This is a genomic window from Pseudomonas sp. NY15374, from assembly GCF_048068255.1.
Classification (GTDB): domain Bacteria; phylum Pseudomonadota; class Gammaproteobacteria; order Pseudomonadales; family Pseudomonadaceae; genus Aquipseudomonas; species Aquipseudomonas machongensis.
Genome location: NZ_JBLUPZ010000001.1, coordinates 105262 through 159502 on the forward strand (window position 1 = coordinate 105262; position 54241 = coordinate 159502).

The 54241-nt window shown below is 59.0% G+C and carries 57 protein-coding genes and 1 pseudogene (1 of these 58 cut by a window edge); 12 read left to right on the forward strand and 46 right to left on the reverse strand.

Annotated elements, in window-relative coordinates; all coding sequences use genetic code 11:
• On the forward strand, nt 1-109 hold the final stretch of the coding sequence (locus ACNFHO_RS00675) for a UvrD-helicase domain-containing protein (RefSeq protein ID WP_416764784.1). The gene continues 1070 nt to the left of window position 1, outside the view; 109 of the gene's 1179 nt are visible here — the last part of the coding sequence; the start codon falls outside the window, past its left edge; its stop codon occupies nt 107-109.
• 529 nt (nt 110-638) lie between these two features.
• Here ACNFHO_RS00675 and ACNFHO_RS00680 read toward each other — a convergent pair.
• Nucleotides 639-1517, reverse strand: coding sequence for a hypothetical protein (locus ACNFHO_RS00680; protein ID WP_416764786.1), 879 nt, complete (start codon nt 1515-1517; stop codon nt 639-641).
• A 14-nt stretch (nt 1518-1531) separates the two neighbouring features.
• The gene (locus tag ACNFHO_RS00685) at nt 1532-2827 is read right to left on the reverse strand and encodes an AAA family ATPase (protein WP_416764787.1); all 1296 of its coding nucleotides are present in this window, start codon (nt 2825-2827) and stop codon (nt 1532-1534) included.
• Between the two features lie 123 nt (nt 2828-2950).
• On the opposite strand from ACNFHO_RS00685, the gene ACNFHO_RS00690 reads away from it, so the two are divergent.
• Both ACNFHO_RS00690 and ACNFHO_RS00695 read left to right on the forward strand, forming a co-directional pair.
• Nucleotides 2951-3688 carry a DNA adenine methylase gene (locus ACNFHO_RS00690; protein WP_416764789.1) on the forward strand — a complete coding sequence of 246 codons (738 nt, stop codon included), beginning with the start codon at nt 2951-2953 and terminating at the stop codon, nt 3686-3688.
• A gap of 2 nt (nt 3689-3690) precedes the next feature.
• A complete protein-coding gene (locus ACNFHO_RS00695) occupies nt 3691-4461 on the forward strand; it encodes an 8-oxoguanine DNA glycosylase (protein WP_416764792.1) in 771 nt (256 codons plus the stop codon).
• On the opposite strand, the gene ACNFHO_RS00700 is transcribed toward ACNFHO_RS00695, so the two are convergent.
• The 5 genes from ACNFHO_RS00700 to mobH form a co-directional block, all read right to left on the reverse strand.
• Nucleotides 4447-5154 (reverse strand): hypothetical protein, encoded by a 708-nt coding sequence (locus tag ACNFHO_RS00700; RefSeq protein ID WP_416764793.1) that lies wholly within the window; start codon nt 5152-5154, stop codon nt 4447-4449. The two genes, ACNFHO_RS00695 and ACNFHO_RS00700, sit on opposite strands and share 15 nt — an antisense overlap.
• Entirely contained in the window at nt 5132-5737 is a 606-nt protein-coding gene (locus ACNFHO_RS00705) for a 7-cyano-7-deazaguanine synthase (protein WP_416764795.1), read from the reverse strand. Before ACNFHO_RS00705 ends, ACNFHO_RS00700 begins: the two co-directional genes overlap by 23 nt.
• Nucleotides 5734-6942 carry a PfkB family carbohydrate kinase gene (locus ACNFHO_RS00710; protein ID WP_416764797.1) on the reverse strand — a complete coding sequence of 403 codons (1209 nt, stop codon included), beginning with the start codon at nt 6940-6942 and terminating at the stop codon, nt 5734-5736. The genes ACNFHO_RS00705 and ACNFHO_RS00710 overlap by 4 nt, the downstream gene beginning before the upstream one ends.
• 16 nt (nt 6943-6958) lie before the next feature.
• Nucleotides 6959-7288, reverse strand: coding sequence for a hypothetical protein (locus tag ACNFHO_RS00715; protein ID WP_416764798.1), 330 nt, complete (start codon nt 7286-7288; stop codon nt 6959-6961).
• A 186-nt stretch (nt 7289-7474) separates the two neighbouring features.
• Nucleotides 7475-9190, reverse strand: coding sequence for a MobH family relaxase (gene mobH / locus ACNFHO_RS00720; RefSeq protein WP_416764799.1), 1716 nt, complete (start codon nt 9188-9190; stop codon nt 7475-7477).
• Between the two features lie 222 nt (nt 9191-9412).
• Between mobH and ACNFHO_RS00725 the strand changes: the two genes are divergently transcribed.
• On the forward strand, nt 9413-9607 hold the full coding sequence (locus ACNFHO_RS00725) for a hypothetical protein (protein WP_416764800.1): 195 nt from the start codon (nt 9413-9415) through the stop codon (nt 9605-9607).
• A gap of 127 nt (nt 9608-9734) precedes the next feature.
• Entirely contained in the window at nt 9735-10100 is a 366-nt protein-coding gene (locus tag ACNFHO_RS00730; protein WP_416764801.1) for a histone-like nucleoid-structuring protein, MvaT/MvaU family, read from the forward strand.
• Nucleotides 10101-10186: 86 nt separating this feature from the next.
• On the opposite strand, the gene ACNFHO_RS00735 is transcribed toward ACNFHO_RS00730, so the two are convergent.
• The 3 genes from ACNFHO_RS00735 to ACNFHO_RS00745 all read right to left on the reverse strand — a co-directional run bounded on the left by ACNFHO_RS00735 (nt 10187) and on the right by ACNFHO_RS00745 (nt 12194).
• Nucleotides 10187-11125 (reverse strand): ArdC family protein, encoded by a 939-nt coding sequence (locus ACNFHO_RS00735; protein WP_416764803.1) that lies wholly within the window; start codon nt 11123-11125, stop codon nt 10187-10189.
• An 83-nt stretch (nt 11126-11208) separates the two neighbouring features.
• Nucleotides 11209-11532 (reverse strand): hypothetical protein, encoded by a 324-nt coding sequence (locus ACNFHO_RS00740; protein WP_416764805.1) that lies wholly within the window; start codon nt 11530-11532, stop codon nt 11209-11211.
• A gap of 296 nt (nt 11533-11828) precedes the next feature.
• Complete coding sequence (locus tag ACNFHO_RS00745; protein ID WP_416764806.1) at nt 11829-12194, reverse strand: DUF3085 domain-containing protein; 366 nt, start codon at nt 12192-12194, stop codon at nt 11829-11831.
• A gap of 193 nt (nt 12195-12387) precedes the next feature.
• Between ACNFHO_RS00745 and ACNFHO_RS00750 the strand changes: the two genes are divergently transcribed.
• Both ACNFHO_RS00750 and ACNFHO_RS00755 read left to right on the forward strand, forming a co-directional pair.
• Nucleotides 12388-12636 (forward strand): hypothetical protein, encoded by a 249-nt coding sequence (locus ACNFHO_RS00750; RefSeq protein ID WP_416764808.1) that lies wholly within the window; start codon nt 12388-12390, stop codon nt 12634-12636.
• A gap of 14 nt (nt 12637-12650) precedes the next feature.
• Nucleotides 12651-13010 carry a hypothetical protein gene (locus ACNFHO_RS00755; protein ID WP_416764809.1) on the forward strand — a complete coding sequence of 120 codons (360 nt, stop codon included), beginning with the start codon at nt 12651-12653 and terminating at the stop codon, nt 13008-13010.
• 4 nt (nt 13011-13014) lie between these two features.
• Here ACNFHO_RS00755 and ACNFHO_RS00760 read toward each other — a convergent pair whose 3' ends face one another.
• From ACNFHO_RS00760 to ACNFHO_RS00775, 4 genes are read right to left on the reverse strand one after another with little or no spacing between them, the layout of a single operon-like run.
• Nucleotides 13015-14553: a conjugal transfer protein TraG N-terminal domain-containing protein gene (locus tag ACNFHO_RS00760; protein ID WP_416764810.1), complete on the reverse strand. Its 1539-nt coding sequence runs from the start codon at nt 14551-14553 to the stop codon at nt 13015-13017.
• 9 nt (nt 14554-14562) lie between these two features.
• Nucleotides 14563-14868, reverse strand: coding sequence for a hypothetical protein (locus ACNFHO_RS00765; RefSeq protein WP_416764811.1), 306 nt, complete (start codon nt 14866-14868; stop codon nt 14563-14565).
• Nucleotides 14865-16220 carry an integrating conjugative element protein gene (locus tag ACNFHO_RS00770; RefSeq protein ID WP_416764813.1) on the reverse strand — a complete coding sequence of 452 codons (1356 nt, stop codon included), beginning with the start codon at nt 16218-16220 and terminating at the stop codon, nt 14865-14867. Before ACNFHO_RS00770 ends, ACNFHO_RS00765 begins: the two co-directional genes overlap by 4 nt.
• Nucleotides 16220-17197 carry a TIGR03756 family integrating conjugative element protein gene (locus ACNFHO_RS00775; protein WP_064492723.1) on the reverse strand — a complete coding sequence of 326 codons (978 nt, stop codon included), beginning with the start codon at nt 17195-17197 and terminating at the stop codon, nt 16220-16222. The genes ACNFHO_RS00770 and ACNFHO_RS00775 overlap by 1 nt, the downstream gene beginning before the upstream one ends.
• On the opposite strand from ACNFHO_RS00775, the gene ACNFHO_RS00780 reads away from it, so the two are divergent.
• Entirely contained in the window at nt 17196-17324 is a 129-nt protein-coding gene (locus ACNFHO_RS00780; protein ID WP_416764815.1) for a hypothetical protein, read from the forward strand. The two genes, ACNFHO_RS00775 and ACNFHO_RS00780, sit on opposite strands and share 2 nt — an antisense overlap.
• A gap of 93 nt (nt 17325-17417) precedes the next feature.
• Here ACNFHO_RS00780 and ACNFHO_RS00785 read toward each other — a convergent pair whose 3' ends face one another.
• From ACNFHO_RS00785 to ACNFHO_RS00835, 11 genes are all read right to left on the reverse strand, one after another.
• Nucleotides 17418-20159 carry a conjugative transfer ATPase gene (locus ACNFHO_RS00785; RefSeq protein WP_064492722.1) on the reverse strand — a complete coding sequence of 914 codons (2742 nt, stop codon included), beginning with the start codon at nt 20157-20159 and terminating at the stop codon, nt 17418-17420.
• A complete protein-coding gene (locus ACNFHO_RS00790; protein ID WP_064492721.1) occupies nt 20159-20578 on the reverse strand; it encodes a TIGR03751 family conjugal transfer lipoprotein in 420 nt (139 codons plus the stop codon). The genes ACNFHO_RS00785 and ACNFHO_RS00790 overlap by 1 nt, the downstream gene beginning before the upstream one ends.
• A complete protein-coding gene (locus tag ACNFHO_RS00795; RefSeq protein ID WP_416764817.1) occupies nt 20541-22049 on the reverse strand; it encodes a TIGR03752 family integrating conjugative element protein in 1509 nt (502 codons plus the stop codon). The genes ACNFHO_RS00790 and ACNFHO_RS00795 overlap by 38 nt, the downstream gene beginning before the upstream one ends.
• A complete protein-coding gene (locus ACNFHO_RS00800; RefSeq protein ID WP_416764818.1) occupies nt 22039-22845 on the reverse strand; it encodes a TIGR03749 family integrating conjugative element protein in 807 nt (268 codons plus the stop codon). The genes ACNFHO_RS00795 and ACNFHO_RS00800 overlap by 11 nt, the downstream gene beginning before the upstream one ends.
• Nucleotides 22842-23483 carry a PFL_4703 family integrating conjugative element protein gene (locus ACNFHO_RS00805; protein ID WP_064492718.1) on the reverse strand — a complete coding sequence of 214 codons (642 nt, stop codon included), beginning with the start codon at nt 23481-23483 and terminating at the stop codon, nt 22842-22844. Before ACNFHO_RS00805 ends, ACNFHO_RS00800 begins: the two co-directional genes overlap by 4 nt.
• The gene (locus tag ACNFHO_RS00810) at nt 23480-23881 is read right to left on the reverse strand and encodes a TIGR03750 family conjugal transfer protein (RefSeq protein WP_064492717.1); all 402 of its coding nucleotides are present in this window, start codon (nt 23879-23881) and stop codon (nt 23480-23482) included. The genes ACNFHO_RS00805 and ACNFHO_RS00810 overlap by 4 nt, the downstream gene beginning before the upstream one ends.
• A gap of 7 nt (nt 23882-23888) precedes the next feature.
• Complete coding sequence (locus ACNFHO_RS00815; protein WP_064492716.1) at nt 23889-24266, reverse strand: TIGR03745 family integrating conjugative element membrane protein; 378 nt, start codon at nt 24264-24266, stop codon at nt 23889-23891.
• Between the two features lie 15 nt (nt 24267-24281).
• On the reverse strand, nt 24282-24521 hold the full coding sequence (locus ACNFHO_RS00820; RefSeq protein ID WP_064492715.1) for a TIGR03758 family integrating conjugative element protein: 240 nt from the start codon (nt 24519-24521) through the stop codon (nt 24282-24284).
• Complete coding sequence (locus tag ACNFHO_RS00825) at nt 24508-24843, reverse strand: RAQPRD family integrative conjugative element protein (protein ID WP_064492714.1); 336 nt, start codon at nt 24841-24843, stop codon at nt 24508-24510. Before ACNFHO_RS00825 ends, ACNFHO_RS00820 begins: the two co-directional genes overlap by 14 nt.
• Nucleotides 24844-25269: 426 nt before the next feature.
• Nucleotides 25270-26673: an amino acid permease gene (locus ACNFHO_RS00830; protein ID WP_019099014.1), complete on the reverse strand. Its 1404-nt coding sequence runs from the start codon at nt 26671-26673 to the stop codon at nt 25270-25272.
• Between the two features lie 169 nt (nt 26674-26842).
• A complete protein-coding gene (locus ACNFHO_RS00835) occupies nt 26843-27874 on the reverse strand; it encodes a 1-aminocyclopropane-1-carboxylate deaminase/D-cysteine desulfhydrase (RefSeq protein WP_416764821.1) in 1032 nt (343 codons plus the stop codon).
• Nucleotides 27875-28034: 160 nt separating this feature from the next.
• On the opposite strand from ACNFHO_RS00835, the gene ACNFHO_RS00840 reads away from it, so the two are divergent.
• Nucleotides 28035-28820 carry an AraC family transcriptional regulator gene (locus ACNFHO_RS00840; RefSeq protein WP_026020475.1) on the forward strand — a complete coding sequence of 262 codons (786 nt, stop codon included), beginning with the start codon at nt 28035-28037 and terminating at the stop codon, nt 28818-28820.
• A 229-nt stretch (nt 28821-29049) separates the two neighbouring features.
• Here ACNFHO_RS00840 and ACNFHO_RS00845 read toward each other — a convergent pair whose 3' ends face one another.
• The 8 genes from ACNFHO_RS00845 to ACNFHO_RS00880 form a co-directional block, all read right to left on the reverse strand.
• Nucleotides 29050-29778 carry a TIGR03747 family integrating conjugative element membrane protein gene (locus ACNFHO_RS00845; protein ID WP_019099011.1) on the reverse strand — a complete coding sequence of 243 codons (729 nt, stop codon included), beginning with the start codon at nt 29776-29778 and terminating at the stop codon, nt 29050-29052.
• Between the two features lie 38 nt (nt 29779-29816).
• Nucleotides 29817-31940: a type IV conjugative transfer system coupling protein TraD gene (gene traD, locus ACNFHO_RS00850; protein ID WP_026020474.1), complete on the reverse strand. Its 2124-nt coding sequence runs from the start codon at nt 31938-31940 to the stop codon at nt 29817-29819.
• Between the two features lie 9 nt (nt 31941-31949).
• Complete coding sequence (locus tag ACNFHO_RS00855) at nt 31950-32369, reverse strand: integrating conjugative element protein (protein ID WP_080587381.1); 420 nt, start codon at nt 32367-32369, stop codon at nt 31950-31952.
• Nucleotides 32366-32920, reverse strand: a complete 555-nt coding sequence (locus ACNFHO_RS00860) for a lytic transglycosylase (RefSeq protein ID WP_019099008.1) — start codon at nt 32918-32920, stop codon at nt 32366-32368. The genes ACNFHO_RS00855 and ACNFHO_RS00860 overlap by 4 nt, the downstream gene beginning before the upstream one ends.
• A complete protein-coding gene (locus tag ACNFHO_RS00865) occupies nt 32902-33621 on the reverse strand; it encodes a TIGR03759 family integrating conjugative element protein (protein ID WP_019099007.1) in 720 nt (239 codons plus the stop codon). Before ACNFHO_RS00865 ends, ACNFHO_RS00860 begins: the two co-directional genes overlap by 19 nt.
• Before the next feature lie 10 nt (nt 33622-33631).
• Nucleotides 33632-34303, reverse strand: a complete 672-nt coding sequence (locus ACNFHO_RS00870; protein ID WP_019099006.1) for a hypothetical protein — start codon at nt 34301-34303, stop codon at nt 33632-33634.
• Nucleotides 34300-34809: a PilL N-terminal domain-containing protein gene (locus ACNFHO_RS00875; protein WP_042943812.1), complete on the reverse strand. Its 510-nt coding sequence runs from the start codon at nt 34807-34809 to the stop codon at nt 34300-34302. The genes ACNFHO_RS00870 and ACNFHO_RS00875 overlap by 4 nt, the downstream gene beginning before the upstream one ends.
• A gap of 1098 nt (nt 34810-35907) precedes the next feature.
• Nucleotides 35908-37254, reverse strand: coding sequence for an aspartate aminotransferase family protein (locus ACNFHO_RS00880; protein ID WP_026020472.1), 1347 nt, complete (start codon nt 37252-37254; stop codon nt 35908-35910).
• A gap of 712 nt (nt 37255-37966) precedes the next feature.
• Here ACNFHO_RS00880 and ACNFHO_RS00885 point away from each other — a divergent pair.
• Nucleotides 37967-38884: a LysR family transcriptional regulator gene (locus ACNFHO_RS00885; RefSeq protein ID WP_019099003.1), complete on the forward strand. Its 918-nt coding sequence runs from the start codon at nt 37967-37969 to the stop codon at nt 38882-38884.
• Nucleotides 38885-38953: 69 nt separating this feature from the next.
• Here ACNFHO_RS00885 and ACNFHO_RS00890 read toward each other — a convergent pair whose 3' ends face one another.
• Together ACNFHO_RS00890 and ACNFHO_RS00895 are read right to left on the reverse strand one after the other, a co-directional pair.
• Complete coding sequence (locus ACNFHO_RS00890) at nt 38954-40426, reverse strand: aldehyde dehydrogenase family protein (RefSeq protein WP_026020471.1); 1473 nt, start codon at nt 40424-40426, stop codon at nt 38954-38956.
• 102 nt (nt 40427-40528) lie between these two features.
• Complete coding sequence (locus ACNFHO_RS00895; protein ID WP_416764824.1) at nt 40529-41938, reverse strand: APC family permease; 1410 nt, start codon at nt 41936-41938, stop codon at nt 40529-40531.
• Nucleotides 41939-42342: 404 nt separating this feature from the next.
• Between ACNFHO_RS00895 and ACNFHO_RS00900 the strand changes: the two genes are divergently transcribed.
• A complete protein-coding gene (locus ACNFHO_RS00900; protein ID WP_019099000.1) occupies nt 42343-43683 on the forward strand; it encodes a hypothetical protein in 1341 nt (446 codons plus the stop codon).
• 86 nt (nt 43684-43769) lie between these two features.
• Here the strand turns inward: ACNFHO_RS00900 and ACNFHO_RS00905 are convergent, their stop codons facing one another.
• The 3 genes and pseudogenes from ACNFHO_RS00905 to ACNFHO_RS00915 form a co-directional block, all read right to left on the reverse strand.
• The gene (locus tag ACNFHO_RS00905) at nt 43770-44303 is read right to left on the reverse strand and encodes an STY4534 family ICE replication protein (protein WP_019098999.1); all 534 of its coding nucleotides are present in this window, start codon (nt 44301-44303) and stop codon (nt 43770-43772) included.
• Nucleotides 44304-45044: 741 nt separating this feature from the next.
• Complete coding sequence (locus ACNFHO_RS00910) at nt 45045-47012, reverse strand: DNA topoisomerase III (protein ID WP_019098998.1); 1968 nt, start codon at nt 47010-47012, stop codon at nt 45045-45047.
• A 97-nt stretch (nt 47013-47109) separates the two neighbouring features.
• A pseudogene (locus ACNFHO_RS00915) lies at nt 47110-47454 on the reverse strand (helix-turn-helix domain-containing protein).
• Between the two features lie 141 nt (nt 47455-47595).
• Here ACNFHO_RS00915 and ACNFHO_RS00920 point away from each other — a divergent pair.
• Nucleotides 47596-47823, forward strand: a complete 228-nt coding sequence (locus tag ACNFHO_RS00920) for a hypothetical protein (protein ID WP_019098996.1) — start codon at nt 47596-47598, stop codon at nt 47821-47823.
• A gap of 90 nt (nt 47824-47913) precedes the next feature.
• Here ACNFHO_RS00920 and ACNFHO_RS00925 read toward each other — a convergent pair whose 3' ends face one another.
• The 8 genes from ACNFHO_RS00925 to ACNFHO_RS00960 form a co-directional block, all read right to left on the reverse strand.
• The gene (locus tag ACNFHO_RS00925) at nt 47914-48342 is read right to left on the reverse strand and encodes a single-stranded DNA-binding protein (RefSeq protein ID WP_019098995.1); all 429 of its coding nucleotides are present in this window, start codon (nt 48340-48342) and stop codon (nt 47914-47916) included.
• A gap of 5 nt (nt 48343-48347) precedes the next feature.
• On the reverse strand, nt 48348-48842 hold the full coding sequence (locus tag ACNFHO_RS00930; RefSeq protein WP_019098994.1) for a DUF3158 family protein: 495 nt from the start codon (nt 48840-48842) through the stop codon (nt 48348-48350).
• Nucleotides 48839-49594: a PFL_4669 family integrating conjugative element protein gene (locus tag ACNFHO_RS00935; protein ID WP_416764828.1), complete on the reverse strand. Its 756-nt coding sequence runs from the start codon at nt 49592-49594 to the stop codon at nt 48839-48841. The genes ACNFHO_RS00930 and ACNFHO_RS00935 overlap by 4 nt, the downstream gene beginning before the upstream one ends.
• A 151-nt stretch (nt 49595-49745) precedes the next feature.
• Nucleotides 49746-50963, reverse strand: a complete 1218-nt coding sequence (locus tag ACNFHO_RS00940) for an STY4528 family pathogenicity island replication protein (RefSeq protein WP_019098992.1) — start codon at nt 50961-50963, stop codon at nt 49746-49748.
• Entirely contained in the window at nt 50957-51508 is a 552-nt protein-coding gene (locus tag ACNFHO_RS00945; RefSeq protein WP_019098991.1) for a DUF2857 domain-containing protein, read from the reverse strand. Before ACNFHO_RS00945 ends, ACNFHO_RS00940 begins: the two co-directional genes overlap by 7 nt.
• A gap of 16 nt (nt 51509-51524) precedes the next feature.
• Entirely contained in the window at nt 51525-53072 is a 1548-nt protein-coding gene (locus tag ACNFHO_RS00950) for a ParB family protein (RefSeq protein WP_019098990.1), read from the reverse strand.
• A gap of 14 nt (nt 53073-53086) precedes the next feature.
• The gene (locus ACNFHO_RS00955) at nt 53087-53965 is read right to left on the reverse strand and encodes a ParA family protein (protein WP_019098989.1); all 879 of its coding nucleotides are present in this window, start codon (nt 53963-53965) and stop codon (nt 53087-53089) included.
• A gap of 2 nt (nt 53966-53967) precedes the next feature.
• On the reverse strand, nt 53968-54183 hold the full coding sequence (locus tag ACNFHO_RS00960) for an AlpA family transcriptional regulator (RefSeq protein WP_019098988.1): 216 nt from the start codon (nt 54181-54183) through the stop codon (nt 53968-53970).
• Nucleotides 54184-54241 lie beyond the last annotated feature (58 nt).

The following is a 54241-nucleotide window of genomic DNA, read 5'->3' on the forward strand; positions in this document are numbered from 1 at the left end:
CCGCGCGAGGTACAGTCTCGCATTTGTGGTTGACGATGAGCATCTGGCAAATATTCAGTTGCCGCTATGGGACGGGGCGGGGCAAGCCGTTGACCAGCCTGTGTTTTAGCTATGGACGAAGAAGGGCCTCCCTTTGATGGCGGCCCTGCCGTGTCTTCATCGCTTCAGGGGGGAAGATCGCGATCTCCAACGAACGGCGCCCCCTCCCTGGCTTAAGTGCAGAAAGGTGTCCATAGACTTGCTATTCTCCATGTGACTTAGCAAAGCATTTTCGAGACCAGTTACTGCACTATATGGATAACTAGCTCCCCCCCGCTACCAGACGTATCCTTATGATGGCGATTCCAGTGGAAGCTTTTCGATTTGGTGCTTAAGCGTTCTTGGATAAGGTGCTAAGGGGTAGCAGCTATGTGAGGGGGATGGCAGCGAACTGCTGTTGATCCACAGAAATGTCCTCATGACAAATTATCCTATTTCCAACACCACTATGGATCTGAGTTGCTCCGGTGTGACAATATTTTCATGAGGCGTTCATTGTCAGGTCGTTGATGCGAATGGGTGAATACAGATAGTGGAAAGTTTCAATATGGCAGCAAGCGGGACGCTGACGTCCCTCTTGATGTAAGCGTGTGTTCAGATTACTCAATGATGAACGATTCTGGGCACTCCGAGGCAAGCTTACGCCCCATAGGGCTAGCTTTGAAGGTCGCCAGTTCGCAAGCCATTCTCAGCATAGACTCAACTCGCTCAGCCCGCATTCCTTTGTTTCCCACGTGAGCCAAATGAAGGGCCAGCATTTCAGTAATGTCGTGGCCTCGGCTGAGGGCCCAGGGTTTTGTGTTGGCCGAGTTTATCTTCTCGGCCTCTTCCAGCAGTTCATCTAAATGACGCCTGTTATTCGACCAATAGGGCAACTGCGCTTCGAAAGCCTTCTGGTCGAAAACGAGATTCTGAGCGTCGAAAAAGGGTTCTATCTCAAGACCATTTAGGACGCTTGATGAAAGCCTCATCTGCTTGACAGTGACGATATCTGCTGCACGTAGAGAGCCAAGGTAGCGAGACGCAAGCTCCAATTTTTGCTTGATGTCTGGGGCACATGCTCGATCAATCCCGTGGTTGATCAGGACTTTCTCCAGAGCACCATTGTTAATCAAGAACGCTTCAAGGTCGTTATACTCAACCACTGAATGGTTATGGCAGTATGCATTGTAGATAAAGCGTGGGTCGCTGATTAATTCGATGCCGGCGACAGTGTCGAAATCAACGTCCGCAAAGAAGTACAGTCCAACATCGCTGTAGTTGGGGTGCTTGGAATCTTTATAGACTTTTTCGACAAGCTCTTTGCCGGCCATGCCATCAAACCGAATTTTTGCCCCTTCTTTGCACCACTGCTGAAGGAAGAATTTATCGGTCTTCCCCTCCACGACAATAGTCTGCTCTCCCTTGGATCTGTACATCATCCTGGCGGTGTTCAACAAGTTGGTTGGATTGCTCTGTGCAGTACGAAGTCGACTCATCAGGTTTCCCGTCCTTAGGAATGTTGGGTGTACAGATCAGCCAGCTCTACGGTGTCATCCCAACGATGGCCAATCACCATGGGTGAGTGGGTCGCGACGACTGTCGAGAACCCATTGATTTCACGGATGCTCTCCAGGATATCAAGGAATTTTTCCTGCCACTCGGGGTGAAATGAAATCTCGGGTTCGTCAATCAAAACCAGTGAGCCGGGCTTTGTCTCGAATACCAACTTGCCCAGAATGACAAGTAGGTGCTGTTCGCCCGACGATAGGGCTGCCAGTGACAGCGGCTCTTTCTCCCCATCCTTGGCTCGGATAACGATACCGCCATCCGCTGATGGCCATGCTGTCGTGAAGGCAAACAGTGAGTTGATCGACTTGGTGAATACCTCAAGCTTGCTCGCGACCGCAGCAAGTTCCGAGAATTTATGATGGATATCATCCAGGTAAGTCTTTAGAACGACCCTGGTGGCATGGTCGCTAATCTCCGTCTGGTTACTCAGGTGCGTTGTAGAGCTGTCCTTGGGGAGCAATCCCAGTCGTTTATACCGTGACTCATGGTTCTGTACTGCCGCGATCGACTGCTTGATGGATTCTTCTGAAGGGGCTTCTCCAGATTTGAGCGAGTCAATAATGCGGGCGGGGAAACTGGTTTCTTTTTCGCGACCAATTTTGAACTGATTCCGTATGGTGTCCTTGATCAGTTCGGCTATGTCGCGCGCAATCAGTGTTACCATTGATGACTGGGCGGAAGGCGCTTCACCTTCTTTCAGTCTGTTCGTTGGAATCGAGTAAATGGACAGTTGTGCGCGAAGATCCTCGACCCAGTCTATCGCGCGGAACCTGTGGCGAAGGTTGCTTTTACCCCCGTACCTTGCCAAGACATCGAGTCGATCTAGAATCTCGCCAGATACATCGTGCTTCCAAGTCGTGTATCCAACTCGGGTCAAAAAGTCGAGTTCGCGTTCAATGAAGTAAATGCTTTCATCAATATTGTCCTCAAACGGGTCACCTAGCTTTGAAAATAGCTTGCCGCGTGAGAATGACACCAACTGCTTTTTTTTGTCATCCAGCGTCTTGTAGATAGTAAGAGGCGGGCCTTCAGAGAAGGTAAACTCCAGAATGGCGTAACTCTCGCGGATAAAGTAGTAGTAGTCACCAGATGCGAAGTTCTGCAGGATTCTCAGAATGGTTGACTTACCGTATCCGTTTGGCGCAGTAATGATGGTATTGCCGCTTGGCGGGTCGAGATCGATCTCATAGTCAAATCGACCAAAGAGTTTTTCGGCTCTGAATTTTACAATGCGCATCAATAATCCTTTTGAGCTGTACTTATAATCCTGCCGCCACACCTGCAGGTGTTGGCAAAAAGCCATGATGGGGTTGAGTATAACCTTTCCATTAGCGCTGGGAATACGGTCGCGTGCGGCGTCATGGCTGCAGGGAAGGTGCAGGCGGCGATTGACATCATCGTCAGTTTTGACGATGATCAGGCGATGAATTATCCAGGCGGAAAGGGCAAGTGCTACCAGCGCTTGATCAATCTGATGCCCGCGCATCAGGTCTACATCGAAACCCACCTTGGGGCGGGTGCCGTAATGCGGCACAAGAAACCGGCAACGCGCAGCATCGGTATCGACATCGATCCTGCTGTGCACGCCCTGTGGCAGCAAAACGAGTTGCATGGGCAGTGCGAACTCGTGCATAAGGACGCCCGCGAATTCCTGCAGGCGCAAACCTTCACTGGGAACGAGTTGATCTACGCTGACCCTCCTTACCTGCCGGAAACCCGCAAAAGCAAGAAGGTGTATCGCTTTGAGTACGACCAGCAGGGCCATGTCGAACTGCTGGGCACCCTCAAGGCCCTTCCGTGCATGGTGATGGTTTCGGGCTATCGGAGCGATCTGTACCTGGAGGCACTCGAGGGATGGCGGTTGGTGACCTTCGACGCCAAGACGCATGCAGGCTTGCGAGAAGAATGCGTCTGGATGAACTTTCCAGAACCTATGGCGCTCCATGATACCCGTTACCTGGGCCATACCTTTAGAGAGCGGCAAACCATCGCTCGTCGCCAGGCACGGCTGCGCGAGAAGATTGCTCTGATGCACCCGGTTGAACGCAACAATCTGGTTCAGTGGATGAACGACACTTACGGAGAGGGAGAGAGATAAGCATGCAGATGGGATGTGTTTTCTCAGATTCGATCGTGCACCGGCGGCAGTTTCCTGAGGCGGAATGCGAGGTGCTTCCCGGTGTGCAATGGGGAGCCATCGAAGCGTTCCCATCTCCGGCTTACTGGGCTTATCAAGCATGGGCGGACGAAATTCAGCCGCACCCGCTGAATTACAAGCTCGGCTCCACCCTTAGGGAAGAAGTGGGGGCCTGCCTACTCGGTGGTCACGGCATTCCGGCGAGCGTAGGCTTGGCAGCCTTCGCGCATCTCAAGGACAGGGGCGCATTTGAGAGTTACCTTCCTTCAGAGAGCGAGCTTCTGGAGTGGTTGTCCGAGCCGCTGATTGTCGGCGCAAAGTCGGTGCATTATCGCTTCGCCAGGCAGAAATCCCGCTACCTCCACGCGGCCCTCATGGCCTTGCACGCCGAAGACATTCCACTGGAGTCTGGGCAAGCGCTGCGTAACTGGCTGCTTGCGATTCCTGGCATCGGATTCAAGACCGCGTCATGGATCGCGCGGAACTGGCTGGATGCCGACGATGTGGCCATCCTGGATATCCACATCCTGAGGGCAGGCGCGCTAGCTGGTTTTTTCACCCCGGGCTTGACGGTCGAGCGGCATTACCTGCAGCTGGAACAGGAGTTCCTGGCGTTCAGTCGGGCGCTGTCCGTCAGGGCTTCCGCCCTCGATGCATTGATATGGTACCAGATGATGTCCGCATCGCATGTTGTCCATGATCTTTTGGGCAGAAGCAAGCTAAAGGCCGCCTAAGTCTTCCAGATCTGGGCTGCCAATCAATGCCATGCCAACACCGGCCAGCCTTCCTGTCAGGCATAGCTCGCTTACCCATGGCTCACCCGTGATGCCTAAGGGGCAGAAATGCATGCCTAGCGCCTCTGCTGCAATCGACAAGATACCCAGCAAGGCTCCGGCATCACGCCAGATCAGGCTTGAAGCATGGTGATACTTGGCGAAGGTTTTGCCCGGCTCGGCAATCAAGACGATCCGGGTGGCGCAGGGTGACGCGATCACTTCGACGCTTTGACCCAGCAACGGCGCGAGAACACCTGAAGATCCTGGCACCTCCACAAGCGCATGCGCACCTCCGTCGTAGCGATACCACTCGGGGAAATCTGGCATTTTCAATAGCAGGTGGATGGGGTGGAGTGCGCCCGCAGAGGGGGTAGGGCGCTGCTCCAGGCGAGGTCCGTATCCAGATGGTTCAGTAGCCTGAATCCCTGCGGTGTGCCAGAGGAGCGACCCGAGTGCGTCAGTGTTCACCGGCCCGAAGGATCGCCTGCTTCGCCGACGAGCCAGCAGGTCGAACACTGACGCCTCGGCAGCCACCGGAACACTGCCTTTGGCTGCTGCGAAAAACAGATGATTTCCCACCGGCCACACATAGGGCTCATAGAACTCAGGGATCGCCCGAGGTGAGGGATTAGAGGGCCGCGTCCAGGTCATGATCCAGTTCTTTCCAGACCTCAAAGTACTTGTTGCAGCCCCTGCAGTTTCCGCAGAGCACATTCGATTTGTGACAACTGTGCGCCCATGACAGGTAGTTCATCGGAACGCCGGCTGTTCGCACCAATTCGGAGGTGGTCAAGGTGATAGCGGGCGCTTCGACTCTCATGTTGCCTTCTTGCATGGCCATCAATTGGCTGATGGCGGCAACAAAGGCCGGCGTTCCATCCTGATGGGAGCCATCAGAGCTGACTGAGCCCAGGTACAAGACGTTGGCCCCGAGGCTGATCGCCTTCATTGCGGCCAGCGTGATCAGCATCTGATTCCTGTAGGGCCACCAGTCCGAAGCAGGCGCATGCGCATCAGCATTGGCGCCGGCCATATCCCCCGACCCAAGCGAACGGCAGTCAATTGAGACAACGTGGTGTTTGATGCCTAGATGCTTGCAGATCGTACGCGAAGCCCCGATCTCAGCTTCAGCGGCGAGTTGTCCGTAGTCAAGGGTGATGGCGAGTTCCGGGCGTTTCCACCAGGCCAGAGCCAGGGAGTCCATGCCTCCCGACAGCAACAGGGCACGCTTCATACCGCCACAGCCTCCCAAGAAGTCTGATAGATAGCGGTGACGAAATCATTGCTGATCACGCAATGCGTGCCCTCCATCATTTTTCTGTCCTCTTCGGACTCATTCTCCACATACATGATCACAGGCTTGCTGAGTGCCCGGGCGTACCCAATTTCAAAAATGGTGCCTGCATCCAAGCCATCCCCGATCACAAACATCAATTCACATTCGTGAATGGCATCCACATCTTTCTGGACAACCTCGGCTGCTGGCCCGTGACCTACGTCATGGTAGGGAGAGAAGACCCCCAGTCCCATGCTCAGGAAGGCATTTCGAGCTTCCTCGACCAGCCACAGTTGGGCAAGGGTGAAGAAGGGCCCTGCCAAGTAGATCTTTGGCCGTTTCCCGTTTCGGTAAGCGTTGGAAATGATCAGTGGCACCGGCTGGAAATCCTTAAGCCGCTTGGGCGTGCCAAAGCCCTGGTGTTGGCAGTAAAACGCGGTCGCGCGTGAAGCATTCAGCGCAGCATCGTGAGGGGGTAGGTGAAGCTCAAGCCAGTTGTAGGCGAAATGAGCAACGAAATTATCCCCTGAACCAATCTTGAACACCTTGGACGTGGCGTAGGCTGGAACGGTTGAAGACTGGCCACCGGTATACACAAGCGCGCCCAGTGGCCCTCTCTTGATGATGACGACCTCCGCTTTTTCCATCTCAGACAAGGCAGCAGCGAGCCTTTCGACATTCGGTTCACGGTTGCCGTACAACGCCTCCGCTTCGTTGTGATTGAGAATGAGGGCGAGGTGTTTGGCTTTGGATCCGTTAGCCGAGAAACGTTGTGGGCTCACCGGGCTTTGGGGGTCATAAACGGCGTACTCGGCATCTACTACTGCATCCCCTTCGATCATGCCAAAGCGCACTACCCAGTCCGCTCTGACCTGCAAGGGCGTTTGATCAACAACGGGTTTGAATACAGATGGAATGGACAGTCCGTGTGTGTAGGAGAAGCTGACTGATTGCCCGATGCTTTCAAGGTGTACATCGAAACCCTCAAGCGCAGCTCGTTGGCAAATCACACCTTCCGTGTGGGCATCTGCATAAGCGTGCAAGCTAACCTGCGCCCCCATTCGCGCGAGCGCGGTGGCAGCTCGTCCACCGGAACCATAGACCTCGATCCAGCGGGGCGACATGCAACGCTCTTGGTACACTCCACCTACGACAGTGATCATCTTGGGCTTCCTTGCGTTAGGACGTGTAAGGGAAAATCCGAACTCGAATTTCTCCGCCGCTCTTTTCCATTACCTCGGCGAGATAAATTACCCCTTCGCTGAGACAGCGCTGGAGCACCTGAATATCGGGTGAAGCAATCCCCCCGGCCAACCGGCCCCTCCACAGTACTTGCACGGTACTGAAGCTGTTCTGGGTGATGACCACCACTTCCAGGATATCGCCGATCTCAATCTCATCGACCACATCTTCCTTGGGTGACGAGAGCTGGGTGAACAACTCAAGGGTTTCGCACGCGGGATTGGCGGCAGAAGACCTGCCGTAGAAACGGGTACTGGAGCCAGACATGAAACATTCCTTGTGACGTCGGTAAGCGGCGCGATGGGCCTTTACCTTGAGCAATCAATGCGGTGATGACACTTGGCTATCAATCTATCATGACGCCTTTGGGAATAGTACTTCTGCCGATTGAGAGTGGGCGAAGCCGCTATTACTCGTGGCCTGCTGGAGGATCTCATGGCGTAGAGAATCGTTTCATCTTTCCAGAATGAGGCATGGGTTGTCCGTCGGAGGGTCGTTGGAAATGCCTTCTGATCCGTGCAGGAGGTAGCCATTCAGAATGCTCGTTTTGCGAGGACCTCTCACAGTGCAGGCCCAAATGTTTTGCCCATTAGCTCGTTTCTGATGAATGCCCAGTTTCTCAAATTGACGCTGAATGCGCCGCCAATGCTCGATCTGGTTGCCTCCCTCAGTCTGCTCTGGGTGTTCGGCGGCGTAGCGTTGGAAAATGCCCGGGGTGACCAGGAAGAAAGTGCCGTCTACGGTGTGGACCTTGGCCTTGCTGTCGTTGACCACCAAGCGATGACTGCGGACACCGTCGCGCAACCACTCGAGGAAGGCCACCCCCTCGGTATCCTTGGATGGCGCAGTGGTGGATTGCAGGCTTCCCGCGCTTGGTCCAGTGTCGACCTCCTGTTCTTGCAACATGTCCATCAAATCGTCGAGATAGTCAAAATCCTGGTTCGGGTGCTCGGGTACGGGCTGCTTTCCTTCCGGCGTTGGTTCCGGTAGATCCAACGCCGACTCGCAGGTTTCACCGGTCGGCAGGGAGTGCTCCATCATCGGTTCAACCGTGCCTTTGAAGCAGTCTGGCCGAGGTTCATCGGCCCAAATCAGGCTCGGTTGCATTCGGAGAAAGGTAAAGCGATGTTGCCAGTCATCCTCTGTTACGTTGGCACTCCATACCGCTTTGCCCTCAGGTGTCGCGTCCACTAATCCGTGTGATTGCAGTTCATCGAACATGGCTATGTTGGATGAGGGAATACCGTCCACCGATTGAGCCAATAGGTAGGCACGCAGCCTGTCGGTCGCGGTTTTGCTGACCAACCACAGGTGGTCAACAGTGAGCCAGCCGGCAGCGCCAGGCTGGTTGAGTTTGAACTCGCTTTTGACCAGGTGACTGAGGCCCGCAAGCAGGTGATGCTGCAGAGAGTGCTTGGGGGCTTTCAGTGCTTTTGTCGGGTTGGCGCCGATGTTTTGCGCCGTGGAAACCCGGTCTGCTTGCAGCACCAACTCTCCGAGGGTGCCGGCGTGTTCGTAGTGGTCAGCCAGCAAGAACAGCAAGTGTCGCCACAAGATTGGGTAGCTGCTGAGCCAGTCGAGTAGGGCGGGCGTCAAGATCTGTGTATACAGCAGCCCAGCGGCGGCACCGTGTAGTTGGTAATCCCGGTCGGGGAGGTAGCGGAAGCGGTAGGGCTGATTCAGCGGGCCGTGCCAGGGGTGCCAGCGTTCACCATTTTGGTACTCCACCTGGAGATCGACGGCAATCTTGCCGACGTCGTGGAGCAGGGCGCCGTAGGCAATCGCCGCGCTCCAGGCGTCCGCCTGCGCGGCCTGATCTTCCGGTGCGGCGCCGCTGGGTAGCAGGTACGATTGGCGCAGCTTCAAGCTGCAGGCCACCAGTTCTAGTCCATGGTCGAGCATGCCGCCCGGGTAGGCATGGTGGTGGCTTTCGCTGGCGGGGAGTTGCTGTACAAAGGCGGCGTAACGGCGGATCGGATCAAGGTACAGCTGATCGAACTGAGGCTCGGAGAGCGCCGTGTATTGCCAGATGCGCTGCAGTAGCTTTTTCCGGTGGTCGGCACCTAGCAGGGAATCAGAGGGGAGTGGGAGGAGGAAGCCCGCGGGCGCTGGAGTGAGCCTGGGCGCCTTGGCACTGCCTTTTTGATGTTTGAACCACCAGCGCTTCATCGCGATACCTGCTTTGCACTCGGAAGGTCCTTTTGCCTTTTCGGATAGGCCTCTTACCCTTGTGCCCCCTTGCCATTGTCGCCGTTACCCTTTACCCCCTTGGTCCGTTTCGCGAGCACGACAATCCGAAGCCTGGCGCATCGGTTTACATACTGGACCGGAATGGCCTGTCCTTTTCCTGGGAGGTAGACTGTCCGCCATTGATTCGAGGAATGTGGCCTGATGACGTTGAGCGATGCCGTTTTGATCGTGCTACTGGCTGACCGGATTCATGGTACCGATGCTGCCATTCGATCAGCCGCCACGCGTTGCGCGAAAAAGCTGCCGCGCAGTCAGCGCGACATGCTGTTCAAGATCGGCAATAGTGCCGCACCTCGTGAACTAGTCGGCCACCTTTGCCTGTTCTTGCCGGACTGATTAGTCACATAGGTATGTGCGCATTTTGAAGGATGAAAAGTTAGCTGAAGAGCAAATTAACGCTCGGCTAGTACTTGTGCCTCAGGTAATATCGTCACACATGCCCCAATCCTAGGAAAGATTTCACATGTCCAAACTTGCCGAATTCAAAGCACTAGAAGCTCAACTGGCTGCTCAACTTCAACAACTGGACGCGATGAAAAACGATTCCGGCCTGAAGCAGGAAATCGAGTTTGAACAAAAGCTCAAGGCCTTGCTGGATCAGTACGGCATGAACCTGCGCCAGGTCATCACCATTCTCGACCCGTCCAAGGGCGTAAGCGTGAGTACTTCGAGCACCTCCACCGGTGCTCAGCGTAAGCCGCGTGAGGTCAAGCGCTACAAGCACCCGCACAGCGGCGAGATCGTCGAAACCAAGGGCGGCAACCACAAGATCCTCAAGCAGTGGAAGCAAGAGCACGGCTCGGATGTCGTCGAGAGCTGGCTGCAGTAATCGCTTGCTCAATTGCAGCGGCCGATGGTCGGCGTTGCAGCTAAAACAAAGGCCCCGGTTGGGGCCTTTCTGTTTAAGGTAAAAAGTCACGCCGTGAGCCGTTCGGTGGTCTCGCTGGCGTGATCCGACTGCAGCGCCACTAGGTACTCGGACGCCTCACGTGCCTGACCGCTGGCGCGGAAGATGGCCCGCTTATCTTCCTTGAGGATGTTCAACCAAGACGCCAAATACTCCTCATGGCGCAGCTCGCCCTGGGTGCCGGTGAGGGCGCAGAGAAATGCCGCGCCCATCTCCGCGACCAACTCCTCGAAAGCGTAGGCTGCAGAGCCAAACGCGTGCCCGCCTGTGATGCCTTCTCGGTTGAGGCGGGCGTGGTGACCCGACCAGTGCGTCAGCTCATGCAGCGCGGTCGCGTAGTAGCTGCCGACGTCCACGAACTGGGCCTTGGTGGGCAATTGAATGAGATCCCGGATCGGTAGATAAAACGCGGAATCACCGTAGCGATGCTCGATGCGTGCGCCGCTGGCGGCCAACAGTCGCTCGGCAGGTGCATGATCGACGAACGCCACCGGATCTTGACTCTCATCATGTGACTGCTCTTCGTTGGGAAGTCCCTCAGTCTGCTCGATGTTGAACAGGCAATGCGTCCGTAGCAGTGCGAACTGCACCATCTTGACGTTACCTTGCTCATCACGGACGACCTGACCGTCTTCGTCGTGTGCTTCCTTGCTCATGGGCTTGTACAGCACCGCGAGGGTCGATTGTTCGCCTTTGCGCACATGACCACCGGCTTTGCGGGTTTGGTTGTAGGTGAGCCAGCGATCCTGGCGGTACCCGCGCAGGCGGGCTTCGGCCCATAGCAGTGGAATATTGATGCCGGCGTAGGGGCGCCGGGTGATCGCGTTGATGGGGAAAGGTGCGTCAGCACTTGAGCCTGATGTGGTCCAGGGTTTGATCCAGGGGATGACCCCTTGGCTCAGGGCACTGACAATCTTGTTGGTGACGTCCAGGTAGATATCGGACATGACGTTCTCCAGTCAAAAAGGGGAACGCTGCCCGGCCGGGAAGGGTTCCCGGTGGGGTAAGTGGACAATGGTAGGGTGGGCGTTCAAGCCGATGAGATGTCCACACCGATCTCATGTGGCAACCTGATGTGCAGAAAAACAAGGCCAGTCTCTGGCGTGATGTGAGTTACCTGAAACTGAGTTGCTGCCGCCGAGGGGCGTGATTTGCGCTGGGAAGCTTGATCGAGTAGCAACTCGAGCGACTGGCGCAAGTGGTGATCTACCGAAGCCAGAGCAATGCCCAGTACGGCCTGCAAACGCTGTCCTGATTGCTCAACTGAGTCAGTAGCCGTACCAACCTCGGCGATGAATTGCCATACCCCTGGGCTCAGGACAATGGCGGGTAAGGAGCGGTTCTTCCTGGACACTGGTGCCTCCTGAGAGCTGATTGAGCGATGGCTTCATGAACAACTCGATGAAGTCCTATCGCCACGATTCACACTGTGGAGTGGGCGTGTTCAGGCATTAAAACGCTTTTGTCTGTGGGATCAATACCCGATATAGGGCACCCAGCAAGGCAAGTTTCCACCCGTTTCCAGCAAAGGCTTTCCATTCGAAAGGTCCAGATGAACGGCTGCTGTCGGCGTAAAGATTGAATTGGGCGATATCCCAGAGAGGCACTAGCTCGTGCATCCCTGGGACATCGCGGGTGTTGCGAGAGCATTCAGGATTTCCCGGAGCGGGCAATCTCGGCAGCGATGTACAGGTGCGTGGATGTGGCTTCAACTACCAGCGACCCGTTGGTGCCGCGTAGGCTTTCCAGAACCGGATCATCAAGGTCGAAGTACTCGGCAAAATCGTCGCCACCGAATTCACTGCGTGCGCGATTCCACCAAGCGTCGAAGTCGTCGACGTTAGGATTGCAGCCCATGGCGTAGGCGATGTGTTTGCGGCTACCTCCGTCGGGTTTGCTTTCACCGAACTCGGACATGAGGTAGACACCGTGGTCTTTGACCAAGACGACTCGGCAGCCGATGACGGCCGCTTCGGTCAAGACGGCGTGAAGTTCAGTTCCTGTGAAGCGCAACATGGTAAGTTCCTCCAGGCAGTGCGGAGGAATGCCACCCATGCGGGAAGAATTCCCAGCACGGAAATGGAAAAGGAGCTTCAACGGAGCAGGGCTCCGTGAGGCAGATGTGAAAGAGCGCTCGTCACCGCGGGAGCGGTAACAGGGCGAGCCACCGAACGCTAATCGCCCTTGGGACAACCATCACGGGAGTGACGTGGCCTTGAAGGTTGTGGCCACCTGGGGTGCTGGTTTTCCAGCGCTTGCCAGTCCGGTTTATCAAGCGGGTCGGCATAACGTCAATGGTGATTTTCAGAAGAGTGTCACTGCATCCATCCATGCAGTACCACTGGCGATCAGCAGCGTAAACCAAGTGATCAACGGTCATGGAAATCCGCAGGAGAGGAGTAAGCTAAGGCTTGGATCCAAGTTTTTAAGCGGTTTGACTGCACGTGCGGTGAAGTAAATGGAGGTAGGAAAATGGCGACCCCAGCGTCTTCAAACCCCAGCCGTACTTCTTTCGGCAAGTATTTGATTCGTGCCGCAACTCGCGCGGGTCGATTGGTGAATCAGCTAGAAGCCAGCGTGCTGCATTCACCGATATTGGCGAGCGTTCCGTTTGGGTATCGCCGGCTCGGTATGCAGATTGTTAAGGTGATTCTTTTGCTTGCTGTCGCATCAGTTGCATCCTTCCTGGCGGTCGGAATGGTAGCCCTATGGGCGTTTGCCGCGCTGCCTATTGAAGCGAATGATGATGAGCCCGATGTATTCGAGGTTAGCCATCCTCAGCATCGTTTCAAGTATCCAGAAATGTACGACGAAGACGGATCACTTCGTTAACTGATTACTTGAGCTTTTGTACGCCTCCAACAACTTGTGATGTTCCCTTCCCAGCTTGGAGTTTGGCACTCTCTGCACCTTGAGTAAGAAGGCTCTGAGCGTTGCTGCCAACGTTGTACCCCGCCCAACTCATGGTTCCCAGAAAGAACATTGGGAGCACCAAAAACATCGCCCCCATCACGTACTCGATCACCTGCGCGGTGACCGTCCCATCCATGAACCCTGCCGTTGGTAATGTTAAAAGCGCCTGGTCCGTGACAGAGACCTGGTGGTACAGCGTGTCGAGCATGCTCGAGTCGATCCAGCGGGCGAGCTCCCACCAAAACGTCAGCATATGCAGGGTGAACAGCGCGAAGGTGATCGTCATCAGCGCTTTGAGCTGATAGGTGCTGATCAGCAGCACCAGCGGCAGGCTGATGATCGTGCCCATGATCAGGAAGGCCTGCACCATTGGCAGAGCAGCGCGTAGCGCATTCATTGCCGGGAAGTTGCTGAACGAGCCCAAGGCCAGGCCGGTGTTGGTGGCGAGGTTGTTGAGCCCCTGTGTCAATGAGCCGCCTCGGGCACTACTACCGTAGTCCTGGAACACCTGACCAGGCGCCATGCTCAATGACTGCTGCCGAGGGCTCACCAGTTCTCGCAGGGTAGCGTCTTCGATTTCGGCAGAGGTGCGCCCGGTCAGCCAGCCGCGCAACTGCGTGAGCAGATTGGGATCGACCTCGGCGACCAACCGATCGCGCAAGCCCACCGTCGCATCGCTCCACCACTGCTTGCAGGTCGGGTAGCCCGCGCCGTTATCCAACCGAGGCAGGGAGGTATCACGCGTCTCGTCATATGGCCAATCAACCCGGGGCGTGCGCGAGCGATCTGTGTCGTAATAGCCCGGTGTGTCGAGAAGATACGTCGACCCAATCCAGGACGCATCGTAGCTCTGCGACTCGTCCAACTCAGGGCGGTTGGTAAACAGTCGCGAGCGCGAAAAGCCGTAGCAGTCGCGAGTGAAGTCGGCAACTTCCTGCAGCAGCACCTGGTCGTTGATCCGCGAGCTGTCTATCTCCAAGCGCATCGCGCGGATGTCGGGTGCGCAGGGGATGGACGCAGTGGCTGCAGCGGTGATGCCTTTGCTCATGGCATGCACCAGGTACCACCACACCGGCACGTTGGCGGATTTCTCGCCGATGGTGTTGAAGGTCATGCCCCAGGCCGTGTCGGCGGGCTTGGCCATCGATACCCCACAGCGCTGGCTCGCCGCATCGTCGAAGGTCACGGAGGAGAGGTTCAACGGGAAAAACGGCATGCAGCCAAACAGGATGACAACGTAGCTCATCCACAACCGGTTCTCGACGCGGGGGATCGACAGCAAGCCCTTGTTGCCCTCGTCGGCGCCCTGTTGGCGGGCGGATAACCACTCCTGCAGGATGATCGCCCCAAACGGCGCGGCGAACAGTCCGGTGTCCGCCAGCGTGTTCCAGATGCCGTTGTTGATGATCCACGCCAGCAGCGACAGGTAATACTCGAGGTAGCTGTTGGTGCTCATGTTCATGGCTGCACCTCAGACGCGTGAGAGTTCGACCAGGATGATCGAGCTGAAGCCGATCAATCCCAGGCGCTTTAGTCTTTGCTGGTTCACAGGCGCAGGCCGTATGCGCAACGCGGCGGCCCAACCGGTGAAGATCAGGGTGTACAGCAGGGCGCGCCACCACGCGAAGTAGGCGGCAGTCGCCCGCGTTGGTGCGAGCCAATCCAGTTGGGCGGCGGGCAGTTGTAGTGCCATCCAGGCAATCAGCAACATGATCAGCATGGTGCCAAGGATCAGCAGCATGTGGGCGATCATGGACCTCACTGAAATCGGCATCATGGCTTGCTCCTTTCCTGTTCAGCCCGGCGCAGTCGGTCCGGCATCGGGTCGCGCTGATCGATGCTGCGCGAGGCGTCGGCACCGCCGGCGTGGCGATCAAGAACCAGGCTGGCGGTATTGGTGGCCAGCGACTGGCGTACCTGCAGCTCGGTTTCCAGCAGGCGGATCTCTCGTTCCAGGGTTTCGACGTTGCTGTTGAGGGCGGTAGTGGCGGGCTGCGCCGAAGCCACGTTCGGCTCATGGCTGCCGGCGAACAGCGTGCGCTGCAGCAGCATCGCCTTGTAGATCACGCTGGACAGCGCGGTCTCACTGGCGAGGCGCCGGGCCAGCAAGTTCTGGTCGGGATCATCGCGCAGCCCCTCGATGACGCCGCGCGAGACCTGCAACAAGGGGCTGGAGACCTTACTGAGATTCTCTGGGGTAGGCTGGTCGGCGCCCGAGACCATGCGCTGCAAGCCTTCCACGTGTTCTGTGTAGGTTTCCTGGATCAGCGGCGACAGGCCCGTACCGGCGGTTACACGCAGCGTCTCGCAGTCATCGCAGGTTTCCACCTCGGTTTCACCGAGCACCCGTGTCGCCCATTCCGAGGCCTCCTCGGGGCTCGACCAAGCTTGGCAGATGGCGCCATACTGGCAAGCCGAACCGAGGGCGGAGGTGTCCTCGACGGATCGGTTATGCAGCAGGTTGTAGCCTGCCTTGACCACATCCGAGGTCACCCGGATGGGTTGCTGACCGTTGCCGCCAGCTTTCTGCCCACCGACCCAGCTGACGCCGTTGTTGCCGTTGTTCGACTCGGTATCCTTCACCGCCATTACGGCATCGCCGCCGGACTGCTCGAGGTTGTGCTGCATCTCCTGGTTCTGGGCCAGCGCACCCCATCCGGCCTGGTCGACCTTGTCGGCCATTTTTGCCGCCATCGCCTGGCAGGTGAGCTTGGAACGATCGAAGTCGATGCGTCCCTGCAGCACGCCATTGCTCAGCAGCTCATACAGCCCAGGGTTGGCGCGCTGGATGATCATCGCCGGCAGCGACATCACCGCTTGTGTGGCGTTTTGGATGACGTTGCCCATGATCTGCTGGAAGCCCTGGGTGGCACCATTGAGCTGGTTCTGCAGGGTGTTCGAGAGGTTCATGTTTCCGCACATCATGTTGGCCCGCCAGGACATGCCGACGCCGAGGCCGTTTGGACGGTAAAGCGAGGAGGGCGCTCCTGCCGCGGAACCGCCGCCGATGGTGTACATCACGCGGTCATCCAGGACCGGCGCCTGGTCACCGAGGTGGTAGCCGTTCTCGGCAGCATGGCCTGCGGCACACATGAGGAAGCACACCAATCCGAGCGCGAGGTTTTTCATCATTGGCCTCCATCAAAGTCGATGCTGAACAGAAACGTCTGACCCATGCGCTGGCAGCAGCGGTAGGGCCGCCACAGCGACCAGGCATAGGCGCCGTCGGCGCTCTGGATCGTTGGGCTGGGGAAGATGGCGCAGGTGTTCTGGATTACCGGGACCAGCAACTGCCAGCGGTGGTTGTTGACGTTGTTCTCCATCACCGGCTGCGGCGGCCAGTAGCCGGGGGCCGGCATCGGCTGCAGCGGTAGATAAACGTGCGGCTGGCCGACGCGGGTAATGAAGTCGCTGGCGCGCTGGGCCATCACGGCAGCCGCCTTGAAATCATCAGGCTGCACCAGAAAGCCGTGTCGCGGATACACGCTGCCCCACATGTCTCCGAGTGCCTGGTTGCCGATCTCGCGCATCCCCGGGACCAGTGCCTGTGGGTAGACGGACTCGGGGATCGCCTGGCGCCACGCCAACGGGTCGAGCGTGCTGAGGTAGTAGGGCGCAAACGGCACGGCTCCGCTTGGGCACGCATAACCGAATGTATGCGCGAGAGCTGTGAGGGCTGCCCCGCCGGGATGGCCAATGCCGTCGACATTCTTGAACCTGGGCAGGTTGTCGCGCTGCGGCGAGGGCGTAATCAGGTTGCCACCCCCTTGTGACGCCGGCGTCGGCGTCGACAGCGCCGACATCTCGCTCCAGGGATTGGCGCCGGTGTCGGCATAGCTCGATACCACCAGCTCGGGAATGAAGTGGCGGATCTTCGGTGAGGTTCGCACCGTGCAGCCGAATGGTGTGCACAGCAGCCAGTAGCAGATCCCGACGACCCGATATTCCAGGCACTGCAGCGAAGAGACGGAGGCGATGAGGGTTGGCGTGGTCAATGCCAGACACTGCTCGGCGGCCATCAGCAGAGCAGCGGCGGTGAAGGCACGGCCACGGCGAGCCTTTCTGGATTTCGGCGCTTTGCTTCGAGTGAAGACGGTGACGTTCATGGGCAACGCTCGGCAGGTGGCAGCGGTGTGCATCCGTGCGCCAAGTCTCAGCATCCCGGATCCGACGCGGGAGGAGGGCGGACAAACCGAGTTCGATGTGATCGGTTTCGTCGGGCGCTCGATTTAGCGGCGCGAGATAAGCAAAATGACGGAGGAGTACAAATGTGCCCTTGTCGATTTTTGCTGAACAGAGGGGCTCGAATTACCATCACGGTGTCGTTCACGACATGCCGCGCAGACGATCGATCTCTGCGGCGACCTGTAGGGCGGCCTCCAGCTCGGACTGCTGATGCTCTTCCATCAATCGCCAGCGCTGGGCTTTTTCCTCGGGCTCGGTCATAGCCAAGGCGAGGTACAGGCTCGGCGGCACCGCGCGGAACAGCGTCTCCAAGTTCTTCGACAAGACCACGCCCTCGGTGTATTTGCCCGAGGCCTTGCTCGCGGAGAGCAGCAGTGCCTTCTGCGCCGGCGTGAGTTTTTTGAAGCGGGCAATTTCCTCGATTTCCGCAGGCGGCATGTTCAAGCAGATCCACCACTCAATCATGTTGAGCATGGTCTGCGCCGCATCGGGCAAGTCGGCCATGTTTTGCGTTGCCAGCCAGAACCAGGCACCGAGCTTGCGCCACATCTTCGTGCCCTTGACCACAAAGGGGGCCAGCAGCGGGTTCTTGGTGATGATGTGTCCTTCGTCGGTGACCATGATGATCGGTCGCCCCAGGTACTGATCGCGCTCGGCGATGTTGTTCACCGTGTTCATCAGGCTGATGTAGCTGATGGACATCTGCGCCTCGTAACCCTCCCGGGCGTACGTGGCGAGGTCGACAATCGTCACGTCACTCTCCGGCCAGGGTGTGCCGGGCCGGTCGAACAATGCACCTTCGAAACCCTGGCAGAACAGGTCGATCGACTCGGCCATCTCCTGCGCGCGCTCGCGGCGCTTGTCGGGCAGGTGGGTATCGCTGGCGACCTTACGTAGGGCGTCGCGGACATGGCGAGTCAGCACCTGCTGCTCAGTCGCCGCGCAGTGCCGGGCGGCGTCGAGGATGCACTCGCGGATCAGACTGCGGTCTGCGCGAGTCAGGCGCGCCTCTTCCTTGGCTTCGCCGCCGGTGATCATCAGCCGCGCGGTGATCTCCAGCTCGCCCAGCACGTCGCGTTGCTCGTCGCTGTCCGGAGCAGCCTCATCCAGGTCTTCGGTCAACAGACTGGCGACTTGGTCCGGATGTTCGATCAGGCGCCGGGCATGGGCGAACGGGGCCAGGCTCACATCGCTGCCCGGTTTGAGCTGAACCTTGTTGACGGACAGCCCGAGGGTTGCGAAATAGTCGCCCTGCAGGCCAAAGGAGTTGCCCGCTTCGACGATGAACAGTCGCGGCCGGTACACGGCCATGACCTGCATCAGGATTGAAACCAGGGTGGCCGACTTGCCGGCGCCGGTTGGGCCAAACAACAGCAGGTGGCCGTTCATCGAGCGGTCGAAGCGTGATAGCGGATCGAACGACAGTGGTGCACCTCCGCGGTTGAAGAAAGTGATGCCCGGATTGCCGGTACCAATGCTGCGCCCCCAGAGGGGCAACAGGTTGGCGACGTGCTGGGCAAACAGCAGCCGGGTGTACCAATTGTGCGTGTCCCGCGCCGGGTTGTAGACCATCGGCAACCAGCGCAGGTAGCTGTTGCACGCGGCCACTTCATCGCCCTCGCGCACCGGTTGCAGGCCGGCGCCGAGCAGGACGTTGGCGGCCTGGACCGAACGCTGGCGTAGCTGCTGTTCATCGGCACCGCGCAGGTACAGCGCCAAGGTGCCGCGGTACAGTTTGTGTTGGCGCCCAATCAGCGCGCGGGCCTCTTCCACGTCCTGGCGGGTTTGGGTCGAGGCGAGGTTCTCGCCGATGGCTTTGCGCGCCAGGCGGTTGAGCTGCTCCTCGAGCACATCCTGGGGAGTTATCACCAAAGTCAGGCACATCACCGCCTGCTCGGGCAATTGATCAAACAAGGCGTTCAAGGCTTCGCCCTTGCGCGTTTCGCCGGTCAGTTGGCCGATATGCGGTGGCCTGCGCAGCTTGTCGACCACCATCACGGCGTGTGGCTGCTGGTCGAAGTACCACAGACCTTGTTCGCTATCGGAGCGCGGTTCCTGAAAGAACAGCCGCTCGGCGAAATCGTGGTCGAACGGCAGCGGCAGTTCCTCGCCGTCATCCACGTCCCGATAGGGCACGCGCCGATAGAACGCGGCAGGGGATTCGCCGGTGAGGGCAGGGGCCGGGTTGAACCAAGGTAGCAACCAGGCGTAGAAGTCACGCCCGGTCAACCGTCGAGGGCTGACCCCGCAGGCCTGCAGCGAAGCCACCAGGCGGTCGCAGGTGCGGTTCAACAGTTGGACCGGGCCCTGCCCGTCCTCGTCGGCCTGCTCCCCGAGCCAGCGATAGACAACCAGGCGGAGCCGCCGATTGCTGCCACGCCACGGCAGGTGAGACACGACATGGTCGTCGAACAACCCGCCCGGTTTGCCGACGGCGTCGAGGTGACGTTGCATCGACGCGAGGAAAGCCTCGGTGAACGGCGTACCTCGCGCGCGCGGCGCGATATAGCGCTCCAGGCGTTCAAGGTACGGGGCAAAGTCACTGTCGTCCTGGCAAAAGAACTGCACCACCCAGGGCGCCTGATCGAGCTCGTCGAAGCTGTCCTGCAGCGCATCTTCGAGGGCGTCGCGTGCCGCCATTAGCCACTCGGGCTCACGGCCCTCGGTGCCGATCGGCTGCAACTCGAACACGGCGCCCACGGAACGGTTGTCATCAAGCAGAAAGCACTGTCCCTCTTCCAGATACTCGACCCATGGCAGGTGGTCGGCGAAGCTGGGGTTGTGCGCATACTGGGCGGCCTCATCGGCCAGCGTGGCGCGCCGACGTTGCGCTGCGCGCCAGGGCTGCCAGCGCGGCGGGTCGCGACTCGCGTCATCGGCCATCACAGATCGTCCAGGCGCTCGCCGGGCAGTGCATACTGGACCTTCTCGTACAACGGGAACACGGTCGAGTAGCCAGGCACCGGCGTCTGTTGGGTGCCGGCCAGATGCGGGTAGACGTACATGACCAGGTCCGGGTTGGGCAGACGCGGGAACTGGGCACGGATCTCGTTGGCCGCCGTGCGCGTGTACGCGCCCTGATCGTTGATCACGCGCTCGGGATCCAGCACCGGTCGACGCAGTTCGCCACGCGCCTCCAGCAGCTGTTGCTGAGTACCGACCGAGCCACCGTCGTTCCATATATCCAACATGGTGTGATCACCGTGGAGCAGCATTTCTTCCTTGCTGGTGGAGCAGCCGGTCAGGAGCAGGCCGAGCAGCAGGCTAATCCAGATCCAGTACCGAGACGGATGGGCTTTCATGGTTCACTCTCCGGCCTTTTGGTTCGTAATCGATGCTGATTTCGTGGTCCAGGTGCAGAGCCACCTTGGCTCCAGGGGGCACGTAGATGGCGGCGAAGGCTTCGCCGTAGAGCTTGTTGATCCACTCACGGATGTCGCCAATGCCACCGCTGATCACCGAGTTCAGCGCGCTGTTGCCGCTGTTCTGGGTCAAACCCAGGCTGCCGCTGGCCGAATTGATGAATGAGGTGTTGGTCTGCTCGCTACCCAATGCCGCAGCAAAGCCGGCGCCGGCTGCGGTGATCAGGCTCTGGCTGCCCAGGTACTGCTGGGCGTTGGAGCGGCGCTCGCCGGAAATGCACGGAATGCCGTAAGGGTCGGAGATGTAGCCCAGGCCGCCGCGGATCTTCTCGGTGTCCGAGGTCTGGGTGCTGCTGCGATTGCGGCTGACGACCTTCTGCGGCTGCGGCACCGTGCGGACGGTGCCGTCGCCGAAGACAAAGGTGATCGACTCGACCTGACCACGCACGCAGGACAGCGTCCAGTCCCCCGTGGCGGTGCCGCTCATGACCGCGCCAACCACGTCCGGCAGCTCGATGCCGTTGGCAGTGAGATTGTCCGGCCCCACCAGCACCTTGAACGGATAGGGATCGTTAACGGTGCCGTCCACTGGTACTCGGCCAATCAGCGCGGTCATCGCGATCGAGCCCATCAGCGTTGAATTCTCGGGGATCGTGTAGACGGGCCGGGCACCTTCGGTACGGTCCTGAACGTTCTCCAGGTCACGTTCGTCTTTGGCGACGGCGCGCAAGCGGTCCTGGCCACGGTCGATGGCGTTGTTGTCCAGGCCGTGGAGGTCCTTGAACTTCGAGGTCAACGACGACAGCGGACCGTCGGCTTTGCCGGTGTCCTCTTGCCCGACGCGTGCATTCGACGGTTCGATCCACTGCACCGCATCTGTCGGTGCTTGAGCTCCTGCAAATTGCTGCTCGTCGCCCGGTTCAAGACCGAAGCCCGCAGGAACATCCGACTTCGTGGCTGGCTTGCCGGTGAGCCGGTCCTTGAGCCTGGAGAGTAGCCCTTGGGTCTCGCGATGCTGCTGCTCGGCCTTCTGCCGAGCATCGTTGGCCTGCTGGCGCTGCTCGGTGACCTGTTGGGTGACGCTGCTCAGCGTGCTCTGGATGCGCGTGTCGATGTTGCCTTCGCGCGTGCGCATCCGGTTGTTCTCAGTCTGCAGTGCATCGTTGCCTTTCTTCAGCGTCTGCATCTCGCTGCGCATCGCCTTGACCTGGCCGATCAGCGTGGCCACGGTGTCGCGTGGGGTGTCGCCGGCTATGCCCAAGGCCTTGGCCTGTTCTGCAGTTAGCGTGGCCTTGTCCGGATCGTGAGGAGGCTCGCCGTCTGGCGTGGCCACCCAGTATTTGACGATGATCAGCACGATGCCCAGCAGGACTCCGGGTACCAACCATTTCAGCAAGCCGTTAGCTTTCATGATCGGCAGCCTCCGGTTTTGGCGGGGGCAATAGCAGCGCGTGCTTCAAGTCGCCGCCACGGGTGACGAGGTAGGCCACGGTGGTGTCCTCAGGCGTGCCGGCGAGACCGAGGTCCGCGTGCTGGAAAGTTGCGGCGTACAGCGTGGCCTGTAGGTGACGCGGGTCCAGCGCGACCTTGCCGGGACCGCGGTTCACGATCTTTACCGCCGTCACCCAGTAGTCGCCCAGCCGCCAGGCCGCGAGGGCCTTGATCGAAACCCGCTCCGTGGGCAGCAACGAACTGAAAGCAATAGCGTCGCTCAGCGGCACCCGTCGCACACCGGGCAGTGGTGCCACGGTACGCAGGGGCGCATAGAGGTTCTGCGCCGCATAGCGCGTGAGCACCACCGGTACCGGCGTCGCCGCAGGTGCCGCCTCCTTCGCAGCCTCCACGTCCGGTGTCGAGGCTTGGGCCACGATCTTGACCGGCTCCAGCGCCTCGCTGCCCTCAAGTGCCTCGATGTCGATCAGGATGATGTCGCCTGACTTCACCGACTGCAGTTGCAGACGGGTAGGCGGCAGGGCTTCCGCGGCTCGCAGATACACGGTGCCGCCGACGGACTGCACACGCAGCTTGTCGGCGATCGTGCCCGGCACCCCCACGCGAACATCCTCATCCAGCATCAGGACCCTCTCCTGGCCCACCGTAAGCGGTACGGCCAGCGGCAAGCGGTCCCAGTATTTGACCTCGACCGCGCCGACTGCAGAACACCAGCCTGCGGCAACCGCCAGAATCATGATCAAGACACGCATCATCCCGCACCTCCAGGCAGCGTCAGTTTCTGCGGTGTGCCTTCGTAGCAGTCCAGGGCCAGGCCCCACTTGTTGTGCTCGGGGTCGACGTCGAAGCGCACGACGCGCAGCGGATAGCGCACGACCACCCGTTTCACCGGCTCGGCGGCGTAGTACTCGTCGGCGTTGAGGTCGAGCTTCACCAGCCAGCTGTGCTTATCCAACTGCTTCACCCGCAGGTCGGGGTCGTCGCTGTATCCGCGGCCCAGCACCTCATATACGCCGCGCACCCGGCCGCGCAGTTCGCCTGCAGCCTTGCGGTACTCGAAGTCGCCGTCGAAAAAGGTCTTGCACGCCGGCGTCAGGTAGGGTTGCAGGGCAAAGATGGCGCGGTGGTAGTCAACCTCGCCGTCGGTGGGCCAGCGGTTGAGCTGGCCGAAGATGTACAGCGCGAAGGCGTAGATGTTTTCCGGGGGCACATCCCACCACTTGCGCGTACTCCCAGAGCGCAGATCGGGCGGCACGTGAATGGTCAGCTCAGAAGGCGAGGACTGCCAGCCGTACCAAAGCCCGCAGCACAGAAGTGCTAGGATCGATACGGCCAGACGCAGGCTGAAGATATGCGCCTGTTGCGCATCCACCTTGTTGCGAAAGCGGCTCATGGCGTGGCCCTCGCATGTCGACGCGTGCGGCGCACGGTCCAGGGGCCTGAGTGCAGGATCAACTGATGAGTGCCGACACCCCAGTGCAGCGCCAGGTGCCACTGCAGACGTCGGTACACCCAGGTTTCCGGACGGGCGCGCTTGGCTCGGCGCATCAGCTTGCCGCCGCCCAGCAACACTAAAGCCATGCAAATGAACATGCAGGTGGGGAGGGTAGCGATGGAGGCGGTGGCCACCGCCAGCGGTGCACCGAGGATCACACCCAGGCCGGCGCCCACGATCAGCGCGACCCACATCTCATCGTTGGTGAGTCCGCGCAAGACGGCCGGGTCACGATTGAGGCGCTCAGGGAGGAAGGTCAGCGTGCCGTCAGGCAGGGTAGTAGGGACGTCAGACATGATGACCTCACAGGATCGTCGCGGCTTTGGTGAGGAACCAGAGGATCACCACCACCAGCAGGGCTCCGACGCCGACCACGGCGCCGAGGTCCTTCCAGGTCTTGCGCTGGTTCTGCACGTCGGCATAGACGGTGAGTGAGTGCCAGGCCACACCCAGGAAGGCGAGGGTGGCGATCAATAGGCCGAGGAGGATGCCACCGTCGTAGGCGTAGTTCTTGATGGTGTCGATCAGTCCCGACCCTTCGCCGCGGGAGGGCGCTTCCATGGTCGGCAGATCAGCCCAAACCAGCGTCGAGCTCAGCAGCACCAGGCCACCGAACAGGATTTGTGAACGGGATTCCCGTAACAGAGCAAGCGGGCGATGGCAACGACGGGAGATGTTCATGGCAAGTTCTCCTGATTACGACAGCATGAAAAACATCAACACGATTAGGGCGAGGGCCAGGCGCAGCGTGCTGCCGCCGAGCGCACCGAAATTGAGGTTGCCGGCCGCCCAGCCGCGGTAGCCGGTCCACAGGGCCCAGGTGCACCAGAGCAATGCGAGCACCAGCACCGATGAGCGCCACAGCACCGAGCTGAGCTGCGGGGTGAACCCGGCCGCGGCAGAAAACGCGCTGAGTTGGGCGTCAGTCATGCTCATCGGGGGAACTCGATTGAGGCACTTCAGCACGGTAATCACCGGTCAGCTCGACCAGATCGGCTGGCTGCGCACGCGAAGGTGACAGGTATTCTTGGATGCCTTGGCGCACACGCTCAAGGTCCGCTGCTAACCTCGGGTAGTCGAAGCGATAACGGGCCTCAGCGGTACTGACTGAGGCGGTGCTTACGCGGTCGGCCAACAGTTCGATGGAAGTAATCTGCCGCTGCACCAGGTCGAGATCTGAGCGCTCCGGCGTGTCTTGAGCGGCGGCACCGAGCGACACCAGGCAGACAAGCAGCAGGGAAGGAAAGGTTGTCTTCATGGTGAAATCCAGCTGGAGTAACTGGCATTTACCCTGAGGAGTTAGGCAGCTTTTGGCATGGAGTAAATGGATCTGCGAGCCTTCGCTTTAGAACCGATGGCTGCAGTGAGTGCGTCGTGTGCCACTGGGGCAAGGGTATTGGATTGACTACGTATACTTCTCCAATAACCGCAATCGACCCAAAGCTGCCACTCATAGAAGCGGCTTTGGGCCAAAAGCAGTCATATTATTTCTAGCGTATCGATTCCTTGCGAGTCAGTAATTAGTCCCTCATAAGTTAAAATTGACAGGCCAAATCTTCCTTGCAGCCGCTGACTTCAAGCTGGGCGCATCCTATTGCCTCACCACCGACCCGGAGAACAAAAAATGTTCTAATTTCGACACTAATGACGGGGTCTGAGCATTTAGGTAACTGGCTCGTAGGGCTCAAGAGCGCTTCAGTTTGGACGGATTAAACAGAGTCCCTCTCGGACGTACTACCCCTAATTTATAGCCTGCCGACAGCAGTGCCAGCCACCCTATCCCTACATAGAGCGCCATGCGAGTTTCAGGGTACCAACCCAGTACACAGAAAATGAACAGCATGAAAACGATTGCGCAGGCGGGGCCTACAGGCCAGAAGGGTACGGGAAAATGCAGTGCCTCAACCTCAGTTGGAGTCATGTTCCGCCGCATTGCTACTTGGGACAAAAGGATCATCAACCATACCCATACTATCGAAAACGTCACCACGGACGCCAAAATCATGAAGAGATTTTCCGGGAACAGGTAATTGAGCAGAACACCTAGCAGCAGGGCCGTTGCCATGACGATTACAGTCATCCAAGGCACACCGAATCGAGACAGGCGGGAAAAGCTGGCGGGTGCCTGGCCGCTCTGAGCCATGCCGTACATGATTCTCCCAGCGGCGAAAATATCACTGTTGATGGCCGATAGCGCCGCAGAAATGACGACGATGTTCAGCAGTGTGGCGGCCGACTTTATGCCTAAGCCGCTGAATATTTGTACGAAAGGACTGCCCTCGCTGCCAATTTTTGGCCAAGGATAGATGGTCATTAGAACGAATAGAGTAAGCACGTAGAACATCAATATACGCAGCGGCACGGAGTTAATCGCGCGCGGCAGGGCCTGTTGCGGATTTTTGGCTTCCCCCGCAGTGATACCAATCATTTCTATGCCGCCAAAGGCAAACATTACGACGGTGAAAGAGGCGATCATTCCACTCACGCCGTTGGGAAAAAAGCCACCGTGCTGCCACAAATTGCTTAAACCAGTCGTTACTTCATTGGCAGAGCCCAACTTAATGCCGAAAACAAGAACTGCCAACCCGGCGACGATCATCGACGCAATAGCTGAGACTTTCAGCAACGACAACCAGAACTCCATTTCGCCGAATACTTTGACGCTGCACAGGTTCAGAGCCCCGATGAAAAATACGATGCCCAAGACCCAGATCCAGCGTGGTGTGTCCGGAAACCAATAACTCATGTAAACAGCAAAGGCGGTCACATCTGCCAGGCATACCACCAGCATGGAAAATGCGTAGCTCCAGCCAGTCAGAAAACCTGGAAAGCTCCCCAAGTACTGAGTTGCGTAGTGAGCAAAAGAACCCGATACGGGATTGCGCACGGCCATTTCACCCAAGGCTCGCATCATCATGTAGATGGCCATGCCACCGATGATGTAGGCCAGCAGTACCGATGGGCCAGCCAGCTTGATTGCCGAGGCGGATCCATAGAACAACCCGGTGCCAATAGCGGAACCGAGCGCCATGAAGCGAATATGGCGAGCACTAAGACCTCGCCGCATGGAAGATGCGCTATCGCTCATTCCAGGTAGTCTCCACATTGTTTTTGTTTGAATGCCGAGGCATCGCGCGGGCGTCTGGATTTTCAGGCCAGAAAAGTCCGCGGGCCGGCCATCGGCACCTGTAGTGGTTAAGTGATTTGCGTGAGCGGGACCGGCGTTTTCATTGTCAATGAAAGCCCGTTCGCGAGGACTACAACCGCACAGTGGAAAGTCGCTTGATTTCGGACCAAGCGCGTTGCGCGTAGTGAGGATCGAAGAGTGAGTGATAGCCCCCCGTGTGCCAGAAAACCACTGGGCCTTCCAACTCCCTCTTTTTCGCGAGGTCGATCAACGCCGCGACTGCCTTGGCGCTGTAGACGGGGTCTACGAGTATCCCCTCGGTGGTGGCGAGCAGGTCGATGGCTTCCATCACGCCCGGTGCGGGCAGACCGTAGCCGTCTCCCAGATAGTCCTCCGTGAGGTCGATGTCCTCACGTGTCAGGCGCACATCTGCGCCGATGAGGCGGGCACCACCTTGGGCATAAGCGAGGTACTGGCCGTGTACGTCATCATAGACATCCCCGGCGACGACGATACCGCGGATCTTGCTTGGCGAACCGTGCAGGGCATTGCCCAGCACTAGTCCGGAGTGCGTGCCCCCCGATGAACTGGCATGCACAATAGTGCCGATCGAACGCTCATGAGCGGCCATCTGCCCGCGAAGCTCGGAGTATGCGAGGGCAAACCCGAGCGAGCTTCTCTCGGAGGCACAGCCGATGGGTAGTCGATAGATACGCTCCCCTTTATATTCCAGCTCGGTGACCACGGCTTGGGCGTGGTCGGCGAGTTCGGCCCAGGTTGCATTGCCAACAAAGCGCAAGTTGGCACCAAAGAGTCCGTCCAACAGAAGGTTGCCAACCGGCTCCCGTGGCGCATCATGGCAAAGTACCAAGGTGCATTTCAGCCCTGTCTGCGCCGCTGCCGCCGCCACCGCTCGCGCTGCATTGGATAGACGTGAGCCTTCCGCAACCAGATGAGTGGCGCCCTGGGCGATCGCATAAGCCAGTTCCACTTCGAGTTTGCGCACCTTGTTACCGGCTAGACCCACCGTTCCGATATCGTCGCGTTTGCACCATATTTCGGCGCCGATTTCAGCACTGAACCGCTTTAGGTGTTGCACTGGTGAGGTAAAGCCTCGCAGATTCAATCGAGGTAGTTTTTCAAGTGTATCGAGAGCATTCATCGGGGTTATCCTCGTGACGAGCATCGTACGTAACAGGAGAATCGCCTGAGGAGGAGCCACCCGACTCAACCCAGACTTCCTGTCGACGGTGCAAGTATGATGTTGGCGCGATAAGCTCAAATAACGAAAACCAGACAACGCATACAAGGTTCCCGACAACATGGCCGTTGCACCTGTTTTACCCGCCATTAGCTCGCCTCTACCGCATTCCATTCTGTTAAGGACCATGCGCCTAACGGAAGTAACGTCTTACCCGACCGAGCGCCATGACTGGGGCGAATTCGTCTACTCGTTCAGCGGCGTGATCGAGTTGACTGTGGACAATCGTGAGTACCTGACACCGCCGCATTATGGCTTGTGGCTTCCGCCCCGAGCTGAGCATGACGCTAGTACTCGGCCCCACGTGTGCTACTGCGTGCTAGATATTGCTCCGGAACGCTGTGCCAGGTTGCCCACCGAGGTCTGCACGCTGGCGGTCGGTCCCATCACCAAGGCAATCCTTGCCGATTTGGTCGAGCGCCAAGTTGATTACCCGCGAAACGACGATGACACACGGTTGATGCAGGTGCTGGTGGACCAGATAAGCATGGCGCCGCGTCGAGATACTTATCTGCCAATCTCTAAAGACCGGGCATTGAGTCAGGTGCTCGAAGCGCTGCATCTGGAGCCAGGAGACAATCGTCCCCTAGATGAATGGGCTAGTGTCGTACACACCACGGAGCGCACGCTCTCGCGGCGTTGCAAGCGTGACCTGGGAATGTCATTTGTGGAGTGGCGGCAGCGTTTGCGGCTGGTGAGAGCGCTCTCGATGCTGGAGGACGGCATCCCAGTGCAGACCGTCGCGCTTGAACTGGGCTACAGCAGTTCGTCTGCTTTCATCGCAATGTTCCACCGAATGATTGGGTCGACCCCGGATGAGTTCCGCAAACGTGTCGTACAGTTATAATCATGTCGACGCGTCTCGTGCCCGTTAGCTACCTTCCGCCAAGGGCAGCTTAGGGGCCAGGCTGTGAATTCCCCAATAACTCTTTAGAGAGCGCGGTCCTACATGAAACCTGAAAGGCTTGGCTACTCAGCTGACCCAGAATTCGCGTAGAGGCGCGAATTCTGGGCTGTTTTTTAACCAATCGAATCGCGCCGGAGGTTTTCACACAGCCTGGGTCGATAGCGGACCGTCAAAGATATTTTTTGAACGTTGCAGCCGTTATCGCCACCATCCATCCCAGTACTGCTGCGCATGGCAGTAGAACCCAAATGGGATTCACCGATAAGGGGATGGAGAGGTAGATCACCCAAGGGCTTGCCATCAGCGGCAGCAATGTTCGCTTAGCTCTATGGTAGACAAAGCTGCTCTCGCGTCCCGCTCCGAATTTGCGCAGATCACGGCGCATCAATCCGTCAACCGCGCCGGTGATCACCGCAAGCAGGAACAAGGGGCTGGCTAAGGTGAGAACGGCCAGTCGCACGACGAAAGTGAATACCGTGAACAGGACTGCCAGCAGGTAGTCCTGCACTAGTACATATGCCTGCGCGAACTGCCCCTGAACTGACCCTTCTCGACTGAGCAGTTTCAGCTGGGTATCGGATGTCGCCCATCCAGAACGCACCACGACCCAGTCGTTCAGGTGTTCGAGTACCTTGGCGGTCGCTTGCGCCGGCTCTTGCACGAGCAATGAATTCTTGAAGTGACCACTGAGCCAGCCCAGCTCGCTGAGCCACATGGCATGGCTGTGATGCCAGCCCTGCTCGGGCCAGAACCACAGCATGCCCACGAACTCCAGCACGATGGAAAAAATCAGCGAAGCGAACAGCAGGCCGAGCAGTCGCAGGCACAACTCGAGGATGCCGAAGATAAGCCCCGAACTTCGTTGTGGAGAAGGTGGGCTGGCTGGGGTGGTCGGCATATGGGCTCCTGAGTGTCCGGTTGCACACGGCGTGCTCATCAGGAGTGCCTGCGCCCGGGGGGAGGCATCTCGGGATCAAAATTGACCGTCGGCGCACCGCCAGCGCTGCTCCACCAAATCCCCGCATTGGCGTTGTAGGAATCGCGCATGCGCGCGGCCAGGGCCTGCAGGTCCGCCGGCATTTGGTCGTCACTGGCGGGTTTGGGCAGTGGCATACGCACTTTCCATAGCTGCCCCCCTTCCTGGAACGAGAACATCTGTCCCTTGGGCAAGGCGATGATGTGCGCCGGCTCGATCAGCGGTACCGAAGTGGTGGTGACCCGATCCTGCGAGGAGGAGGTGAAGTCGGTACGGGCATCAGGGTCAGCGGTGTCCGTCGCGCCGGAGACCAGGGTGCGGGTCTGCACGTTGACCTTGGGCAACTGGTTGGTCAGCAGCTCTGCGGTGGCGGTTTCCCGCACGCGAAGCATTTGCAGGGTGTTGAAGTTGCCGATGACCTGGCCGGCCTTGGCCCGGTTGCCGATCCGTGCCTCGATGTCGCTCAAGGTCTGGGTGTAGGCGGTGACCTGGATACCGGCGCCACCACCCTTGTTGATCAGTGGAATGAACTCGTCGCCCATCAGTTCGTTGAATTCGTCGGCATGCAGGTTGATCGGCACTTTGTCCGCGGCGCTGGAGGAGCCTGGCAGGCCGTGGTCGATACCGTGTTTGTAGATATGGCCGGCGACGGAGACCAGGTCGGCAAACATCGAGTTGCCGACGGCAGCCGCCACCTCGGCATCAGACAGCGCATCCAGGCCGACGTAGACAATGCCGCGCTTGCGGATGACCTGCAGCCAGTCGAAGATCGGCCGCGGATCGTCGAGGTCGGTGTAGTTGGGGGCGAGCAGTTGTGCGGTCTTACCGCTGGTGAGTTTTTCCAGCAGCGGCAGCAGCGAAGCCACGATCTTATCAAAGTAGGTGCGGTCGTAGCGTACGGCTGAGCGCAGGCCGTCCATCACGGGATCGAAGATGCGCTTGGCGGTCAGGTACTGCTCGATGGCAACCACGCGCTTTTCCCGGCCGATCATGTGCCGCGGGATGTTCTTCTCGTTCAGCCGACCTTCGATCTGCACGATGGCTTCCCAGGCCTGTGGATCATGGCGGGCGAAGAAGTACTGGGCGTATTCGATGAACAGCGCATCGATGTTCACTACGTGCCGCTGGATCTGCAGGTAGTCCGGGCGCCGGCCGAGTTCGATCAGTGCCCGGGCGATGATATTGACGAAGCGCCAGGCGAACTCGCGAAATGCGGCCGAGTTGCCTTCGCCGCTCAACTGGCCAGCGATGCGGGTGGCGACTTCGGAAATGCGGCCGAAGCGGCCGATGGCGTTGTAGCGTGCAGAGATCTCCGGCCAGCCCAGGTGGAAAACAAAGAACTCATGCTCGCGGCCGGCGCGGCGTGCTTCTACGTACATGCGCTTCAGCAAGTCGGCATCGCCCTTGGGGTCGAAGACGATCACCACTTCCTGGCTGGCCCGGTGGATGTCCTGGGTGATGTACACCTCGGCCAGGCGTGTTTTGCCGACCCGGGTGGTGCCCAGCACCAGGGTATGTCCGACGCGTTCGCCTAGCGGCAAGCTGGCTTCCTGTTCCTTAGGCTCGACGCCATGCAGCAGCGGTGAGCCACCCACCGGCGGCAGCGGCCGCACCGGGTTGAATGGGCTGTCCCAGGCGGTCAGGCGGGGCAGCAGTGACAGCCCGGGTGGGGCCTTCTCTAGCAAGTGCTCCATCCGCCGCGCCCACTGGTGGGCAGCCGATTGATTGACGTAGCGGCCCAGCGCCGGATCCTGCGCCTCGAGCAGACGCTGGGTATGCAGGCGAGTCCAGCGAAAGCCGCGACCCATGAAAAGGCGCTTGCCGCTTACTGGAATCTGTCGGCTGGTCAGCGAGTAGCGCGGCAGGCGGCGGATATTGCGCCGATAGCGCAGAACAATGCGTGCCTGGTTAAGCCGCTTCAGACCGAATACGGTATAGGCCAGTGCCATGCCTGCCCCTACCTCGGGCGACAGGGCTACTGCCCAGGGCGAATGCAGGCACAGCGCGCCGGCACCGGCGCAGATGCCCACGGTGTACAGCTCCACCGCAGGGCGCAGCAGGGACTCCATCGCATGTTCGCTCATGATGCACCCTCACTGTTCCAAGCCGGTGGACGTGATCAGCACCGGGTAGTGCTGCAGTTCCAGGCGTTCGGCGATGTCGTCGCCACTCACCGGCCAGATGTCCAGTCTTGGGGCTGCCGCCTGGATGCGGCGCAAAGCCTGGGCGTCGGCCACTTCAACCGCCAGGCCGCTGGCGCCCAGGTCCTGCAGCCTCTGTGCATGCTGGGCCAACCATTCCAGTGACACCGCGTCGTGCCCGACCAGAAACAGTGGCGTGAACCCTGGCAAGGTCAATGCCCTTGGCGACACGGCACCGGGGGAAAGGCGTGTACTGTGTACGGGCAGGGCCCAGGTCAGCGCGTGAGGATCGGGCCGATGGCCGGGGGCCGCGAGCGCGCTAACCGTCCACCAGAGACAAATACACAGCGTTACCCAGCACCGACGGTTCATGGCTGCGGCCCTCTCGTAGACGCCACGACCGCTTGTACACGCTGCAAGTGCTGGCTGAACTGTCGGCGGTAGCGCGCTGCAGGTTTACCGCCGGCAGGTCGGTGATAGCGCCCTGCAGCCACGACCCAGTCACCACTGTCGGCATAGTGGGCGCGCAGCAGCTCGGCAGTCACGGCCAGGTTGGCGCGTGGATCGAGGGCATCGCAGGCGCTGCGGTAGCGGTCTGGGTGGTAGCCGAGGTTGGTCTGGCCCAGACCGACATCGATTCGCTTGGGATCGTGGCGGACCAAGGCCTGTTTGAGTGCAGTACACGCCCCCTCACGGCGGGCGAAGCGCAGCGGTGTGCCGGCGACATTCAGGGTCCAAGGCCAGGGCATGAGGTAACCCCGCAGTGGCGTGCCGCTCTCTTGCAGGGCGATGGCGAACAGCACGGAGGCAGGGATGCCGGCGCGCGCGGCGGCCAGTTGATACGCAGGCGGCGGCAGCGCGTCCGCGTGAACGGCCGTGGCACAGGTCAAGGCCAACGCGAGGATCAGTCGATGCGCTGCCATTTCCCATCCACCTGCTGGAAGCGCGCCGGTAACGGGCGGCTGGCGCCAAGGGCGAACCAGCGGCCGCGGTCATGGTTGAGAGTGACCTGGCCGCTGCTGACCTGGGCGGGGCTAATGCCGGCGCTACGTGCCCACTGGCGTAGACGCCCATCGTCACCTTGGCTGCCGATCAGGTACACATCGAGGTGCGCACCGCCACGCAGCCATTGCTGGGTGTTGGTGACGCAGGGCGGGCAGTGTTCCTCCACAAACAGGGCAAAGCGGCCGGCAGGGGTAGCTGCTGGATCATCGACCATGCCCTGCACAGGCAGCACTCCCGGGAACAGGCGCGCCCAGGCGGCGGTGTAGGCTTTCTGGTAGGCCAGTTCGCGCTCGGCGCGTTTGGCTTCGAGACGGACCTGCAGCTCGGCGTAGCGTTGCCGTTCCTGGTCCGAGTCGGCTTCCACGCCGAGGGTGGTGAGTGGATCGAGCTGCGGCGACCAGTAGTGGCGGGGCCCGGCCTGCAGGCGCTCAAACTTGGCCCACTCATCATCGGTCAGCCCCCAGGCCTTGGCCCGAGCCGCAGCGGTTGTCTGCCGATCCAACAGTGTCTGTTCGCTGAACTGCGGGGCCGAGTCAACCAGTTCTGGCGCACTCCACGCCGTACCTGCGAACAGGCAACTGGGGAGTAGGATGAGCGAGAGAAAGGAGATCCGAGTCATACGCACCTCGTCAGGGCAGTGGCAGTGTGTGGTCGCCATGCCCCGGGACATGGAACATCACCTGGTCCGCGCGGATCGCGCGCAGCTGCCAGCTGTTCAAGCTGTCTCCCGGTTGCAGCAGGTGCACAGTCGTCAGCGAATGGGCGCCGGCGGGCAGTGCTGCCACAAACCGGACGTCACCTCGGGTCTCGATACCCAGCAGGGTGAAGGGCGGGGTCAGAGGCTTGACCTTGGCTTTCTCACCGCTGGAGGACTGCGGTTGCGTGTTGGCTATTGCAGGCGCAGCAGGGCGGGCCGACAGTTTCTCGAGCGTGGCCTCTGCCGCAGCCAACCGTCGTTCCAGTCCCGTCAGATCGCTGTTGCTCGGGCCTGGCGGTGCTGCCTGGAGCGTCTTGAGCGAGGTGGCCAGTTCATCCTGCTGCTGGCCGAGGGCGACCTGCGCTGCAGTGTGTCGACCTTGCGCCTCGCCCAACGCCACGACCTGCGGCTGCAGCGCTGCGAGCCTGGCAACCAATGCATCGATATCGCGGCGCAAGGCCGGCGCAAGGTCGGCCGGGGCGTTGCGTGCCGCAGCCTGAAGCTCGGCCAGTTGCTGATGATGGTTGTACGTTTCGGCGGCGAGCACGGCGGCGCCGAGGCAGAGGGCACCGACCACCAAGGCCTGAAAATGGAGGACCTTCATGGCGTGAACTCCAGGGGCGGGAAGGGGGGAGCGGGCGGTGGCACGCGCAGGGCATAGCACACGGTCCGATCAACTGGATCGACGTCGAGTCGCCAAGCCGGGCCGCCGATGATGGTCAAGGCGTCCAGCAGCGAGATCGGTCCGAGCTGGTGCTGTACTGCGGGAAGAGGGCGACGGAACAAGCGATCCACCGCAGGGCTATCGGCACACAGCACGTAGCCCGAGCGTTGCAGCACGTGACGCAGGGCTTCACCGACGGTGGCATTCAGGGCTGGCGCGATCTGTACGTTGACCAATTGATACAGCGGCTGGCGTTGCTCCAGCGTTGGCCGGGGGGTGACCAGGGTGTAACGGTCCTGGCGGACCCAGGCCGGAAGCGGGGGTTTCGGCTGCGGCGATACCGCCGGCAAGGCGGGTGGTGCCGTGGGGGCCGGGGCCGGCCGCTGTGTGCTACAGCCGGCCAGGACGACCATCAGGCCGATAGTGGGAAGTAGGGATGTTTGCATGACTGAGTCTCGACGAATGTTGCCGATACCATGGCGAAGACACGAGGCGAGTCCCCACTGGAAAACCGAATCCGGCGAGCCAGCTTTTCTGTCGGGCATCATAAAAAAGGCGCCCGGGAGGGCGCCTTGGTCATTCTTCGGTGAATAGCGGTAGTTCCGAGAGAGGTACCGCGTCAGGGTCAAAGATCAACAGGCGGGTGTCCGCCTGGCCTGCCAGTAGGAGCAGCTGGAGTAACACTGGAGGGACTCGATCAGCGGGCATTCGCGCACTGATCTCGTCGGCGCTGCAGCTGCTGCCGCCGGCTTCAATGCCTACTAACCATGGTGCCGAATAACCATGGCAGGCAAAAGCGCAGTGGAAGTCGATTTCTACGCTAAGCGTTAGTTAAAAAGTGCTTTTTATGGCAGGCGCGTAGTGGCGCCTGTTTAAATGCGAGTTTCTAATGTTGCCGTTTGTTATTAGCGAAAATGTTGTGGGGCGTGTCATCATGACGTTAGTCTTCTGGTAAACGTAGCGTCCTCACATTTGGGGCGTAACGGCTTATTGAGTACACTGATTTATTTGTCTTGATGCTAACAGTTTATTCGCTCTGTTCATCCTGCTAGGCTGTCCACTGGGCGATAGGCTGGCGATCTTCTTGCCCATACGGTTCTTAAATAAATTGGCCACCAATCGGGTAACCGAATGGTGGCCAGCGGTACCGCTCTCCGTCAGAACTGCACCTATCTGATCTACCGCGAGGAAAAGCCAACCTAGCGCCCGATCAAGAATTATTATCTGTAGCTACACGTCATAATTTCATGATGGTTTGATGCTTCGCAAAAAGCCTCTTTAGCATGCGCATAAAGAGACTAAGGTTGAGCAAAACCAAAAGATGTGCGTGAGAAGATCCTGCAAGACGTATTTGGCCGTATATGGAGTATTTTTGCAATTTTAGTTTGTGATTGTGTGATCTTGAAATTATAAATATGCATCCTTGAAAATTCTCCGTCTATGGGGCGAATAGCGTTAACTAAAAGCCCCCAGCAGCTTATGGCTGTCGAGGGCTTCCATTAGTCTGGGACGCCGTCAGTAGGGTAGGACGTTGGGCGCGTCGTTCATGCTTTGCTATAGATCGCCTTGATGATGTCTTTGGTGGTCTCAATGTACCCTAGGACATCCTCGTCGGTCATTGGCAACGTCAGTCCGACCTGGCCACGGTGCACTGGGTAGTAGCCACGGGTGGCCATTTCCAGGGCGTAGATGCCCATGCTGTTCTCATCGATCTTGTGCCAGTAGTCACGGTGGGTCGTGATTTTTTGAACTAGCTCCTTGGTGAATGCATAGGCGAAGACCGAGAAGGAGCCGAATACGGTGAACGGGTAGCCTTGTTCGGCTGCCCAGTCGTTCAGTTCTTTCTTGATGGTTGCTGCCATATCGTTGAGGCGTTTGTACGCCTTGGCATCCATGGCTTCCATGCAAGCAATGCCGGCAGCACAGGCCATAGGGTGGCCGTGGTGGGTACCGGAGATCATCACCTGGTTCTCTTCGATAACACGGAATACTTTACGGCTACCGCCTACGGCACCAATCGGCAGCCCACCGCCGATCATTTTGCCCATCACGGTCAGATCGGGTTTGATTTCGTACTCGCTTTGCAGGCCATTATAGGCGGCGCGCAGGGTTATGGTTTCGTCCACGATCAGGAGGATACCCAACTCCTCGGTCAAGGCTCGTAGCTTTTGTACGAACTCTTTTTCGAGCTCAACGATGCCGCCTGCGCACGACTGAAGTTCCATAATCACGCATGCAATTTCTTCGGCGTTCCCGCGCAGGATCTTCTCGCAGGCTTCAAAGTTGTTCTGGATCAAAACCAGAACGTTGTCGCTCTTGTAGGATGGAATGCCGTCAGAGTCTGGTAACGCTTTTGGGTTGAAGTCTGGCCCCGGGAAGTTGGCTGGGCTTGGATGTGCAGAGATGGCTAGGTCGTCTGTGAAACCGTGGTAGCCACCCTCGAATTTGGCGATTTTCTTTCGCCCAGTGTAGCCGCGAGCAATCCGAACAGCGCTGAGGCAGGCTTCGCTGGCCGAGCAAAAGAACTTCACCTGTTCGACGGACTCTATCCGGTCGCTCAGCAGTTTGGCCAATCCCAGCTCATGATCCGTTGGGTTCCCGAAGGAGAATCCACTCGGCAGCAGCGCTTCAATGGCTTTCACCACAGCAGGGTGGTTGTGCCCGAGTACGTTGGTTGAAAAGTTATTATTGAGGTCAAGTAGCTTTCTGCCCTCAATAGTGTGGATATACTGCCCCTCACCTTTATCGACGAAAATTGCGTGCGGGCCATAACCAAAGGTGCGACGGCTAAAGCCACCAGGAATGTAATCATTCCCTTTTGAAGTTTTTACTTTGGAAAGATGAAAAGCTTCCGAGAAATTTTTTAGAGATTGTTGGTAATCAAGCTTCATGGCTGTTTCCGCATTCAAAGTGTCTTCAGCTGTCATCAAGGGCGGAGAGTTTTATTGATTTTCCTCAGCGCTATACCCTTATCTCCATCAGGAAAGATTTCTCTTTTTAAGATGAAGGTCAGCTCCTTTCCTTGTCTCTGAACCACCTATTAATTAATAGTGTGGTTTCGGAGGTTCGCAGATAATATTATTTTCAATTCATTGCTGCGTGCAATATCGGTTTTGGGATTGTTTGATCGCAATTCGTGATTGTGTAGCTTGGAATCCATTGGGTTGGGTATCACAAGAGTTTGAGCACAGATTTACGTTAGCGTTTTGTCAAGTCGAGAAATTTGAGCGCTCTGGAGCGATGTGCTTTTGAGGGCTGTGCCCGCATCAGGGGCGTGGAAGTGGGTAGAGAGTGTTACCGATTCGAGACGACTTGTTACCCATTTATTACTATTTGCCATTGAATTCATAGCTTTATAGATCAAATATGGGTATTCATGGCGTGCCTAGAGCACGGTTTGGCCGTGCATCGAGCTTATGTCGCTGCGCTGCAAATCGCCACATCATCGCTCATAGGGCCAGATTGCTGCGCTGGGTTGGTGCGAGGAGTGTGAAAAGGCGTATTGCTCGACATCTATGCTCCTACAGGCCTTCGATGGTTATGATCTTTGCACGAATCTTGCTTAATATTTAGCTTCGACAATCTCCATGAGCAGAGCCCCCCATGGATACAAGACAATTAATCTTGGCCTCCAGACTTGCTGAAACCTTGCATTTCGGCAAGACTGCCGAAATTGAGAATATTGCCCAGTCAGGGTTGAGCGCACAAATCGCGAAGCTGGAAAACGAGCTCGGCTTCAAGTTGTTCGAGCGTACCAGTCATCGCGTGTCTCTTACTGATGCGGGTCAAACATTTATCGAAAGAGCACGAGTTTTGCTAAACGATTTGAAAAATACGGTCTTGGAGTGCCGGGCTATTGCGGAAAGTAGCCGTGGTGTCCTGAAGCTTGGCTTCTTTGGAGAGGCGGCTGGAGAGCTAACGCACCTAATATTTTCATTGTTCCAAAAGAGTAATCCGGACATTCGGTTAGTGGTTACCGAGCTCTCGATGACCAATCAGGTGCAGGCGTTGATTTCCGGAAAAGTGGATGCAGCACTCATTCGACTTCCGGTTTGCGATCCGCGTCTTGAGTTCGATGTCATGTTTGATGAGCCTCGTGTTGCGGCGGTGCCCATAAATCATGAGATGGCCGATGCTCCGATATTGCGAATGGCCGATATTGTCGAGCAGCCGTTTGCAGTTGCAGGGGAGGGGGCGCCTTCCGAGTGGGCCGCTTACTGGAGCTTGGCAAACGAGAGGCCTGGCCGCATTGGTGCATATGTGCAGTCGATTCCTGAGAGTCTGGCCGCTGTTGCCTACGGTGGAGCTTTCGATACCTATCCACTGACTGCCACGCGTCTATACACGCATCCAGGTGTCCGATATGTGCCTTTGGCGGATGCGCCTCGTAGCACCTTGGCCATCGCGACGGTCGCAGGCAATCGTTCTCCAGCTGTGCGATCGCTGCGGCGTTGTGTAAACGAGATCATTGAAAGCTCGTTATCGTACATTCCAGAGGCTCGGCGGGCCCAGGTAGCCTGATCACCGCCGAGTATCATGCAGAATGGATATCACGTAGAACCCGGTCGGTTGCCTGGCCGGGTGTGCACATCAGAAAGGGTAATGGCGAGGTTGGCGTTGCACCGATACCCATTGGATTGTTGTGAACTCGTCGATTGCCCAATCACCATTGAACCGACCGAGGCCGGAGTTCTTCTCTCCACCGAATGGGACGTTGGCGGCATCTGCGACTGGGATGTCATTGACGTGCGCCATGCCGGAATGAATCCTCCGGGCAAACTGCACACCTCGATCCAAATCGCCGCTGAACACTGCTGCTGAAAGTCCGAACTGGGTATTGTTGGCCAGCTCAAGCGCATGATCTGCGTTGTCCGCACGCATCAAGCCCGCAATCGGGCCGAAAATCTCTTCGACCGCCAGCTCCATGTGAGGTTTAACCTCGGTGAAGACATGAGGAGCGAAGACCAAGTCTTGAGACTCTCCAGCATAGGCCAGTACGGCGCCTTCACGCTTGGCTAGGGCTACCTTCTGGGTCAGGCCATTGAATTGCTTCTGGTTGATCACTGGGCCAACTGCCGTTTGCGGGTCTCTCGGATCACCAATAACGAGCTTGCTCACCCGCTGGATGAACAAGGAAGCGAAATCATCATAGATCGAGTCTTCGACGATGATCCTGTTAATGGCCATGCAGATTTGGCCTTGGTGCAGGAACTTGCCTACTACTGCAGCGTGTACAGCGAGTTCAAGGTCAGCGTCTGCCAATACCACGAATGGGTTGTTGCCCCCCAGTTCGAGGGCAACGTGTTTGAGGTAGTCACCGCTACTCGCTTGGCGAGCGATGTTCTGGCCAATTGGGGTCGACCCCGTGAATGAAATGAAGCTCGGGACAGGGTGGGACACGAAGTCGTCGCCGATTTCGGCACCAGCTCCCACGACCACGCTGAGCAGGCCTGACGGAAGCCCTGCCTCCTCGAAGATTCGTGCGAGAAGGAGTCCTCCAGTCACCGGGGTGTCACTGGCCGGTTTCACAACGGCTGCGTTACCAAGAGCCAGTGCCGGGGCCAGGGAGCGTTGGGTTAAGTGGAATGGAAAGTTCCAGGGACTAATGACGCCCACGACGCCCAGTGGGCGTCGGTAAACGCGGCTTTCCTTGTTCGGGATATCCGACTCTACAATTCGACCATGTACACGGTTTGGGAACGATGCAGCCTCTACAGTGATGCCCTTGGCTGTTGCCCACTCGATCTCGGCCTTAACACGCGTACTGCCCGATTCTGCGATGATCCACTCCACGATCTCTTCGCGACGCTCATCGAAGATCTGGGCTGCACGGAGCATGATTGCAGCACGAGCAGTGGGTCCTGTTTCTGCCCAGGCAACCTGAGCCTCTTTGGCCCGCGCGTAGGCTTCGTTCAAATCATCTTTGCTGGCCAGGGGGATTTCGATCAATGGTCTACGTGTGTAAGGGTCGCTAACAGTCATCGATCGACCTGTGCTGCCCTCGCGCCAGATTCCGGCGATGGGTTGCAGGTTAAACGAGGCATATGGTTGAGGCTTATTCATTGTTATCTCCAAAATCACGTGGTCAGAATCAACCACTTGCATCGCTCGATAGCCTTGAATTGGTGCGGCTAGCGTTCTGTTTTCTGTTTGTTATGCCGTCTGTCAGGAGGCCGCGTTGGTTGCGTGGAGCTTGTCTTTAGCCCGGTAGCCATTGAGTAGGCCTAGCACTGCGGCGATCAGCACTAGCCACGGTAGGTAGGTGGCTAACCCTTCTTTGGTGCCGGTGAGTTCGCTGAAGTTTTTCACTGCGAGGAACACCGCGAATGCAAGGCCACCGCCACCCAGGGTTGGAGCAATCACCCCCTGCCAAGAACTGCACTTTTTGGTTTTGACGGTGAAGCCAACCACTGCGGCGGCGCCAAGCGTTTGCAGTGCCAGAATGGCAAGCGTCCCCAGGCCGACCATCCACATGTACAGGTGTTGAATTGGATCAGAATTGGCGACCATGAATGCGCCGACGACAAGGGCTGTGGCTATCGACAATGTCAAGCTGGCGACATGAGGGCTCGCATGTTTCGGGTGTACACGGCTGAGTGGCTTCGGTACGAAGTGGCTACGTGCGAGTGCGAAGAGGTAGCGGCTGAGGGCATTGTGGAAGGACAGCAGCACTGCAAAGACACTAGAGACAACGAGGAGCTTCATGACCTCTGTCGAGAGGGAGCCCACATACTGGGTGTTGGCATTGAAGACGAAATTCACCATGTCCGCCCCGGCGATGGCTTGGACGTCGCTGTTTGCGTAGGCGAGCCCGATGCTCCAGGTGGTGAAGGTGTAGAAGATCCCGATGATTGCAATAGCTACATAGGTAGCAAGGGGGACGGTACGGTTTGGGTTCTTGGCTTCTTCACCGTAGAGCGTGGTGGATTCGAATCCAACGAAACAGCAGAACGCAAACATCAGCGCTACGCCCAGGCCAGGGGTGAATACCTGAGAGGGTAAGAAACCGTTCCAGCTCAGCTTTCCAATATCAGTCTGTGCGATGACTGCGACGTCAAAGATCACCAAAATCAGGATTTCAAAGATCATCAACACGCCTAGTACCTTGGCCGATACCTTCACGTCCAGGTAGCCAAATACGCCGACCAGGCCAATGATTAGCAGCGCCACAATACGCCAATCGACCTGCATGCCGGCGAAGGAAGAGGCAAGCTCAGCTCCAAAGGCCGCGAATTGGCCGTAGATGCCGGCGAGCATTGCGATGTAGGCCAGTAAGGCTATGCCGCCTGCAGCGTTGCCTGCGGGACGGCCTAGGCCATGACTTACAAGTTCAGCAAATCCGCCCGCGCTGATCACATGGCGGCTCATCGCCGCAAAACCGATCGCGAACAGTAATAGCACCAGCGAGGCGATGAGGTAGATTCCGGGCGCGCCAGCACCCCCCATTGCGAATACAACCGGGCCTGCGCCTAAGGTAGCGCCAAGCGGAGCCGCAGCCGCGATGACAAAAAAAACGATGTCTGAGACACCAAGAGATTTGGGCTTCAGCCCTTGTTGTGCCGTGTCATTTTGCATGCAGACCTCCCCTAACAGCGGGACAGTTTTTGGAGTAGTTATTGGTCTAAGGATTCTTCGCCTGCTTGTGGGGGCTGGCAATCGCGAAAGCCTGATCGTTCAATCTAGGAGGGCGATTGAGCTGTGAGTGCCCCCCATGCTCTGGCATTGGCCGAGGCCCTTGGTGTTCTGCAGGCGGCTCTAGACCTGCTAATCGATCAAAATCGGGTTTCGTGATCAATTGATCTCCAGTCTGCTGTTGCCATCTCTGCCATAGGCACAAAGAATCAAAGCTCAGCTTGAAGAATTAGTAAGTGCTGATAATTCGATAGCTTTGATCTGCAGATTTTCTGATGGTTTTTTTAAATATTCCATAAGCCCTGCCAAATTACTTTGCCAATAACACAACAAAGAAAGAGCGAATCATGACCTACAAGTCTGGTGGTGGAAGAGTTGCGCGTGCGGTAATTGCCTATTCGGCAGTGACTTTGATTTTTTCGGCCAAAGTTGGCGCATACGAGTTGTATAACGAAGGTGGCAGGTCGCTGAACGCTGATCTCGAAGCAGTATTTGCTGCCTTTCACAGTGATGAAAGTTATGCTACTACCGGAACAAAGAGTGTCGGATCTTCAAACTGGCGCGAAGGCTACGTGAAGTATGGCCTAAATGGCAGCGCGGAGCTATCAGGCAAGTCTAGTGTTTATGGAAAGTTAAACTTTTTGAGTTCGGGTACCTGGGGAGACGGTGATGCTGCTGGTTTCACCGTAGGTACAGAGCGACGTACAGCGGTCGAGGATGCCTACATCGGGTGGCGTTCCGGCGAGCTTTTTTCGTCTCTGGGTTCAAACGGGATCGACATCTCCGCAGGCCGGCAAGAAGTTGTCGTTGGCGACGGATTCTTGATCAAGGGTGATGCGCTGAATTTCGGCGACGTAGACCTCGGTGACAATTTTGACCGGGGTGGCGCTTACTACCTGGCATCCCGTAAGGCCCTTAACCGCACTGCGGTTGTTAGAGTCGGTGGTGATCATGGATGGCGTGGAGACCTGATGTGGCTGGACTCCAACAACCGTGCACAGGCTGAAACGGAGTTGGCCGTCTCAACGCTCGAGCATGTTGCAGAGGAGGGTACCCTGGGGTTTACTTACATCAAAGGCTTGGACGTCAATAAGCGGTTTGCTACACCTTTCCAGGCAGAGCGGGATGGCATGGAAACGGCCAGCATTCGGGGGACGGGATCGCTCGGTGTAAAAGATCTCAATCTGGCCTTCGAGTATGCGACCCAAGATCGGGATAGTGGTCGTGAGAATGCTTGGTACCTGGAGGGCAGCTGGACATTCTCTGAAGGCCCATGGTCTCCCACCGCAACCTATCGCTATAGCCGCTTCTCCGAGTCCTTCGATCCTCTATTTTACGGGTTGAGCCGTGGCTACGGCACCTGGTTCCAGGGTGAGGTTGCATCCAACTATGCGGGGCCATTCAACACGAACACGCGTGTGCAGCACGTAGGCCTTAAAGCCACGCCTGTGGAGAGCCTGACAGTCGGAGCCCTGTACTTCAATTTCGATCCAATCAGTCGAAATGAGAGCAACCTCGGAGGGGACGAGGTTGATCTGTATGCTGAGTGGAAGTTGAACGATCATCTAATGATTAGCCCGGTGGTTGGCTTCTACAAGCCCGACAGGAGCGAAAATCGGGGGGGCCTGCAGTTGGGCAGCAATGACACCAACACGTACTTTCAGCTCATAGTCGGCACATTCTTCTAGCTCGCAACGAGCTTTCCATGGCGACCTCCGACGTGAATGAACAGCAGGCGCTCATAAGAGCGCCTGCTGCGGGCGGTCAACCTGCCTCAAGCAGACTGACGTGCGGCGGTGGATTGATGTGCAGCGGGTGGGTTTGGCTGGCCTTGGTCAGCGTCATTACCCGCCTGTTCTAACTCTGCTGCTTCAGCAGCCTCAGGAACGGCGGCAGCGTCGGTGCGAGCCGGCGCACGGTAGCTGAACTGGCCATCGACCTTGATCCACTCAATGAAGATCAGTCGGCCTTTGAGGCTGGCGCCGGGTTGCCCTTTGCGTTCGCCTTTCTCGTACATGAACGGATCGACCCAGAGGTCGCCGATGCGAAACGCGATAAGGACCTTGCGTTCCGCGCGGACATCTTCCAGGTGTTCACGGATCAGCCGGTCGGCTTCACCGCTGGCGACCTTGCAGTCGAAGCGGGTGTACTCGACGTCGTCCGAGGCACCGTGCAAGGCAGCGATGTCACAGGCCATGAACGCTTGGCCGCGGCGGACCGGGACTTCGCGAACACGGTTCAGGTAACCGATGCCTTGGGTGTGCAAGTTGAAGTAGGTGGTGGGGGCGTTATTGCTTGCAGTAGTCATGATGGAGCTCCTGTTCAGCAGAACGCGGACATCCACCGGCCCTGGCGGCTGGTGAGTTCCGCAAGGGGAGGTGCAAACACATGATCGGTCGAGAAGGCGCTCATCACCGATGGGACGGTGACCGTGCGAGCTGCCGAGCGCGAGTCGCACTTTGGGGAAGAACCACCCGAAACGGGCGTAGCCTCGAAGGCCCTGGCTACCTGGGTGCTGTCATCGACAGCGGTTTGCAGCTCATCTATAAAACGCCGCGAAAGGCCCGTCAACCATGGTCTTCAGGCGCTCTGAACGGGCGGAATCGGGTGGCTTTCGGTGGATTGTCGGCGGCGAAAAAATAGCCCGACGGTCATCAGGCTAGGAGGAGTTGGACCACCCTTGACCCGGCGATGTGGCACCGAAGTCCGTCGCAGACCTCCACTGCCGATCCACCTGGATCAACCGACCCTTGTCGTGGCCTGGGTCGGAATCAACTGGCACGCATCCGCGCACAAAAGGTGCCCAGTGTTTCGCCGGCGGGCACCGGAGCTGAGCATCGTCGCCGAAGCGGATGACCCCTGCGGCCTGGTGCAAGCCGCACGGGTCATCCACCTGGGAGACTTGGAACACTGAGAAGTCATCCGCAGATGTGCTGAAGTGTGGCTCCGAACTCTAGGAGTCTGACCGAACTGCCCGGAGCGAATCGGTCTAGGTCGCCAAGCGGCGAGGGGCCAGATCACTACACCAGCGCTGTGGTGTGCGGTCAAGTCATGTGTTTTTCGCCCGCTTGGTTTTTGCCACCGGTTTAGTGCCCTTGCATTCGGGGTAGCGGATACACGACCAGAAGCTGCCGGTGCGACCTTTGCGCTGGCGCATGGCGCTGCGGCACACCGGGCAGAACGGCCCCTTGCTGGGTGGCGGGCGCAAGGTGAGTGTGGCGTTACTGCGCACCAGTCGAGTCAGCCATTCTGCCTGCTTGGCGAGAAAAATCTCGACGCTCAGCTGGCCCGACTCGATGCGGTCCAGCGCCTGCTCCCACAGCGCGGTCATCACCGGGTCGGCTACTTCTGGCGGCACCGCTTCGATCAAGGTATGCGCTGCGGCTGAGGCGGCCAGACTGCGTTTCTTCTTGGACAGGTATCCGTGGTCGATCAGGCCCTGGATGATGGCCGCGCGGGTGGCCTCGGTACCGAGCCCGCAACTGTCCTTGAGCTTCTGCTTCAGGCGCGGATCGGCCACCTGGTTGGCGATGGTCTTCATCGCTTTGACCAGCGTGCCCTCGGTATAGGCCTTGGGCGGCTGCGTGCGCTGTGCGTTGAGCGTGGCGTCGAACAGCGCCACCGTCGCGGATTCACGCAACGTCGGCAAGCACTGCGCCTGTTCGGCCGGCTCGGTACCGTCGGCCTCGTTGATCGCTGCCTTCCAGCCGCGAACCAGGATCTGTTTGCCGCGCGCCACCAGGTGGTCTGTCTGGCTGTGCAGTAGCGCCTGGGTTTTCAGGTACTCGTGCTCGGGCATGAACTGCGCGAGGTAGCGGGCGCGAATTAGCGTGTAAACCGCCCGCTCGCGCTCGGAGAGCTGCGCCAAATCCAGGGTGACAGCAGTAGGAATGATGCCGTGGTGCGCGGTGATCTTGCTGCTGTTCCAGGCACGGGAGCGGCGGCTGGTGTCCACCTCTTTCAGAACTGCCCCCAGCGATGGCGCAGCGGCGGCCAAGGTGTGGAGCACGCGCGGCACTTCATCGAGCATGCTCTCCGGCAGGTAGCCGCAATCGGTCCTCGGATAGGACGTCGCCTTGTGGGTTTCATACAGGGCCTGGGCAGCAGCCAGGGTCTCCTGTGCACCCAGTCCGAGCTTGGCCGAGCAGATCTCTTGCAGCGTGCCCAGGTCGAACGGTAGCGGTGGGCCTTCGCGCACGCGCTCGACTTCGACATTGTCGATCTCGGCGGTGCCGGCTTGAATGAGGCGTCTCAGCGCCTGCTGTGCGGCGGTTTCGTCAATACAGCGTCCAACCGCATCGCTGACCGCGGTCGGGGGCTGCCAGCGCGCTTGAAAGCGGATCCCGTCCTGCTCCAGGTGTGCATCGACGGTCCAGAATGGCTGCGGCACAAAGCTGGCGATCGCCCGGTCGCGCTCGACCACCAAGCGCAGGGTGGGCGTCTGTACGCGTCCCACCGGCAGCAGTCCATCGAAACCGGCGCGGCGGCCGAGCAGCGTGAACAGCCGGCTCAGGTTGATGCCGACCAGCCAGTCGGCACGGGAGCGGGCGAGGGCACAGTGGTACAGCGGCAGGGTCTGTTCCCCTGGACGCAAGCTGGCCAAGGCACGGCGGATTGACGCCTCATCCAGGGCGGAGAGCCACAGGCGCAGGATTGGCCCGTGGTACTGGCAGCGCTCGAGGATTTCCCGGGCGATCATCTCGCCTTCGCGGTCGGCATCGGTGGCGATGATCACTTCGCTGCAGGTGCGCAGCAGCTGGCCGATCACCTTGAGTTGACCTGCGACCTTGGGCTTGGCCACCAGTTGCCAGCGGCTAGGAATGATCGGCAGATCGTCCAGCGACCAGCGCTTGTAGTCGCCGTAGGCTTCAGGCGGTGCAGTCTCCAACAAATGACCGACGCACCAGGTGACAGTGACGTTCTGCCCCTTCAGGCAGCCATCACCGCGGCGGCTGGCCTGCAGCACCCGGGCGATGTCGCGCGCTTGGGAAGGTTTCTCGCAGATGAACAGGCGCATACACGTGCCCTCTCGGTGGGTACCGACAGGGTGGGGGTGTGGTTACGAAGCGCCAGGGGAAATCCGAAGGTGCCGCGTTCATATCGGCGGACGGGTGTTACTTGCGTTGCGCGAGGTGGCTCGCCAGCGTTTTCAGAGACTCCAAGGCGAACTGCTTATCCGCCTCATCCAGCTCTTTGATTATCGAGTTGATTTACACGCCCAAGTCCTGCGGCCGAGGGCTGATCGCCAGGAGTAGCTCGTCTGCAGGGCAGCCATACAAGTCGGCCAATTGCAGCAGCTTGGATACCGAGAGCTCAACGAAGCCTCGCTCCAGGCGCGACACCGCTTCGCCGGAGATCTGCAGGTGCTCGCCGACCTGCGCCTGGGTCAAGTGCCGGGCACGACGATACTTCGCCGGCTGGCGACCAATGTGATGTGGACTAGGCTCTTTGACGGGCAATGGGGGCGCTCTCCAATTCGACCTATATGGTCGAACAGCACCCCAAAGATATGAACGACTCTGAAGGTTGACTAACAACCTTACGGGGCGTATCACCAAGAATAAGATGGATGACTCGACCGTCACCACGGAGGCAACAACTTGCACGGAACCCACCAGAGTGAGGCAGATGCGTTAGCGATCAAGGCCTATGAGCTGTTCATGGCCACCCATCTGGAACCGGACAAGGATGCGGCTCGCGCCCGGTTGATTGCCTGGGTCCAGGAGAGTCCGCTGCACTGGCGGGCATTCCTTGCCCTGGACCAGTACTTGGCGGAAGTGAAGCAAATGCTGGAACATGAGCGGCATAGGAGTGCCAGGCGAGAATGAAGCATCGGCAGGAGCCGGTGCCCGCTGAGCTGACTGTATGGCTCCAGTGATATCGCGCTGCGGGCGGCGATTCCACTGAGTACCACGCACTTATCCGGATTTGCGTGGCGCTTTCTTGCCTCCCCCCTTGCGCGAAGTGCTGGCGTTGTCGCTGGCTTTCTCGCGCATGGTCACCGAGGCCAGGCGGTGCGGCAGAATGCCGATGCGCCGCGCCTCCACCTTGAACGTCACGCGGGCGTTGTCGTCGCTGTCCTCCCATTCCTCCTTGACCGTGCGCCCTTCAACCAGGACGCGCATGCCTTTCTGGTACAGCGTGGCCCAGTGTTCGGCGTCACGGTTCCAGAGCTCGACGGGCGCCCAATAGCCGCCGCGATCCTCGTAGCCACCTTCACGCGGTACCGGGTTGTCGAAATAGACATTCAGCCGCAGCAGGCGCCGCGGCTCATCCGGGTTGGTGTTGAACTCCTGATACTCAGGAACGCTGCCGATGTTGCCTTCACCAACAAACAAAGTACTCATGCGGGTTACTCCTCGGTGGGGGAACGGGTTAGGACGCGCTCGGCGGCCTCGAGCTTGCTGGCACCGGTGATGGCTTGACGATACAGCGACTGCAGGCTGCTCATCTGCAGGTTCAGCACTACACGGTTGGTCTCCAGCTGATACAACGCCTGCCGCAGTTCCGGGTGCAGATGCGGATGAACCAGCACCTCCTGCCACACCTGCACGCCCATGCGCAGAAAATCCGGGCTGCGCCAGCGCAGGAAATCGGTGCCCGTCGCGCTGTGCTGGACGACCAGGCGCAGCTCCAGCAACGAGAAGGGTGGCTGGGCCGTGATCGCCAGCATCACCGCCATCAACTCGGCGACCTGGGTGCGCAGGCGCAGGATCGTCTCGGCGAACTGCTGCAGCTCCCCCTTACCCTTAAAAGGCTTTAAAAGGCCTTTTAGGGAGGCACCCTGTGCGAACTCGCGATAAGCATCGGCTGACAAACGCCGGGCGATGGCTTCGGCCAGGGTCATGCCTCACCTCCGTCGTTCGTGGTGTCCGATATAGTCTGTTCCTCGGCTTCCGGCGGATTCGGGCCTTCGATTTCTGAGCGCACGTTGCTGCGGGCGATCGGCGGGGCGAACTGGGAGCGGCGCGTCCCTTCGAGAATGTCCTGCGGCAGGGTGCCAAACTTGTCGATCGCTTCGCGGGCGCGGGCGTTGTTGGCGGCCATGTCGTCCCGACTCACCCCGGCCAAGCGGTAGCGCTGCGCCAGGCCAAACAGGCTGCGCAGCAGATGGGCGCCGCCATCGATCCAGGATTCCATATCGCCCCGGCCGATCAGCGCCGTGTGGTGGGCGAGCAGCACCCGGCGGACCAGAGTGTCGTAGTCGGTGAGCAGGTAGATCGCGAGAAAGCCCAGCTGGCTGCCGATGAACAGCGGCAGGGTTACGGGGTGAATGTTGAGGTTGTCACCGACATCGACTTGCGTGGGCAGGGCCCGTTCCACGCGGCTCATTTGCTGCGTCAGCGTGGCCATGTCCAACCTGGCCTGCAGCAGCTTTTCCTCCAGCTGCAGCATGAACCAGTCCGCGTACGGATCACCCTGGCTGCTGGCGTGCTTGAGCAGGTTGGTGACGCTGATGTAACCGGGCATGCCCAGGATCGGATGTACCCCATCGCGACCGCTGCGCCCCTGCCACAGCCGTGCCGCATGGTGGGTGTGCAGGGTCAGGGTGATGCTGCTGCGCAGGGAGCCCAGATTGAGTTGGTAGTGATCGACCATCGCCAGTACCTCGCCGTCGGAATGACGCCGACGATGGGCCAATCCTTGGCTGGCAATGCGGATCAACCTGAAGGTGGATTGCTCGCATTTTCCCGAGAGTGGATGTCCCTGGAAGCGATGGCATCGACATTAGATCCATCGAGTTCCAGACCTATGTCGCTGCAGTGACGCCCCGGCAGCGTTTTTTCAGTTCCTCCAGGCATGAGAGGGCAAGTGGCGACGCGGTGCGCTGACCGCTGCGCTTGGATCGCTCTCGGGGTGGTTCCTCCGGCAGAGGTTTGGCTGAGCGTGAAGGATGGGTTGAAGATTTCTCATCCTCGGTACGCGCGGCCCACAGGGTGAACTCGCCCTGGCAGGCGCGCTTGATCAAGCCCATCAGGTAGGCGACGGGTTTTCGAATCTCACCGCGGGCGCAACGTACCGCCGCTTCATTGATCACCGCTTGTTGCTGTTCCGGCTCGAGCTGACGCATTGCCTGGGAGGCCATGCGCCGCTCGTTCGGGTTCAGCGGTAAATCCTCAGGCCACCGTGCTCGACCGAACTCCACCTGCCCCAGTACCGTACTTTTTTTGCTTTGGTTTTTCTGTACTGTACGGCCAGCGTCGGTATTCCGAACCACAGCCAAATCCGCTGCATTGCCGCAGGGTTCGGAATCTGTTGCGCCAGCCGGAGAATTCCGAACGAGGTTGTGTGCGCCAGGTTCGGAATCCTCTGTATCTGGTTCATCGCTCATCAGCGGCAGCGTTTGCTGTTGGACCGGCGGCAGCGAACCGAGGCTATCTTTGTGTATCTGAGCTACCTGCGGGTCGGCCTGGATCTCGGCGATCACATGCTGCGCCACGTCCCTGACCCCTTTGGTGGCATGGGAGAGGTTCTGCTGCAGCAGCGCCGCATAGCCGCTGTCCAGCTCAAGTTGCTCGGCCGCGGTCAACGGATCACCGTGCAGCACGTAGACGCAACCACGCAGGCAACCGTTGGCATCACGTGAGCGTTCCACCAGGCTGAGCCAGCGGGTGGTGCGCAAGACATTGAGCGCTCGGGCGATGGTTTCGCGCGAGGCCTGGGCGCCGCAGGGACTGGTCGCTAGATAGGGCTGCAGGTCTTGGTAGCGTGGCGTCTTGACCTTACGTTCGGTGATCAGCCAGCGCAGCACCTGCCAGGTGTTGCGCTCCAGTGGCGTCAGGCGGCGGTCCAGCAGCAAGGTCTGCGGCAGCGGGTTGTTGTCGCCGTAGTAGATCGTCCGCACCGCGGGCTCCTCGGTGGGGACAACCAGTTTGCCGTTCGCCGCGTACCACTCATTTCGGCGCCGGAGGGCGTCGTAGCACTGGCGCACCACGTCTTGCCAGTCGACCTCGTAAAAGCTCAGCATGGTGTGCCTCCGTACAGTTCGATCTGTTGCCAGACCAGGGTCAGGCTGATGTGTTGTTCCTCGGCCAGCATCATCATGGTGTCCAGCGGGTCGTTGTCCGGATCCTCCGTGCGCAACTGGCTCCAGCGATTCCACACGGCATGCTCCTGCGCTTCACTGAGTTGGACCGGGCGACCGCGGTGCGTCTCGATCTTCAGCACACGGCGCCGCAACGCGGTTTCCGAATGGTCCAGGCCGAAGCAGCGGTACATGATGTTGGAGCTCGCGCCCAACTTGAGCGCCCGGTTGATCAACCGCTCGTTCTGTTCGTCGCGCTCGGCCTGAACGATCAGGCGACGCAACACGGTGATGTCGACCTTCACCTCGACCCAGGCGATCGAAGAGTGCGCCAGGTGAGACAAGGTGGTCGGCGGCAACGATTGCAGCACCTCGATGTCTTCATCGGCCAGGCCCAGGGCTTTGCAGCGCTGTAACCGGCCATGGCGCAGCTCATGCAGCACCTGGTTCAACATGGCATGGTTCAACAGATTGAAAGTCGTGCTCATGAGGTGGCTCCTCACGTTATCGAGTGGACGACAGCGTCAGTTCGATCAACTGCCGGGCGTGGCGGATCAGCGAGAACAGCTGCTCCAGCTGGGCATCAGGAAGGCGTTCCAACCCCACTGTCAGGGCTGGACGGTCGATGAAGGGAAGGTCGTAGACGCCGATCAGCAACTGCCCAAACAGTGCTGCCGGCAACTGCTGGCGCTCCTTCCAGGTCACGTCGTCCTGCAGGCGCAGCAGGGCAGAAAGTAACAGCTGGATACCGGTGTGCCGTGGGCTACTATGCTCGCTATGCCCCGGTAAAAGCGTGAAACCTAGGTCGTCTGCGAGCGCGTTGACCATGTCGCCAGCGTCTGCGTAGACGGCAAGCTCGGCGGCCAACGACGCGCAGCTCGCGCGCAAGGCGCTGATCCTTTCCAGTGATGCTGCGCCTGATGGCGCCGTCACGATCGACGTCGGAACTTCCTCGACCTCTTCCAGAAGCTTCTCCGGTAATGGCTCGTCCCCCATCGCATGGGGAATATCGGGCAGGCGTGGTGTTTGCGGCGCCGAGAGGTCCGCATCAGCTTTTGCAGCTTTTGTCGGCTCGTGATTCGATACCGCAGCCGGTGCTTTTGGCGGATGTACCGGTGAAGGCGAAGACTCTGCAAGCTCAACCGATGGGCTGGGCTGAGGGGTAGGAGGGCTGTCGGCAGCGTGTAGCGAAGGGCGTTGCTCCTGGTGCAGCTCCAGAGCCAACAGACGAGGTGTCTGCTCCAAGGAAACGGACATCCTGGCAATGAGTTCATCCTGCAGCTCACCCGAATCCAGTTCCGGTTTTTCACCGTCGAACGTTGACAGAATCTCGAACCACAACAGCGGGAACTGCTCGGGGGCACCGAAGTACCGGTTCCAAATCGACTCCGCTCGCCGTCGCAAACTGATGAGGCGCACGATGGCAGATTTGCCCAGGCCCGCGTACAGCATCTGCGGGATGGCAGGGAGCAAGTGCTCGAGCGCGTCGAACATACGGCTGATGTGTGACTGCGAGATGGGATAGCCATCCTCACTCAAGCGCGCGGCGAGCTCGCGCTGGGTGAGGTGGGTGTCCGCGTATTGGAACATGTCCTGAAGCTTCGCCACGGCAAGAGCCCGCTCGATAAACGTCAACTGGCCATGCAAGTCACTCTCGGCCAGGTGCCCGAGCAAGGCATGTGACTCCGACTGCCAGGGACGGAACAGGCAATGGATACGGAAGAAGCGTTCTTCGCGCGTTTCCTGCCACAGCTCACCGAGGATGCTCAGACGGGTGTTACCGCCGTTGCGGATGATGAAATGCGGCTCATCGGGACGGCGGGTGATCGCAGGTGGCTGATCCAGACCGCGCTCGCGAATCGAAGCCTTGATGTCGTGATACAGCGGGTTGCGCACCACGCGCGGGTTGAGCTCGTAGGGGCGAAGTTGCTCGATAGTTACCACCATCGGTGTATCGCCAACGGGCGCCATGGCGAGGTCGCGGTCGTGTTTTTGAGGGAAGTGCGCCTGTTGCAACTGACGCGTGATGTCTTCGGAGGTAGGTGGCTTCATCCCTTATCCTCCGATCAGACGCGACGAAGCAGTTGTTGCCCAGCGTCAGTCACAATGCCGGGCACACGCGCGGCGAGCGCATCGACCTGCTGGGCCCATTGCGGGAATAGCTCGATGGCCAGGCCGCGCATGACCTCTGCGGCGCAAGGACTGCGGCTCCCGGACGGTGGAGTCATTTCCACTCGGTGCACGGGGAGGCCGAGCGAGGCGGCACTGGGATAGGCCACACGGTCGGGGATCACCGTGCTGCAGACGCTGACATGCGGATCGGCCTGAAAAGAGGCCTGTAGGCTCCGCATGATCAAGCGCGTATCGCGGCGGTTGGCATTGACCTGATTGAGCAGCAACTTTACCGATGGCAAGTCAACGCCGAGATAGCGGTAGGGTTCCAGCTCTTCGAACAGAGCCAGCGTACCCCGGCGCAGCTCCCGAGCGGCGAGCATTTCCGGCGGGACCGGGCACAACGTGCAAGAGGAGGCGAGGATGACCATCTCCACGACCACGCTGCGTGCGCCCTGGGTGTCGATGATGAGCACATCGTAATGCTCCTCAAAGGCCGGCAGCAGGTTGCGCAGGCGCAAACGGCCATCGGCCGCGTGCAGCAACAGGGTACTGATGTGCCCGGCGCGGTCGTTGGAGATGATCAGATCGAGGTGCTGGATGACAGTGGCAGAGATCACCTGATCAGGCGCCGTGAGCCGCTGTGCTATAAGTTCGTAGCTACCGGCCTCACGTGCCTCGCTCATGGCGTAGTAGCTGGACAGCGTTGGTTGGCTGTCCAGGTCCAGTAGCAGAACGCGAAGGCCGGCATCGGCGAGCACGCCGCCCAGGTTGGCGGCGACGGTAGTCTTGCCCGCGCCGCCCTTGGTCGAGATCAGCGAGAGGACGTCCATGATCAGTCCCCCGTGGACAGTCGGTCCTGAACCCACTGTTCGATTTCCAGAGAATCCCAACCGACAGCGCGGGTGCCGATGCGCCGGCATTGCGGGAATTGGCCAGCCTTCATCAGGTTGTAGATGTGCGAGCGTTTGAAGCCGGTTTTCTGCTCAACTTCGTCGCGGCGCATGATGTGGCGGTCGGCAGGCCGAGGGGTAGGGCTGGTCGGTTGCATGATGTCACTCCGTAGCGCCGGGTGGCGTGTGATGGGATGTCACCTCATAGTGAAGCCG

What these genes read in the sequence shown, in the direction of transcription:
- ACNFHO_RS00845 (WP_019099011.1), bottom strand. Translation starts at nt 29,778, where the DNA reads ATGCCGACCACCCCAGCCAGCCCACCTTCTCCACAACGAAGTTCGGGG.
- ACNFHO_RS00825 (WP_064492714.1), bottom strand. Translation starts at nt 24,843, where the DNA reads ATGAAGACAACCTTTCCTTCCCTGCTGCTTGTCTGCCTGGTGTCGCTC.
- ACNFHO_RS00815 (WP_064492716.1), bottom strand. Translation starts at nt 24,266, where the DNA reads ATGAACATCTCCCGTCGTTGCCATCGCCCGCTTGCTCTGTTACGGGAA.
- ACNFHO_RS00935 (WP_416764828.1), bottom strand. Translation starts at nt 49,594, where the DNA reads ATGGTCGATCACTACCAACTCAATCTGGGCTCCCTGCGCAGCAGCATC.
- ACNFHO_RS00930 (WP_019098994.1), bottom strand. Translation starts at nt 48,842, where the DNA reads ATGACCCTGGCCGAAGCCATCGCCCGGCGTTTGTCAGCCGATGCTTAT.
- ACNFHO_RS00785 (WP_064492722.1), bottom strand. Translation starts at nt 20,159, where the DNA reads ATGGCCGATGACGCGAGTCGCGACCCGCCGCGCTGGCAGCCCTGGCGC.
- ACNFHO_RS00900 (WP_019099000.1), top strand. Translation starts at nt 42,343, where the DNA reads ATGACCTACAAGTCTGGTGGTGGAAGAGTTGCGCGTGCGGTAATTGCC.
- ACNFHO_RS00775 (WP_064492723.1), bottom strand. Translation starts at nt 17,197, where the DNA reads ATGAACGTCACCGTCTTCACTCGAAGCAAAGCGCCGAAATCCAGAAAG.
- ACNFHO_RS00890 (WP_026020471.1), bottom strand. Translation starts at nt 40,426, where the DNA reads ATGAATAAGCCTCAACCATATGCCTCGTTTAACCTGCAACCCATCGCC.
- ACNFHO_RS00950 (WP_019098990.1), bottom strand. Translation starts at nt 53,072, where the DNA reads ATGAAGCCACCTACCTCCGAAGACATCACGCGTCAGTTGCAACAGGCG.
- ACNFHO_RS00755 (WP_416764809.1), top strand. Translation starts at nt 12,651, where the DNA reads ATGGCGACCCCAGCGTCTTCAAACCCCAGCCGTACTTCTTTCGGCAAG.
- ACNFHO_RS00695 (WP_416764792.1), top strand. Translation starts at nt 3,691, where the DNA reads ATGCAGATGGGATGTGTTTTCTCAGATTCGATCGTGCACCGGCGGCAG.
- ACNFHO_RS00880 (WP_026020472.1), bottom strand. Translation starts at nt 37,254, where the DNA reads ATGAAGCTTGATTACCAACAATCTCTAAAAAATTTCTCGGAAGCTTTT.
- mobH (WP_416764799.1), bottom strand. Translation starts at nt 9,190, where the DNA reads ATGAAGCGCTGGTGGTTCAAACATCAAAAAGGCAGTGCCAAGGCGCCC.
- ACNFHO_RS00855 (WP_080587381.1), bottom strand. Translation starts at nt 32,369, where the DNA reads ATGAACCGTCGGTGCTGGGTAACGCTGTGTATTTGTCTCTGGTGGACG.
- ACNFHO_RS00820 (WP_064492715.1), bottom strand. Translation starts at nt 24,521, where the DNA reads ATGAGCATGACTGACGCCCAACTCAGCGCGTTTTCTGCCGCGGCCGGG.
- ACNFHO_RS00955 (WP_019098989.1), bottom strand. Translation starts at nt 53,965, where the DNA reads ATGGACGTCCTCTCGCTGATCTCGACCAAGGGCGGCGCGGGCAAGACT.
- ACNFHO_RS00865 (WP_019099007.1), bottom strand. Translation starts at nt 33,621, where the DNA reads ATGACTCGGATCTCCTTTCTCTCGCTCATCCTACTCCCCAGTTGCCTG.
- ACNFHO_RS00895 (WP_416764824.1), bottom strand. Translation starts at nt 41,938, where the DNA reads ATGCAAAATGACACGGCACAACAAGGGCTGAAGCCCAAATCTCTTGGT.
- ACNFHO_RS00885 (WP_019099003.1), top strand. Translation starts at nt 37,967, where the DNA reads ATGGATACAAGACAATTAATCTTGGCCTCCAGACTTGCTGAAACCTTG.
- ACNFHO_RS00735 (WP_416764803.1), bottom strand. Translation starts at nt 11,125, where the DNA reads ATGTCCGATATCTACCTGGACGTCACCAACAAGATTGTCAGTGCCCTG.
- ACNFHO_RS00725 (WP_416764800.1), top strand. Translation starts at nt 9,413, where the DNA reads ATGACGTTGAGCGATGCCGTTTTGATCGTGCTACTGGCTGACCGGATT.
- ACNFHO_RS00840 (WP_026020475.1), top strand. Translation starts at nt 28,035, where the DNA reads ATGGCCGTTGCACCTGTTTTACCCGCCATTAGCTCGCCTCTACCGCAT.
- ACNFHO_RS00760 (WP_416764810.1), bottom strand. Translation starts at nt 14,553, where the DNA reads ATGAACATGAGCACCAACAGCTACCTCGAGTATTACCTGTCGCTGCTG.
- ACNFHO_RS00700 (WP_416764793.1), bottom strand. Translation starts at nt 5,154, where the DNA reads ATGACCTGGACGCGGCCCTCTAATCCCTCACCTCGGGCGATCCCTGAG.
- ACNFHO_RS00690 (WP_416764789.1), top strand. Translation starts at nt 2,951, where the DNA reads ATGGCTGCAGGGAAGGTGCAGGCGGCGATTGACATCATCGTCAGTTTT.
- ACNFHO_RS00910 (WP_019098998.1), bottom strand. Translation starts at nt 47,012, where the DNA reads ATGCGCCTGTTCATCTGCGAGAAACCTTCCCAAGCGCGCGACATCGCC.
- ACNFHO_RS00960 (WP_019098988.1), bottom strand. Translation starts at nt 54,183, where the DNA reads ATGCAACCGACCAGCCCTACCCCTCGGCCTGCCGACCGCCACATCATG.
- ACNFHO_RS00780 (WP_416764815.1), top strand. Translation starts at nt 17,196, where the DNA reads ATGGGCAACGCTCGGCAGGTGGCAGCGGTGTGCATCCGTGCGCCAAGT.
- ACNFHO_RS00730 (WP_416764801.1), top strand. Translation starts at nt 9,735, where the DNA reads ATGTCCAAACTTGCCGAATTCAAAGCACTAGAAGCTCAACTGGCTGCT.
- ACNFHO_RS00810 (WP_064492717.1), bottom strand. Translation starts at nt 23,881, where the DNA reads ATGTCTGACGTCCCTACTACCCTGCCTGACGGCACGCTGACCTTCCTC.
- ACNFHO_RS00805 (WP_064492718.1), bottom strand. Translation starts at nt 23,483, where the DNA reads ATGAGCCGCTTTCGCAACAAGGTGGATGCGCAACAGGCGCATATCTTC.
- ACNFHO_RS00905 (WP_019098999.1), bottom strand. Translation starts at nt 44,303, where the DNA reads ATGACTACTGCAAGCAATAACGCCCCCACCACCTACTTCAACTTGCAC.
- ACNFHO_RS00710 (WP_416764797.1), bottom strand. Translation starts at nt 6,942, where the DNA reads ATGATCACTGTCGTAGGTGGAGTGTACCAAGAGCGTTGCATGTCGCCC.
- ACNFHO_RS00765 (WP_416764811.1), bottom strand. Translation starts at nt 14,868, where the DNA reads ATGATGCCGATTTCAGTGAGGTCCATGATCGCCCACATGCTGCTGATC.
- ACNFHO_RS00800 (WP_416764818.1), bottom strand. Translation starts at nt 22,845, where the DNA reads ATGATGCGTGTCTTGATCATGATTCTGGCGGTTGCCGCAGGCTGGTGT.
- ACNFHO_RS00680 (WP_416764786.1), bottom strand. Translation starts at nt 1,517, where the DNA reads ATGAGTCGACTTCGTACTGCACAGAGCAATCCAACCAACTTGTTGAAC.
- ACNFHO_RS00945 (WP_019098991.1), bottom strand. Translation starts at nt 51,508, where the DNA reads ATGAGCACGACTTTCAATCTGTTGAACCATGCCATGTTGAACCAGGTG.
- ACNFHO_RS00870 (WP_019099006.1), bottom strand. Translation starts at nt 34,303, where the DNA reads ATGAAGGTCCTCCATTTTCAGGCCTTGGTGGTCGGTGCCCTCTGCCTC.
- ACNFHO_RS00875 (WP_042943812.1), bottom strand. Translation starts at nt 34,809, where the DNA reads ATGCAAACATCCCTACTTCCCACTATCGGCCTGATGGTCGTCCTGGCC.
- ACNFHO_RS00860 (WP_019099008.1), bottom strand. Translation starts at nt 32,920, where the DNA reads ATGGCAGCGCATCGACTGATCCTCGCGTTGGCCTTGACCTGTGCCACG.
- ACNFHO_RS00790 (WP_064492721.1), bottom strand. Translation starts at nt 20,578, where the DNA reads ATGAAAGCCCATCCGTCTCGGTACTGGATCTGGATTAGCCTGCTGCTC.
- ACNFHO_RS00685 (WP_416764787.1), bottom strand. Translation starts at nt 2,827, where the DNA reads ATGCGCATTGTAAAATTCAGAGCCGAAAAACTCTTTGGTCGATTTGAC.
- ACNFHO_RS00830 (WP_019099014.1), bottom strand. Translation starts at nt 26,673, where the DNA reads ATGAGCGATAGCGCATCTTCCATGCGGCGAGGTCTTAGTGCTCGCCAT.
- ACNFHO_RS00940 (WP_019098992.1), bottom strand. Translation starts at nt 50,963, where the DNA reads ATGCTGAGCTTTTACGAGGTCGACTGGCAAGACGTGGTGCGCCAGTGC.
- ACNFHO_RS00705 (WP_416764795.1), bottom strand. Translation starts at nt 5,737, where the DNA reads ATGAAGCGTGCCCTGTTGCTGTCGGGAGGCATGGACTCCCTGGCTCTG.
- traD (WP_026020474.1), bottom strand. Translation starts at nt 31,940, where the DNA reads ATGAGCGAACATGCGATGGAGTCCCTGCTGCGCCCTGCGGTGGAGCTG.
- ACNFHO_RS00770 (WP_416764813.1), bottom strand. Translation starts at nt 16,220, where the DNA reads ATGAAAAACCTCGCGCTCGGATTGGTGTGCTTCCTCATGTGTGCCGCA.
- ACNFHO_RS00795 (WP_416764817.1), bottom strand. Translation starts at nt 22,049, where the DNA reads ATGAAAGCTAACGGCTTGCTGAAATGGTTGGTACCCGGAGTCCTGCTG.
- ACNFHO_RS00745 (WP_416764806.1), bottom strand. Translation starts at nt 12,194, where the DNA reads ATGTTGCGCTTCACAGGAACTGAACTTCACGCCGTCTTGACCGAAGCG.
- ACNFHO_RS00835 (WP_416764821.1), bottom strand. Translation starts at nt 27,874, where the DNA reads ATGAATGCTCTCGATACACTTGAAAAACTACCTCGATTGAATCTGCGA.
- ACNFHO_RS00925 (WP_019098995.1), bottom strand. Translation starts at nt 48,342, where the DNA reads ATGAGTACTTTGTTTGTTGGTGAAGGCAACATCGGCAGCGTTCCTGAG.
- ACNFHO_RS00715 (WP_416764798.1), bottom strand. Translation starts at nt 7,288, where the DNA reads ATGTCTGGCTCCAGTACCCGTTTCTACGGCAGGTCTTCTGCCGCCAAT.